We start from the raw sequence: 55,978 nt of genomic DNA, 5'->3' as shown, positions 1-55,978 counted from the left end.
GTAGGTCTTCCTCAGCCCCGGTGCGCAGTAGGGGCGCTGTACGCATTCGTCACCGGCGGCCAGCCGCACGGGCAGCCCTGACCGGCCCAGATCGCTGAGGGTCTTCAGCCGGTGCTTCGCCGCGTAGGGAGCGGCGACCGCGAAGGCGTTCTGGTCGACTGCGCGCCCGGGGTCGAGGACGGTGAGGCCACGCGGTTCGGCGAGGGCGCGCAGGGCCCTCATGGTGGCGGCGAGGTCGGGCGAACCGACCGGGGTGGCGTCCGCGCCGTTCTTCCTGGCGTTCAGCCAGTCGGCGAGGGTGGCGGTGTACTCCGGCACGACGTCGATCTGGCCGCTCTCCAGCGCCGGTTCGTAGATCTCGCGATTGGTGACGGAGATGGTCTTCGTGGAGTAGCCGGCCCGACCGAGCAGAGCGGCGTACATCTGGGCGAGGAGATCGCTCTCGGTGAAGCCGGCGGAGCCGATGGTGAGGTGCTTGCTGTCGCCCGGCGGTGCGGTGACCGCGCCCCGGCTCTCCAGGGAGGGACCGGTCGTGCAGGCGCTCGCCGACAAGAGCGCCAGGAGCATGGAGGGTGCCGGTCGCGGCCTCATCCGGATCCCTCGCCGCGGCCCCGGTCGGGGGCGAGCCGCTGCACCACTTCGAAGAGCCCTTCGACGACGAGGGCGAAGGCGGCGACGAGAACGGCCCCGGCGACGACCTGCGCGGTCGAGGCGAGGTTGAAGCCCGCGGTGATGATGCGGCCGAGTCCGCCGCCGCCCGCCAGCGCCGCGAGGGTGGCGGTGGCGACGAGTTGGACGGCGGCGATCCGTACGCCGGTGAGAATCAGCGGCAGGGCGAGCGGCACCTCGACACCCAGCATCAGCTGTCTGCCCGTCATACCCATCCCCGTGGCCGCCCGTACGACGTCGCGGTCGACCTCTCGCATGCCCACGTAGGCGTTGGTGAGCAGCGGCGGTACGGCGAAGAGCACAAGGGCGATGACGGTCGGCCACTCGCCGTGCCCGCCGATCGGGGTGAGGAGCAGCAGCACCAGCACGGCGAAGGTGGGCACGGCCCGGCCGATGTTCGAGAGGTTGACGGCGAGCGCGCCGCCCCTGCCGAGATGGCCGAGGACCAGGGCCACGGGCAGCGCGATCAGACAGCTGATCAGCAGGCAGACGACCGTGAGGAACAGATGCTGGCCGAGCCGGTTCCAGATGCCGCCGTCGCCGGACCAGTGCGCCGCGGTCGTGAGCCAGGTCCAGGCGTCGGCGAGGGTGTTCACGCCCGCCTCCGGGTCCACGGCGTCAGGATGCGCTGCAGGAGGAGGAGCAGCAGGTCGGCGGCGACGGCGATGAGGACGCAGAGGACGGAGGCGGTGAGCACCTGGGCCTTGAAGTACGTGTTCATCCCGGCGTAGATGAGGTTGCCGAGTCCGCCGTACCCGACGATCGCGCCGACCGTGACCAGGGAGACCGTGGAGACGGTCGCGATACGCAGTCCGGCCATGGCGGCCGGCAGGGCGAGGGGGAGTTCCACGGCGACGAGCAGCCGCACGGATCCGTATCCCATGCCGCGCGCGGCCAGCCTGGTCTCCTCGGGCACGGCCCGCAGTCCGGCGAGGATGTTCCGGACGAGCAGGGTGAGCGAGTACAGGACGAGTCCGGCGACGACGAGCGAGGCGGAGAGTCCGTACACCGGCAGCAGCAGCGAGAACATGGCGAGCGAAGGCACGGTGTACAGGATCGTCGTCACACCGAGAACCGGGCCCGCCGCCCAGCGCCGGTGGCGGGCCGCGAGGGCGAGCGGAACGGCGAGGGCGAGCCCGATGAGCACGGAGACCGCGGTGAGCTGGAGGTGCTCGATGACGGCGTCGCGGAGGATCTCGCGACGGCTGCTCAGATAGGCACCGCAGAGCCACTCATTGCGCGCGAGGCAGTCGTCGGGAGGCGCGGTCACCCGTCCATTGGAGCGCGGGCGGTCGGGCGGACGCGCGTCCTGTTCGGCTGTCCGGGGGCCGTGCGGACCCGTAGGCGTGTGGGGCGGGCGGCCGGGAGAGGGCGGCGGCAGCTCCGGGACGCGTGGCCCCTCGGCCTATTCGGAGGCCGCTGCCGGCGCCGCGGGCCGTTGGAGCTTCTGTACCGTGACGTCGTCCGGTCCGAGCCGCCGCCCGTCGGCGGAGTGGATCTCCAGGCCCCGGGGCGGGCGGCCGTGCCGCAGATCGACCATCTCCGAGTGCGGTTCGCCGGGTTCGAAGAAGTGCCCCTCGCCCCACTGCCGCAGCGCCACGATCACCGCGAAGAGGTCCCGGCCCTTGGCCGTCAGCACGTACTCGTGGTAGGCGCCGCCGTCGGCCGCCGGGACCATGTCGAGGATGCCGCCCGCGACCAGGTCGCGCAGGCGCGCCGCGAGGATGTTCTTCGCCACGCCGAGACTGCGCTGGAACTCCCCGAAGCGGCGGCTCCCGTCGAACGCGTCGCGGACGATCAGGAGCGACCACCAGTCGCCGATCGCGTCCACCGAACGAGCCACCGGGCAGTCGCTGTCGTTGAAGCGTGTCCGCTTGACCATGTCGTTCCCCTTCGCACCGTCGGTTGCAACATGCTACCAGTCGGCACTACGGTCCGATTGGTAGCAACTTGCAACCGACTCGATCAAGGGGTGCCTCATGGCCGACAGCGGGACAACGACGAGGACCGGGAAGACGAGCGGGGGGACACCGGCGAACGCGCCGTCCGGACGCACGACGCTGCTGTTCGCGGTCGCGTCCGGCGTGGCGGTGGCCAATGTCTACTTCGCGCAACCCCTTCTGGTCACCCTGAGCCGGGACTTCGGGATCAGTGCGGCGACCGTCGGCATCGTCGTCACCCTCACCCAGATCGGCTACGGGCTCGGACTGTTCCTGCTCGTGCCGCTCGGCGATCTCGTCGACCGGCGGACCCTCGTCGTGACCCAGTTGGCACTGCTGGCAGCGGCGCTCATCGCCACCGGCACCGCCGCCACCGCACCGATCCTGCTGACCGCTTTGGCCGCGGTGGGCTTTCTCGCCGTGGTGACCCAGACCCTCGTGGTCTTCGCCGCATCGCTGTCCGCCCCGGAACGGCGCGGCCGCGCGGTCGGCCTGGTCACCAGCGGAATCGTCATCGGAATCCTGCTCGCCCGCACGGTCTCCGGTGCGCTGGCCGACCTCGCGGGCTGGCGATCGGTCTACCTCACCTCCGCGGCGCTGACGCTCGTGCTCACCCTGGCCCTGTACCGGGTGCTGCCGCGACGCTCGGCGGCGCCCTCGGCCATGCGGTACACGCGGCTCCTGCGCTCGACGCTCACGCTGTTCGCCGAGGAACGCGTCCTGCGGGTCCGCGCTCTGCTCGCCCTGCTGATCTTCGCCGCCTTCAGCACCTTGTGGAGCTGTGTCGCGCTCCCGCTGAGCGCACCCCCGCTGTCGCTGTCGCACACCGCGATCGGAGCGTTCGGGCTCGTGGGGGCGGCGGGCGCGCTCGCGGCAGCTCCGGCGGGGCGCCTGCACGACCGCGGTCTCGCCGGACGGACGACCGGCATCGCCCTGACCCTGCTCACCATGTCATGGCTCCCCCTCGCCTTCACCCGGCAGTCGCTCTGGGCGCTGGCGATCGGCGCGGTCCTCCTCGATCTCGCCGTGCAGGCCGTCCACGTCACGAACCAGAGCCTGATCTACGCGGTCCGCCCCGACGCCGGCAGCCGTCTGATCGGCGGATACATGATCTTCTACTCGATCGGCAGCGCCACGGGCGCCCTCGCCTCGACGACCGTCTACGCGAGGGCCGGATGGGGTGCGGTGTGCATACTCGGCGCCGCGATCAGCGCACTCGCGCTGCTCGTCTGGGCGGCCACTCGCGCGAGCGTGCCCGCGGCAGGCACGAGGGGATCGTCCACCACGTCCGCCGGCTGACCGGGCTGAGTGCTCACCGCACCGGCGCGGCGGGCCCGGCCGATCGGACGTGCCGCGTACGGGGGCACCCGCACCCCTACCGCCCGATACAGCCGTGACTGACGGCAGACCGAGGTGCACTCCCCTTCCCCGTACGTACTGAGGAGCCCCCGCGTGTCGTCGCCCGGCCGCACCGATGACATCGACCGCTTCGACGAAGAGGGGGAGACGCCGCAGACAGCGGGGCGCCTCCCCTGTGCGGTCGTCAGTGCTGCTCGGCCGCCGGTTCCAGCACGAAGACCGGAATCTGCCGGTCGGTCTTGAGCTGGTAGTCGGCGTAGTCGGGGAACGCGTCGACCGCTCGCTGCCACCACAGCGCCTTCTCCTCGCCGGTGACCTCGCGGGCGTTCATGTCCTGCCGGGCCGGGCCGTCCTGCAACTCCACGCGCGGGTCGGCGACGAGGTTGTGGTACCAGACCGGGTGCTGGGGAGCGCCGCCCTGCGAAGCGACCACGGCGTACGTCCCGTCGTGCTCGACCCGCATGAGCGGGGTCTTGCGGATCTTGCCGCTCCTGGCCCCGCGGGTGGTCAGGATGATGACCGGCAGGCCCCGCATCATGGTCCCCTCCATACCGCCGGAGCTCTCGAACAACTCGACCTGATCACGGACCCACTGCGCGGGGCTCGGCTCGTACTCGCCCTTGAGAGGCATGGCATCTGTCCCATCGTCGGCATTCGGTGGTGCGCATACGCGGACACGCGGGTCTCGGTGTGTCCCGTCGCTCCGAGAACTCTTTCATCATCGTGCCCGCCCGGGGCGGGGACGGGGGCGCGTGTCATGACGACGGCCGTAGCGGGTTCAAGGGTGCGGCGGGCTCAGCCGCAGCTGCAGCATGGCTTCGAATCTGGCCTCCGGATCGTCGAGGTCGATGCCCGCCACCACGGCCAGCCGTTTGAGCCGGTAACGGAAGGTGTTGGGGTGGATGTGGACGGCGGCAGCGGCGGCGGCCACATCGCCGAAGGTGCTCAGCCAGGCCTCCAGGGTGTCCGTGAGGGCGGTGTGGTGCTGGGCGTCGTAGGCGCGCAGCCGGACGACCGGGCCGTCGGGAAGGTCGTCCTCGGCGGCGATCCGGTCCGTGAGCTCCTCCAGCAGCGAGGCGGCGTAGACGTCCGACAGTCGTGCGGATCTTCGCTGGGAGCGGCCGGAGCCCAGGACGCGCAACGCCCGGTCCGCGTCGGCGCGGGAGCGGCGCAGCTCGGCCGGGCGGGCGGCGAGTCGGCCGATGCCGATGACGGCGGGGACGCGATCGCCCACGCGGCCGAGGAACGCATCGGCCACCCGCAGCGCGTGCTCGTCCGAACTCGTGGGCAGGACCGCGTAGGTGACGCCTCCCAGCGAGGCCGCGGCCGTCCGGGGGTGGATGGCGGCCAGGTGCAGGGCGAGGGCCTCGGAGACGCGGTGGCTCGCGACCACCCGGTCGGGCGCCGATGGCTCACCGGTCACCGCGAGTGCCAGTACGCAGGCGGGCTGGACGGACAAACCCAGCCGTACGGCGGCCTGCGGGGCGTGGGGGCCGCCCTCCAGGACCGTGGCGAGCAGGTCCGCGCGCAACCGCCGTTCCACGTCCTCGCCCGTGCGGTGGCGCAGCAGATGCAGTGCGGCCACCTTCGCGGCCTCGTGCAGGGCCTGCGTACGGTCCCCGCTCAGCGGTCCGTCGACCACGACCCAGATCGATCCGAGGATCTCGCCGCCCGCGCGGACGGCGATCGCGACCCGGGGCTTGTCGGAGATGCCGGCCACATAGACGGGTTCCTCCTTGCGGTAAAGGGCCTGAAAGGCGCCGAGTTGCTCCAGGGCGCGCAGTTTCTCGGCGGGCACCTGGCGGTCGAGGATGGTGGCGATCCTGGCGTCGTCGCCCTCGTCCTGCCTGCTGGAGAAGGCGAGCACCCGTCCCCCGCGGTCCTCCACGGTGACCGGGCCGTCCAGCAGCCCGGCCGTCGCGTTGGCCAGCGCGAACAGGTCACCGGCGAGCGGCTCGGCGCCGTCGGCCTCGTCGGGGCCACCGACCGTGCCCAGTTCGTCGGCGGCGAGCAACGACCGCAGCAGCGCGGCCACCTGGGCCCAGGACGCGCCGGGCGTCAGTCCGAGCACGGTCAGGCCCGTGCGCGCGGCCGCCTCGGAAACGGGTCCTTCCACCGGGACCGGGGACCGGACCACCACGGCCACCGCGCCGAGCCCGGCCGCCCGGTCGACCAGGGCGGCGACCGGCTCGGCGCCATACACCCCGACGCCGAGCACCACCGCGCCGGGCAGCCTGGCGGGCTCGTCCAGCGGGTCCTGGATGAGCACTCCGCTGACCGTGCGGGCCGGGTCGGCTTCTCCGGCCACCACCTCGATCAACGTCGAACCCAGATCGTTGAGGATCCGGCCGAGCACGGCTCGTGGCTGCCCCGTCATCATCACAAGGTAGTGGATCGGAGTTCGTCCACGGCGAGCGCCGCCACCTGCCCGATCACCCGGTCCGCCCGGGGGTTGCGGAAGTCGGGGATGTCGGACCGGGTGAACACGGCCACCGCCCAGCGCCCGCCGCCGGGGTCCTCGACCACCCCGGCCTCGTTGCGCCAGCCCGGCAGCGTTCCGGTCTTGCCTGCGACGCGGTAGCCGTCGTGGAAGCCGGACGACAGCCGGTGCGGCCAGATCTGCTGCGACATCACGGCCCGCACTTCGGCACACGCCTCGGCCGGGCCGGCCTCGTCACGCCAGACGAGGGCCAGCAGTTCGGCGACGTCACGGGCCGTACCCCGGGTGGTACGCCCGGGAACGCACACCGACAGCTCCATGATCTCTTCCGGTCCCTGAGCGGTCAGTGCCGCCATCTTCGCGTGTGCCGCTACCTCGGTGGTCACACCGAGATCGGCGAAGAGCGAGCTGGTCAGCTCCAGACAGCCACCGACCAGGTGGGTCTGTTTCCGGCCCAGTTCGGCGAGCATCCGGTTCACCGTGTCCAGCCCGACCCGGTCCAGCACGACATCGGTGGCGGCGTTGTCGCTCATCGTCATCATCATGTGGACCAGGTCGCGCAGGCTCATCTCGACCGGGTCGGCGCAGCCCGAGGTGCCGATGCCGCCGTCGCGGTACTTCGGGTCCACGGCGTGCCGCTCGGTCCTCTTCAGTCGCCCCGCCGCGGCCTCACGGGCATAGGCGAGGGCGACCGGGATCTTGAACACGGAGGCGAGGCAGACCGGTTCGTCCGCCGCGACGGCGATCGTGCGTTCGCCGTCGATGTCCCGGGCGAAGAAGAAGCCCTGGACACCGGCTTCGCCGAAGGCGGTCCGGATGCGTGTCTCCACAGTGTCGGGCCCATGGGTGGTCATCGGCTGATCCATTCGGTCGATTCCGTCACTTCGGCCAGTTGCCCGGGGATCGGCGAGAGTCCGAGGCCGGGCGCGCGCGGCACGTCGAGGTGGCCGTCCTTCAGCACGAACGGTTCGGTGATGTCGGTCCGGTAGTACCGGCCGGAGGCCGAGGTGTCGCCGGGCAGGGTGAAGCCGGGCAGCGCGGCGAGGGCGACGTTGGCGGCCCGGCCGAGGCCGGTCTCCAGCATTCCGCCGCACCAGACCGGGACACCGTGCGCGGCGCACACGTCGTGGATCCGCCGGGCCTCCAGATAGCCGCCGACCCGCCCCGGCTTGATGTTGACGACCGAGCAGGCGCCCATCGCGATCGCGTCGGCCGCCGAGCGGGCGGAGACGATGGACTCGTCGAGGCAGATCGGAGTGTTCACCCGCTCCGCCAGCGCCGCGTGGCCCCGGATGTCCTCCTCGTCCAGGGGCTGTTCGATCAGCAGCAGCCGGTACGGGTCGAGCCGGGCCAGCTGTGCGGTGTCGGCGAGGGTGTACGCGGTGTTGGCGTCGACCTGGAGCAGTATGTCGTCACCGAAACGCTCCCGGACCGCGCGCACCGGTTCCACGTCCCAGCCGGGCTCGATCTTCAGCTTGATGCGCAGATAGCCCTCGGCCAGATAGCCGTCGACGGCGTCGAGCAGTGCGGGGACCGAATCCATGATGCCGACCGACACCCCGGCCGGCACACGTTCGGCCGTTGCCCCGAGCCATTGCCCCATCGACAGGTCATGGGCGCGCAGCCAGGCGTCCAGCACCGCGGTCTCCAGCGCGGCCTTGGCCATCCGGTGCCCCTTGAACGCGGCCAGTGCCGGGGCGACCGCCCAGGGGTCGAGCGCCGGGAGGGCGGCGAGCGCGGGAACGAGATGGCTGCGCAGCACATCCACGGCGGCCTCGGTGTACTCCGAGGAGTACAGCGGATCGGCCATGGTGACGCATTCGCCGTAGCCCTCATGGTGCTCGGTCTCGACCCTGACCAGCAGGATCTCCCGGGTGGTCAGGGTGGCGAACGAGGTCCGGAACGGTGCCACCAGCGGCATCGCGATCCGGCGCAGTTCCACACCGACGAGCTTCATGCGTGCTTCTCCTGACGTTTGTCGATCACGTACCAGCCGTCCCGGGTGAATCCGGCGACGGTGTGCCCCTCGGCCATCAGGCCGCCGAGCACCTCGCGCAGCGCGTGGCGCCATGCGCGGGCCAGGGGTGGGTCGGTGCGGCGCAGCGTCTCGATCTCGGCGGGGATCCGGACCAGGACGGTGTCGCCGTCCCGGCGCCCGACGGAGGGGCCGCCGTCGGGTTTGGTGTCCAGGCCGACCACCGCGTGTTCGCCCGCGATGTCGACCGTGACACGGCGGGGTGTGCCCGCGGCGGATCCGACGGCGTGTTCGCCGGTCAGTTCCCAGCGGACCATCAGACGGTCGGTCTCGGTTCCGGCATTGACCTCGTCCTGCATCGCGCCGTAGAAGTCGGCCAGGTATTCGCTCGGCTCCGCGCCCAGTTTGGCCAGGTTGAAATAGGCGTTGCGGCTGATCAGCGGGTCGAAGGTCCAGGTGATCGCGGTGATGCCGCGGCTCAGGGCCCAGGCCCGCTGATGGAGTTTGACGGCGTAGCCGACATTGCGGCCCCGGACGCTGTCGTCCACCCCGGCGATGTGCGAGTGCAGCCCGGCGGCGGCCAGGAAGCCCAGGCAGAATCCGACCATCCGGCCGTCCTGGTGGACACCGACGACGTAACTGCCGGAGTGGGCGAAGACCCGCAGCAGCTCCGGGGTGATCAGCGGATTGCCGGGGTCGGGCCGCCAGACCCGGTCCAGCACCTGGCAGGCCGTCCGCATCTCGTCCAGTCCGTGCAGCTCCGTGACGGTGACACCGGCCCGGTGCGCCGCCAGGTCCGCGGCAGCGGCCGCGGCGGCCGCCTCCGTGCCGTTCACGATCTCACCCGGCCCACCGGCGGCTCGCGTACGAGCGAGGCCACCAGCGAGGCGACCAGGGCCGCGCGGCGGGGCAGTTCGGCGACGAGTACATGCTCGTCGTCCGCGTGCGCCCCGCCGCCCACGGCTCCGAGCCCGTCGAGCGTGGGCGTGCCCGCTCCGGCGGTGATGTTGCCGTCGGAGCCGCCGCCGACCGCCACCCCGCGCAGAGGGCCGAAGCCCAGCTCCCGGTAGCTGGCTCGGGCCAGTTCGAACAGTTCGGCTGAGGCGCTCGCCTGCAGCGGCGGCCGGTCGGGGCCGCCGGAGAACGTGAGCGAGGCGCCCGCGAGCACCGGTGGGAGAGCCCGCACGGCACGGTCCACCCGCTCCTGTTCGGCGGCGGTCTCCACCCGTACGTCGATCAGCAGCCGGGCGCCGTCGGGCACCGTGTTGCGGGTGGTGCCGGAGGAGGTCACGGTCGGCGTGACCGTGGTGCCGGTGGCCGGGTCGGCGAGCGCGGACAACGCCAGTACCTGGTGGGCCAGTTCGACGGTCGTGTTGACGCCGCGGTGGGGTTCGAGACCGGCGTGCGCCGCGCGTCCGGCGATGTTCAGTTCGTAGCCGGACACGCCCTTGCGCGCGGTCTTCAGCGCGCCTCCCTCGCTCGCCTCCAGGACGAGTACGGCCCGTGTGCGGCGGGCCTCGGCCTCGATCAGGGCGCGTGAGGTCGGGGAGCCGATCTCCTCGTCGCCGGTGAGCAGGACCGACACCCCGTCCAGGTCGTCGAGCACCGACAGTGCGTGGAACAGCTGTGCCACACCGGCCTTCATGTCGAAGCAGCCGGGTCCGGTCAGCCGGCCCCCGGCCACTTCGAAGGGGTGACCGGCCAAGGAGCCCACCGGCCACACCGTGTCGAAGTGGCCGAGCAGCAGCACCCGGTCGCCGGAGCCGAAGCGCCAGCGCAGGGCGGGCCGCCCCGAACCGTCGAGCCACTCGGACGCCGTGCCGGTCAGCCGGGTTCCGAGCCCGGCGACGACCCGGGCGCAGTCGGCGACGGCGGCCAGGTCATCACTGGGCGACTCGGTCCGGACGAGCGCCTCGATGTCGGCCAGCAGGCCCCGCAGCCCCGCCTCCAGGGCGGTGGCGATTGCGCTCACGTCAGCCCACCTTGGGGGTCGCGCGGCCACCGTGGTGGAGGTAGGGCGTGCCGTCGGCGAGTGTGTAGAACACGACCGGGACCCAGACCTTGAGGCCCGGTCGCCGCACCACGAACAGCCCCGGCTCGACCGCGTGCAGCTCGTACTCCTGCTCCGTGTCGGAAACCAGTCCGGCGAGCGGTCCCGTGATCCGGTCGAGCATCACCAGGCCGCCGTCCCGCTCCACGATCTCCACCCTGCTGGAGAGCCGCTGGTAGACGCCGACGTAGTCGGCGGGGTCCACCGCCACCGGATCCGTCGCCGGCTCGATCGTGGCGCGCATCGTCACCCCGGCCAGCTCCTGGACGATCTCCCCGAACACGTCCCGGTAGAGGCTCATGGTGTCGCCGCCATTGGTGAGCAGGCAGATGGCCAGATCGGCCTCGGGCAGCACCCGCAGGAACGCGCTCTGCCCGATCGTGCCGCCGTCGTGTCCGTACACCCGCTGCCCGTCCCAGTTGTCGAGGAACCAGCCCAGCCCCCAGGCGTTTCCCAGGATGTACGGGTCGGGGAGTTCGACCTGAGGGGTCTGCATGGCGGTGGCGCCCTCGGCCGAGAGAATCTTGGTGCCGTCCTCGGTGACGCCGTTGTCGAGGTGCAGCCGGGCGAACTTCAGTACCTCGCGCGGCGTCGAGCAGATCAGTCCGGCCGGTCCGGCCGAACGCATCAGCCCCCACTGCGGGGCCTGCGCCGGCGGGTCCCCCAGGTGCCCGATGGCGGCCCGGAAGCGCAGCGCCTCTTCCGGCAGGGTCACGGTGTGTGTCAGGCCGAGCGGACGGAACAGGCGCTCTCGCATCAGCTCGTCCCACTGGACGCCGGTGGCGACTTCCAGGACCCGGCCGAGGAGAGTGAAGCCCGCGTTGCAGTACGACATGGTGGCGCCGAGCGGGTGGTTGGAGGCGGCGTCGCCGAGCAGCGCGACGAACTTCTCCAGGCAGTCGTCGCCCCGGCCGGTGTCGGTGAACAGATCGCCGTCGATCCCGCTGGTGTGGTCCAGGAGGTGGCGGAGCGTCACGCCCTGGGTCAGCTCCTCGTCCGCGAGCCGCAGTTCGGGGAGTACGGAGACGAGGGGCGCGTCCAGTTCGAGCAGGCCCTCGTCGACCAGGGCCATGGCCACCGTCGTGGTCCACACCTTGGAGATCGAACCGATCTGGAACAGGGTGTCGGTGGTCGTCTCGATCCCGGCGTCGGTGTTGGCCAGGCCGACGGCGGCCTCGGCGATCAGTTCGCCGCGGTGCAGGATGCCGAGATTGGCGCCGGGGACAAGGTGGCGGGCGGTCAGTTCGGTGAGACGGGCGGTCCAGCGGGCTGACAGAGCGGTGGTGTCGGTCATGTTCGGCTCCCATTCCGTTTCGTTCTGCGGCTTCGGGGGTTCGGGGTGTTCGACGGCTTCAGCGGTCGGTGTGCGTGGTGACCCATTCGATCAACCGGCGGGAGTAGTCCTCCCGGTGCGAGGGCCGGCCGTCCAGGAGGAAGAGGTGCGAGCTGCCGGGGTACACGACCAGCCGGGCCGGCACGTCCCGGGTCCGCAGCGCGTGGAACCACTGCTCGGCCTGGCCGACCGGACAGGTGTCGTCCGCGCCGCCGTGCAGGATCAGGGTGGGGGCGCGGACCGCGTCCGCGTGGCTGATCGGCGAGAGCTCACTCAGCCGTTCCGGGGCGCCGATCTCGTGGTCGGCGATCAGATGCCCTTCCTCGGAGGTACCGGCCATGCTCCTCAGGTCGACCAGGATCCCGCCCGGGACGACGGCGGCGAAGCGGTCGCTGCGGGCGGAGAGCCAGCAGCTCAGATAGCCGCCGTAGCTGTAGCCGGTGAGCGCGATCCGCTCCGGGTCGACGAGCCCCTCGGCAACAAGGGTGGCGACCGGTTGCAGGACGTCCTGTTCGTCCGTCTCGCCCCAGGCGCCGACGGCGGCCGTGTAGAACGCCTCGCCGTAGCCGTCGCTGGCGCGGACGTTCAGCGTCAGGACGGTCCAGCCCAGCGAGGCCAGCTCCTGGTGGTAGAGGTGCGCGGGATCGGAGTGCGGCGCCCAGGCGTTGTGCGGACCGCCGTGCACGTCGACCAGCAGCGGCCCGCCCGCGGGCGTCCGCGCGGCCCGGGTGATCATGCCGTGCACCACGGTGCCGTCCGCGAGGGTGAACTCGCGTTCGGTGACCTGGTGGAGGGCGATCTCGGGCAGCGACCGGGCCATGTGGTCGGTGAGTCGCGTGGGCTGTGATCCGGCGGACGGCGCGCCCGGTTCCCCGGACGTCCAGGCGTCCAGGTCGAGCAGTTCGATCTCGGCGAAGCTCGACGCGTCGGCGACCACCACCGCCGCCCGCCCGGCCTTCGTGGCGACCGAGCAGCCGCTGACCCCGGTGCCGACGGGCAGCGGAGAGGCGCTGATCCCCGCCGCGTCCACCCGGTACAGGCGCGTGGCTCCCCGGTCGCGGGCGCAGAACACGATGGCGTCGCCGTGGAACTGCGGCAGCGCACCCGGGTAGCCCGGCCCGCCGGGCAGGACATTGCGGTCCAGGGCGGCGCTGACCGACACCGGCGCCGATCCGTCCAGGGGCTGGCGCAGCAGTTCCTGATGGCCGACGCCGAACGTGGTCCGGCCGACGACGAGCAGGGCCGATCCGTCGGGGAACCAGCTCACCGGACCGGCCAGGCCCTCGGCCGGGCCGATCCGGCGGGGCCCGGGCGCGTCTTCCCCGACCCCTACGACATGGGCGGCCGAGGTCCCGAGCGCAGCCGCGTCCGGGCCGCTCTGCGCCGGGTAGGCGAGCTGTGTGCCGTCGGGCGACCAGGCGGGCGGGCCGGCGTGCCGGTCGCCGTGCGTGAGCTGCCCGACCTCGCCCGACTCCACCTCCACCACGAACAGTTGCGTCCGGACCGACCCGATCAGCCCGGACCCGTCCGCCTTCCAGCCGAGGGCGTCGATGACCACGGGGGCGGTGTCCTCGCGCCGGGTCGCGGGGGCCGAGAAGGCGATCCGTGATCCGTCCGGACTCCAGACCGGTGTGCCCGCTCCCGCCGGGCACCGGGCGGGCGTGGTGAGCGGTACGGCCTCTCCCCCGTCGACGGACAGCAGATGGAGCTGTCCCTCGCGCAGGAACGCCAGCCGCGCCCCGTCCGGTGACCAGCGCGGCGTGGTGTCCGCCGGGCCGTGGGTGAGCCGCCGGGCCGGGCCTCCCGCGGCGCGCACCTCCCACACGGAGCGGACCACGCGGTCGTTCTCGGCGTCCTGGGTGGCCAGCGTGTAGGCGACACGTTCCCCGTCGGGAGACAACGCGGGATCACCGGGGATCTCGAACCGGTACAAGTCGTCGATCTTCAGCGGTCGGGTCATGACGCCTCCTCGGCGAGGGCGAGAGTCGGTACACAGGAGAGCAGGTTCCGGGTCGTCGGGTGCTCCGGGCGCTCCAGCACCCGGTCGGTGGGGCCGCACTCGACGAGGCGTCCGCCGTCCATCACGGCGACCTGGTCGGACAAGTAGCGGACGACCGCGAGGTTGTGGGAGATGAAGACCATCGCGAAGCCCAGCTCGCGCTGGAGCCGGCGCAGCAGATTGAGCACCGCGCCCTGGACCGACACGTCCAGGGCCGAGGTGATCTCGTCCGCGATCAGCACGGCGGGCCGGGCGGCCAGAGCCCTGGCCAGGGCCACCCGTTGGCGCTGGCCGCCCGAGAGCGCGTCCGGGGTGAGCGCCGCCCGCGCGGGGTCGATGCCGACGAGCTCCAGACAGCGGGCCACCTCCGCGTCGCGTTCCGCGCGGCGTTCACGGACCGTTGCCCTGCGGACGGATCTTTCGCGCGAGCCGGTCCGCCGGGCCGGTGCCGTCCCGGCTGGTGCTTCGCCCCCTTCGGCTCCGCGGGGCGACGCCCACGCTTCGGCCACCGACGCGCCGATGGTCATGCGCGGGTCGAGCGAGGCATACGGATTCTGGAACACCAGCTGCACCGGGCTGCGCCCGTGCCGGTGCCTGACGTCGCGCCCGGCGACCAGTACCCGCCCGGAGTGCGTCGGCGCCAGCCCGACGACGGCCTTCCCGAGGGTCGATTTCCCCGACCCCGAGCCGCCCACGAGTCCGGTGACCGTTCCCTCCGGCACCAGCAGGTCGACGTTCTCCACCGCGGTGAAGCGACCGTAGCGCACGGTGATTCCGCGCAGTTCGAGTGAGCTCATGGCGTTGCCTCCGCTCCGTTGGAGGTGGTCCGGGCGGGCGCGCCGACCGCCATCGCGTCCACCGGGTACCAGCAGGCGACCTTGTGGCCGGGGCCGGATGAGGTGAGGTCGGGGACCTCGTCGTGGCAGCGGTCCCGGGCCCGTGCGCAACGCGGTGCGAAGGGACAGCCCGGACCCGCCTCCCCCGGTTCCGGCGGGCGGCCGGGGATGGTCGCCAGTTCCGTGCCGGGATCCGTGGCCATGGTCGGGACGGCCCCCACCAGCGCCCGGGTGTACGGGTGGGCCGCGCCGCGGATCAGTCCGGCGACGGGGAGGTCCTCGACGACCAGGCCTCCGTACATCACCAGGACGCGTTCGCAGACCTGGGCGACGACGGCGAGGTCGTGGGAGATCAGCAGCAGTGCGGCACCGGAGTCCGCGCGCACCTCGGCGAGCAGGTCGAGCACCTGTTGCTGGACGGCCACGTCGAGTGCCGTGGTCGGCTCGTCGGCGATGATGAGTTTCGGCTCGCCCATCAGGCCCATCGCGATGACGGCCCGCTGTCGCATCCCGCCGGAGTACTCGTGCGGCCGTTGCCGTGCGCGCCGTTCGGGCTCGGGGATCCGGACCGCGCCGAGCCGGTCGGTGGCGCGTGCCGTGGCCTGCGCCCGGGACGCTCCGAGGTGCACCTCGGCCACCTCGGCGAGCTGGCGGCCCACGCGCAGGGCCGGGTTGAGCGAGGCCATCGGGTCCTGGAAGACCATGGCCAGCTCGGTGCCCAGGCGCGGGTCCGCGCGCGGATCGTGGCCGTCGAAGCGGAGCGTGCCCGCGTCGACCCGTCCCGGGTGCGGGACCAGATCCGCCAGGGCCAGGGCGCTCAGGCTCTTGCCGGACCCCGATTCTCCGACCAGGCCGACGGCCTCGCCTGCGCCGATGTCCAGGGAGATCCCGCGTACGGCGTGCCGCCCGCCGGGAAAGGTCACGCGCAGGTCGCGCGCCCGGACCAGTGGCGCGTCGTCGTTGTCGGAGTGTGGAACGACCGGTGCCGTGCCCGGCCGTCCTCCCGGCGCCGGGTCCGGTGTCTGCGGCGTCCGTCGGCCACCGGCCTGGGCGAGCGCTTCGCCGACCAGCCCGAACACCAGACCCGTCAGGACGACGGCCGCGCCGGGTGCCAGGGCCGCCGCCGGGTTCACGTAGATCCGGTTCAGCTGCTCGTTGAGCAGCCGCCCCCAGTCGTACTCGGGCGGCTGCACGCCCAGGCCGAGGAACGAGAGGCCGGAGAACGCGACCAGGATGCCGCCGGTCGCCTGGGCGGCGAACAGCACCGACGGCTCGGCGATGTTGGGGAGCAGATGACGTACGACCAGCCGGAACCGGCCCACGCCGAGGATCCGTGCCGCGGCGACGTACTCCGAGCCCGCGACCGAGGCCGTCAGGTTCTGCACCAGCCGTGCCATGGGCGGGACCATGGCCAGCCCCACGGCGAACACCGCGCCGGTGCTTCCCACCCCGAAGATCGTGGCGAGGAAGAGCAGGAACAGCAGTCCGGGAAAGGCCACCAGCACGCCCACGGTCGCGGTGATCAGCCGGCCGAGGCGTCGGCCGACCACCGCCGGTGCGACACCGAGCAGCAGCCCGCCGCCGACGCCGACCACGGCGGCCAGCAGGGTGAGTCGCAGGGTCAACCGGGTCGCCACCACCACACGGGCGGCGATGTCGCGACCGAGCTGGTCGGTGCCCAGCAGATGCGCGGCGCTGCTGCCCTGGTTGATCGCGTCCGTGTCGACCCGCGCGGCCTGGTCGCCGAGCAGGACCGGCCCGAACACGGCGACCAGCGCCACCAACAGGCAGCCGGTCAGCGCGGTGATGCCGATCGGTGTCCGCAGCATGCGCCCCAGCCGGTGCCGCAATGAGGTGTCTTGGTCCTGGTGTGGCATCGTCAACTCCCGCGGACGGTGGACTGGGGGTCGGCGACGGCCACGGCCACGTCGACGGCGAAGGTGATGAGCAGCGCGGCCGCCCCGTAGACCAGCACGACGCCCTGGACCAGTGGATAGTCCTTCTCGGTGATCGCCTGGACGATCGTCGTGCCGAGTCCGGGCCAGGCGAAGACGTTCTCCACCAGTACGGTGCCGGCGAGCAGCGAACTGAACAGCAGACCGCCCAGGGTGAGCGAGGACGTCAGCAGATTCGGCAGCGCGTGCCGCAGATAGCGCAACCGGGCCGGAAGCCGCTTCGCCCGCGCGGTGCGCATGTAGTCCTCGCCGAGCACCCGCAGGGTCTCCACCCGGACGATGCGCGACAGCGCGGCCGCCGGGACGACGGTGAGCGCCAGCACCGGCAGTACGTAGGAGTCCACGCCGCCGCGCGAGGCCACCGGGAAGACCGGCCATGCCACGGCGAACGCCGCGACCAGGCCGACGGCCAGCAGGAATTCGGGCACCGCGCCCAGAAAGCCGGTGACGCCGGTGAAGGCCAGCTCGCCTCGGCGCCTGCGGCCGTCCTTGGTCAGCACCGCGGCGGTCATCCCGACCGGGATGGCGAGCAGCAGGATCAGCGCGAACGCGGGGACGGCGATCTGCAGAGTGGCCGGGAGCCTGCTGGAGATGATCTCGGAGACGGGCATCTGGGCGCCGATCGAGTCACCGAGTCGGCCCTGGAAGAGATGGCCGACGAAGTCCCCGTACTGCTTCGGCAGCGACTGGTCCAGGCCGAGCGAGTGTCTGCGGGCAGCGACCAGCGCCGGGTCGGCGGTGGTGCCGAGCGCCGACCGCACCGGGTCGCCGGGGATCAGGTGGATCATCGCGAACGCGGCCGTGACCAGCGCGGCCAGCGACACCACCAGTCGCCAGGTGCGGCGCAGGAAGAATCCGGCCCAGGGGCTGCGGGCGGTCGTACTCAGGGAGTCGAGGGTGATCGTCGCCATCAGCCGGCGCTCCGCCGCAGGGTGCTGGGGATGATGCCGGCGCCGTCCACCTCGAAGGTGATGCCCTTTGCGTAGTACCGGAGCGGCCTGTCGACGATCGGCACGATGTCGACGCTCTTGACCAGGGCGGCGTCGGCCTCGTTCCACAGGGCGCAGCCCGAGACGCCGGGCCTGGCCGAGGCCTGTGCGGCGAGCCGGTGGTAGTCGGCGTTGGCGATGGCGCCGAAGTTGTTGCCCTCGGGCGGTGGCGGCCCGTCGTAGAACTGGGTCAGCTGGTCCGGGAGGACGACTCCGATCGGAGCCCAGGCCACGTCCCAGTCGCCGCCGGTGAGGGTGCCGAGGATGCTGGAGGAACCCGTGGGCTTCGCCGATGCCTTCACGCCGAAGGACGTCCACTGCTGGACGGCCAGTTCGACCGCCGAGGCGACCTGTGGGCCCTGGTTGGTCGAGTAGCTGAGCCCGACGGCGAGCGGCTTGCCTTCCTTGGTCCAGGTGCCGCCGCTCTTCGCCCAGCCCGCGGTGGTGAGTGCGGCGGCGGCCCGTGCCGTGTCATGGGCGGGAAGGTTCCCGGTCACCGTGTCGCCGGTGCAGGGGGTGGGGGCGGTCTCGCCGATTCCGGTGGCGGGTCTGCCCTTCCCGCCGGTGGCCACGTTTGCGAGTTGCTTCAGGTCCAGCACGGAGACCAGGGCCTTGCGGACCGCCGGGTCGGCGCCCGGGTGGCCGGTGGCCTGGTTGAAGAGGAACTGCCCGAAGAGCGCCTGGGTGGTCCGGCGATACACCTTGGCCGCGTCAAGCCGGTCCTGGTCGGCGCCGTTGATCAGGGCCCCGTTGATCTGTCCGGCCATCAGGAGATTGGCCGCGGTGGACTCGTTGGCGACCACCTTGAACACGAGCTTTCCGGGGAGACCGGCTCCGGTGGAACCGCGGGGCCCCCAGGCGTATCCGTCCCGCTTGACGTAGGTGTAGTGGTCGCCCGGAACCGCTTCGGTCAGCCGGTACGGTCCGCTCGCGTCGGTCGCCTTGGTCAGGGCTTCCGGGGTCGCCAGGCTCTTCTTGCAGAGCAAGGGCAGCAGCCGGGACATCTGCACGACGAACGGCGCGGGCTTCGTCGTGGTGACGGTGACGGTCCGGCTCGCCCTGTCGGCCTTCGCCACAGCGGTGATGGGGACGGACAGCCCGAGCATCGGGGACTGGTTCTTCGGATCGGCGATGTGGTTGTACTCGGCTGCCACGTCGTCGGCGGTGAGCGGCGCTCCGTCCTCGCAGGTCACCCCCGAGCGAATGGTGAACTTCGCGGAGGTGGACGTGGCGGACCATTTCTCGGCCACCCCGGGAACCAGCGAGCCGTCGGCGGCGATGTGCACGAGCGTGTCGTAGGCGAAGGAGTTCATCGAAAGTGCGGTACTGGCCAGCGCCGTGGTGGGGCTGAGGGTGCCCGGATCGGCGGCGACGGCAAGGACCACCGTCGACCCGCCACCCCCTTCGGCGGACGAGCCGCCGCACGCGGCCGCGGTGGTGACCAGGCCGAGCGTCGTGACCATCGCGGCCGCGGACCGGGCGCCGCGCCTCGTGCCGAATCTCGTCTCCGTGCCTGCGGTGCTGGCCATGGTCACCTCCGAGGGAGCGGCACGCCGCCGCCGAGTGAGGGAACATTAGGCAGCCGCGCACCGGCCCCGAGTGGTCGCGCCGCACGAAAAACCGCCTTGCCGACGGTGCTCCGCGACGAAGACGAACACGAGGGTGCGGAGGCACGAACGGTCCGGTCGGACGGAGCGAAATCCGATCGCGGTCGGATCGGGTGTCTGGAAACCTGTGGCACATGTCCGCCCAGCACCAGGTACGCGCCCACTACGACGATCGGACGATCGTGGTGTACCAGGCGTACTCACCCGCGGTCGCCGGACCGTCCCTGCGGGCGAACCGGTTCGTGCCGCCGTTCTCGTTTCACCGGATGACCTGGATCAAGCCGTCGTTCCTGTGGCTCATGCACCGCAGCAACTGGGCACAGAAGTCCGGGCAGGAACGCGTGCTCGCGGTACGCCTCACGCGTTCCGGCTGGGAGGAGGCGCTGTCCCGGGCCGTACTGACGACGGCCGACCCGGCAGCCGTCGCCCGAGCCCCCGTCCACGTCCAGTGGGATCCCGAGCGCTCATTGCGGGGAGCCGCGCTCCATCACTACAGCATCCAGGTCGGGGTCGGACGCGGGCTGATCCGCACCTTCGCGGAGGACTGGGTCGTCGACCTCACCGACGTGACGCCACAGGTTCGCAGGATCGCGGCACTCAGGCAGGGCGGCCGTACCGCGCAGGCCCGGCGGCTGCTTCCGCCCGAGCGGATCTACCCGGTGCCGCCGGCCACCGCGCGAAGTCTCCTCATCGACGCGTGATCTCCGCCGCCCAGCCCTCCCGAACGACCGTGCCAACCCGCATCGTTCGGCGCGTCGGCCGAGGGAGCGACGTCTGACACGACGTCACTCCCCGCACCTCGCACCACGACGCGCAGAGCTACCGATGCCGCCTCCCCGCTACAGCGGTGGCTCGGTGAGGAGTTCCAGCAGCCAGTGGGCGCTCTCGGCATCCCCTGGCGCACCGGCGCTGCCGGACGCACCGGGGAAAAGACGCCCCCAGGAACAGGCTCGGCCGATCGCCCCTAGGCGCCACGCCAGGCTCAGCGCGCTCCGCAGTTCCGCCGTCGTACGGCCGTCACCTTCCCAGGGTTCCAGGTAGGCGTCGCGCAGCCGGGGCAGCACCTCGGGTCCGAAGCGCTCACGGGCGGACCGGGCGGGGACCAGGAAGCTGCAGAAGGGATGGGCCACGGCCGCGTCGCCCCAGTCGAAGAACGTGAAACGGCCCGGCGCGAGTGCGAAGAGCTGACCGTCGTGCAGGTCGGAGTGGTCGAGCGTATCGGCGATCCCGACGCCCGCGAGTTCCTCGCACCACTCCTTGAGGCGCGGCCGCAGCTCGCGCAACGCCTTGAGCTGGGTCGGTTCCAGTGCGGTGTTCGCGTCGACGATCCGGTCGAAGGTCTCGGGGAGCGAGGCGGTGCGCGCGCCGGGGACTCCGAGCAGCTCGATCCGTTTGGTGTACGGGAGAAGAGCACGTTGCATTCCCGCGTACTGACGCAACGGCTCCTCCCAGGCACGGCGGTCGACCGGGCCACGGGGCGAGTCGAGCACGTCCCTGAAGAGCGGGCCGCCGTCCGGGAGAAGGGACCAGCCGCGGTCCGCGTCGACGGCGAGCGGCTTCAGAACGTACTCGGGCACCCAGCGGGCCAGGGCGTCGTTGAGTGCCGCCTCGAAGGCGCTGGCCGGCGGATTAGCCTTGAACCAGGCGGCGTCGCGCCCCTCGACGGGCACCCGTACCAACACCGACCACGGACGGAGCCGCACCCGTCGCTGCCCGGTCCGGCGCAGCCCTCGGGCGGCCAGCTCGCGCTCCGCCCATCCGAGCGCCTCCTCCCGCCACGCCTCCTGCTCCCAGGGCGTCACCGCACTCGGATACTGTCCTCGGTCCACGATGTCCGGCGCCTCACGTCGCATCGCTCCATCACATCACCGTGACCGCCGGCCTTCACCTGCTTTATCCACGGCACGGGCGCCATGCCTCCATGTTCCGCACCCGGCCGACCCACTACGTTCCGCACCCGGCCGACCCACTACCCGCCCCGCACGGACACCGTCCTCCCGCACCGGAACGGACCGACGACGCATGACCATGCGTGAACCGGCGCCGTCGCACCGCTCAACGCCCCTCGCCCGGAAGGGAGACAGTCCTCCGAACCTTCAAGTCCGCCACCACGGGTAGTCGTTGACCGACGGTCCGTGACACGTCCTGGAGGGGACCTGCCTCCGGCCGGAGGCAGGTCCCCTCCAGGACGGAATCGCTGATCAGCACCTCGGGCAGACGCGTTTGGCATATGTCAGGATCTTCGTCATGAGTACTTCTTCGCAGACGCCGGCCGACAGACTTCAGACGGACCGGCCGCACTCGGCACGGGTGTGGAACTACATCCTGGGCGGCAAGGACAACTACACCGTCGACCACGAGATGGGCGACATGATCCTCACGGCGTTCCCGGACTTCGCCGCCGTCGCCCGCCTCCAGCGGGCCTTCCTCGCCCGCGCGGTGCGCTTCCTGACCGCGGAGGCGGGCATCCGTCAATTCCTCGACATAGGCACGGGCCTGCCCACCGCCGACAACACGCACGAGGTGGCCCAGCGGGTGGCCCCGGAGTCCAGGATCGTGTACGTCGACAACGACCCGCTCGTCCTGACCCATGCCCGTGCCCTGCTCACCAGCACTCCCGAGGGCGCCTGCGCGTACATCGACGCCGATGTCAGGGACGCCGACGCGATCCTCTCCGAGGCCGCCAAGACGCTGGACTTCAGCCGGCCGGTCGGGCTGACCATGCTCGGGATCATGGGACAGCTGCCCGATGAGGACGACCCCTGGGCGCTGGTCGACCGACTGGTGGACGCGCTCCCCCCGGGAAGCTATCTGGCCCTCAGCGACGGCACGAACACAAGTGACTCGCTGAACCAGGCCGTCGCCTCCTACAACGCGAACTCGGCCAGTTCGTACCATCTGCGCAGCCCTGAACGGATCGCCGACTTCTTCCACGGTCTGGAACTGATGGAGCCGGGCGTCGTCAAGACGTCGGCCTGGCGCCCCGATCCTGACCAGAACCCGGCGGACGCCCTGCAGGGCCACGCGGTGAGCGGCGTCGGGCTCAAGCGCTGAGCCGCCCGGGTCCTCCGGAAGCCGGAGCCATGCCTTCCACGGCTGCGGCTTCCGGAGGACCGGGAGCGCAACGGGAATCGGCGGGTACCGGCTGCTCCCCCGGCCCAACGGGCCTGCGCTCACGCCGGGTTCTACCGGCGTTCGAGCACACCCCGGACGAAGGCCGCCTGGCCCGCGTGTTGCAGATCGTCCGAGATGACACTGATCAGACGAACCCCGAGGGTGACCGGCGGCGACCATGCCTCGTCCACGACGCGGCTCAGAGCCCTGCCGTCGAGCCCACGAAGGAACCGGAGGGTCTGTTCGTGGACGTCGTCGTAGTAACCGATCAGCAGTTCGGCCGAGCCCACCTGCACAGCCGCGACGTCCGCGCTGCTGTGTCCGTAACCGGTGGCGTCCTTCGCGAAGGGAAGATCGAAGCGCGAGGCCCAGTCGTGGGTGAACCAGACCTGCTCGATCCCGGCCGCGTCCGATACATGGTCGTCCTGGATCCGGGTGAGGTGCCACACGAGCCAGGCGATCGTGTTCGCTCCGTCGTCGAGACGGGCATGGAGATCGGTGCGCGAAACGCCCTCGACCGCTGAGTGCACCGTCTCCTGGACACGGGTGAAAGCATCCGTCAAAAGGTCAACGCTGTTCATGCCCTCACCATGGCCGCTCTCGTACTACTCCCCCGCCATCGACACGCGCCGCACCCGGCACGCCTCCGGTCGTGGTGGCGACGGGGAGGCGACCCGCACGAATCGTCGGGGCCACGGGCGGTGCGGCAGCCGTCATGCCAGGGCGGCGGATTCGCTCCTGTCAGTCGTCAGCTCCGCGATCCGGGCCAGCCGACGCAGTGAATCCACCAGAGCCACGCGGTCATAGGTACTGGTGGTGACCAGTACCTCGTCCGCCCCGGTCTCCTCGATCGCCGCTTCGAGCGCCGGGACCAGGTGGTCCTCCGTTCCCTGGAGATGACCGTGCAATCCCTGCTCGTAAAAGCCACGCTCCTTCTCCGTCATGGTCAGCGCCTCGACCCGTTCGGCGGGGACGAGCGGCGGGAACACGCCGTGCGTCCGGGCGTGGGCCAGGGACCAGGCCTCCGGCACCAGAAGGCGCAGGGCCTCCTCCGCGCTCCCCGCGAGCGCGATCGTGCCCGACACGACGACATAGGGCTCATGGGCCCAGGACGAGGGGCGGAACTCCCGGCGGTAGCGCTCGACGGCCCGCAGCAGCTTCTCCCGGCCGCGGAGATCACCGATGACCAGGGGCAGTCCGGCCGCGGCGGCGATACCGGCCCCCTCGCCGGTGGCCAGCACGAACGGGGGTATGCGCAGCCCCTCCGCGGGGCGGGCATGAACCTGCGGGTGGGCGCGCTGCGCACCCTCCAGCCAGCCGAGCAGTTCGTCGAGCCGGCCGGCGAAGTCCTCCGCGGCCGACTTGTCCCGGCCGAGCGCCCGGCGAATGCCGTCGGTGAAGCCCACCGAGCGTCCGAGACCCATGTCGATCCGGCCGGGGAAGAGCGACTCCAGCACCCCGAACTGCTCGGCCACCACCAGTGGTTGATGGTTGGGAAGCATCACGCCGCCCGTACCGACCCGAATGGTCGACGTCGCCGCCGCGACGGCCGCTGCCAGCACGGTCGGCGCCGAACCGGCGACACCCGGCACGCTGTGGTGCTCGGACACCCAGAACCGGTGAAAACCGAGCGCTTCGGCCTCCTGGGCGAGACGTACGGTGTCGCGCAGCGCTTCCGGGCCGTCGTGGCCCTCGCGGGTTCGGGAGCGGTCAAGGACGGAAAACCGGGTGGATGCGATCACGGAGCTCACATCCTTGTTCAACGTCCGGCCCGCCCCAGGATTCCCCGGCCGGCCGCCGAGTGCGCGCGGGCCCTGGACGATAACCGTCGAGGACCCGCGGCCGACAGGCGTGCTCGGCGTCGGCGGAGGGGCCGGGGTACGGCCGGGCGGCTACTTCATGGGGTAGATGTCCCCGCTCGCCATGCCGCTGACCTGATCACTCTCCGCTTCGATCCTGCGGGCCTTGTCCTTCAGGCGCTGGCGTTCCTTGGGGTCGGTGGTGCGCTCGGCCGCCTCCTCAAGGTCCTTGGCCTTCGCACGCATCTGCTTCACGCGACCTCGGTATTCTTCTGACTCGCTCATGATCACTCCTTGGATCCGCGGCCGGAGCGGGCTCCGCCCACGGAACCGGGTCTCCTGGGGGCAACGCGTCCCGGACGGTCACCCACCGTTGAGTGCGACGCACAAGAGTCCGGCCCAGGTCAGCCGTCATTCCAACCATCAGCCATCAGCCCAGCGTCCCGGGCGGCCAGCGCCGCTCGAACACGGTTTCCGACCTCCAGGGTAGTCAAGATGCGGCTGACGTGGGCCTTCACCGTGCTCTCGCTCATCCGCAGCCGCCCGGCGATCTCCGCGTTGGTGGCCCCTTCGGCAACAAGTACCAGGACATCACGCTCGCGCGGTGTCAGGCGGCCCACCCGGCCCCGGGCGGCAGCGGTCGCCGGCCGGACGGTGCGGTGGTAGCGGTCGATCAGCCGCCGGGCCGCGGACGGGTGCAGCATCGCCGATCCGGCTGCCACGAGATGCACCGCCCGCAGAATCTCGGCAGGGTCGGAGTCCTTGAGCAGAAAACCATCGGCACCGGCCGCCAGGGCCTCGTACACGTATGCGTCCAAGTCGAAGGTCGTCAGGGTGATGATGCGTGGCGCATGGGACAGCAGACGTAGTCGCGCGATGGCCGCGATGCCGTCCAGTCGCGGCATCCGTACGTCCATGAGCGCTACGTCCACCCGGTGGGCGGCGGCCTCCGTCACGGCCTGGAGGCCGTCGGACGCCTGAGCGACGACTTCGATGCCGGAATCCGTCGCCAGCAGATCGGTCAGGGCCAGACGGACCAGGGCGTCATCGTCCACCACCATCGCCCTGATGGACACCGCGCTCACCGCCCAGCCCCCGTCCGAAGCCGCCCACCGCGTCCCACCGACAGCTTCCCGGCCCGGTTCACCATGCCTTTACCGACCCTTTCTCCGATGTCCTTGCCCAAGCCCTTGCCCATGCCCTGCCGGTCTCCTTGCCGATGCCTCCGCCGACGGTCCTTCCCGGGTGCCTTCCGGCCGGGTCGGTGACCCGCTGCCCGCCCTGCCTCCGTTCGGGTTCGCCGGTCGGCGCGGACAACGGAAGCCGGGCCGCGAGCCGCCATCCGCCGTCCGGTTCCGGGCCGTGATCGAGCCGGCCGTGCAGCCCGGCCACGCGCTCACCGAGACCGATCAGGCCGTAACCCGGGCCTGCCCCCTCGTCGCTGCGTGGTCCGGGGCCTGCGGTGGCGGCATTGACCAGCTCCACCTCGGTGGCGGGAGCTCCGTAGTGCACCCTCAGCCGAACCGCCGTGCCCGGTGCGTGCTTTCGGGCGTTGGTGAGGCCCTCCTGGACGAGTCGGTGCACGGCCAGCAGATGGGTGGCGGGAGTGGTGCCCGGGTCGCCCGTCACTTCGGCCGCCACCTCCTGGCCGATGGCCCGCACCTCGTCGAGCAGTTCGGACAGGTTCCGGATCGCGGGAGCGGAGACCGCCCGGCACCCCGAGTCCGCCCCGCCCTGGCCGCTCTCGTGTTCTTCCGCTCGCAGTGCGCCCAGAACGTCCCTGAGATCGGCCAACGCCTGTGTGGACGTGGTGCGCAACAGGGCGATCCGCCCGCCGACCTGCGGCGGCATGGAATCCGCCCGCAGTGCCAGCACGCCGGTGTGCAGCGCCAACAGACTCAGCCGGTGTGCCAGCACGTCGTGCATTTCGGCCGCGATCCGGGCCCGCTCGGCCGACCTGGCCTGTTCCGCGCGGAGTTCCACTTGTTCGCTCAACGAGTCGATCAGCCGTCGACGGCTGTGCCACCACAGCCCGGCCATCAGCGCCAGCAAGAACAGCAGTCCGGCGCCGTACGACGGTGTCACGCCGCCACTCAGGGGCGCGGTACACACCCACGGCAGCGCACCCCCGACCGCCCCGGCCGCCACGGCGAGCCGGATCCGGCCCTGGGCGGACAGATGGAAGACCATCACCGTCATGGGCTCATACGCGCCCTGGGCGATCAACGCCGCCGCCGCGACAGCGAGCACCAGGAGCGGGCGGCGCCAGCGCGCCGGCAGAAGCAACGTGGCCACGATGGCCGACACCGGCCCGGCAGCCGGAAGTGGCGTGCCGAGACGGGCCTTCACCACCCCCTGGGCGACCAGCAGCAACACCCCGCCGCACAGCAGCCACTCCGTCCATACCGGACCTCGATGAGGGTATTCGCGTTCCACCGGCCGATCGTAGGCACCTCATCGCCCCGGGCCCATCGGCCTCCGGTCGCGTCCACCCCCTACTTTCGTGGGGGTTGTGTACGCCTCTTTGATGACATCGGTACCAGTTCGCCCGGACACAACGGCCGATTTCCTGAGAGCCTCTGCTCCATAGCGTCGCCGGTATGACTTCTTGGCCCCGCTTCACCGACACCCGGCTCTTCGTCACCGAGGCCGTACGCGGCTTCCGTACCACCGGCGCGGTGGCACCCAGCAGCCGTCGTCTCGCCGCCGCCCTCTCCGAACCGGCCACCGAGCGGGCCGGACAACGGCTGGATGTCCTGGAGGTGGGGGCGGGCACGGGCCCCGTCACCCGCTTCCTGCTGCCGTCGCTCGCCCCGGGAAGCTCGCTGGACGTGGTCGAGGCCAACCCGCGCTTCGCGGCGGTCCTGCGGAACGTCGTCCACGAACAGCGCTCGGACCGGGAGACCCGCTCGACACGCCTCCGCGGCCCGAGCCCCGACCGGAGCCCCCTTCGGGTTCGGGTCCACGAGACGCGTATCGAGTGCCTGGACACACACAAGTCCTACGACGTCATCATCTCGGGCCTGCCCTTCACCAACTTCGGCCCGGACACGGTCGCCTCTCTGATGGACCGCTACCTGGATCTGTTGCGCCCAGGCGGGTCGTTGACCTACTTCGCGTACGTCGGCACCGCCCCGGCCCGCCGGTTGGTCGCCCCCGCCGCCGAGGTGGCCCGGCACCGGGCGGTCGAGGCGGTCCTCGCCGCATACCGGCGGCGCGGGCCGGCCCAGGGGCGCACGGTGTGGGCGAACGTCCCACCGGCCCGCGTCTGGCGTCTGGATCCGACGCCCTCTCGCACCCGCAACCCCGCCGCGCGCGGCGAACGAACCGCCGGTGCCCGCCCGGCCACGGGGTGAGCGGTCAGCCCCGGGTCCGGCGCCGGGGGCACCTCGACGCGCCCCGGCGTCCCCGGTGGCAGCCCGCGGTCAGGAAGCCCAGCCCCACGCCCAGCATCCAGGAGTCCTTGGCCATCGGGATGCCGTTCTGGGTGGGGCGCAGGCTGCCGGGCTCCCGCATACCGGGAACACGGAGGTAGAGGCCGAGGAGCCCCCCGGAGAACCCGGTCAGCGCCAGTCCGGCCAGCCGGGTCGGCACGATGGGGGCGAGCAGCGCACCGCCGATCGTGACCTCCGACCAGCCGAGCATCCGGGTGAATCGCCCGGCCTCCAGCTTCTTGAGGAACGGGTAGGCGACACAGGCCATGCCGTGCACGGCCTGCGCCGTCTCCTCGTCCGCCTTCAACTTGCCCAGGCCGGAGTTCAGGATGAACGCGCCGATGGCGAGGCGGGGGGCCACATCGCGCGGTTCAAACGTCGTTGTCATGGGAGCCTCCGTCGATCTGGTATTCGGCCCCTCGACGAGCTTAGCCAGGAGATGCCGGTGGCGCTTCGCAAGGCGCTCCCGCCGGTGCGACGCGCATCGCACCGGCGGGGCGCTCAGCAGGATCTCCCGGTGGTGCGCGGCGCACCGTCCGCAGGATCGGCCAGGACGCCGGTCATCAAGCCGTCCGCCGGCCGGCCCGGGTGCGGTGCCGCGCGTGGCCCCGGGCGAGTTACGCGGTCCGGCCGACCGCCGCCGCCGACGCGTTGCCCGTCACCGTGACCTGCTGTCCCCGGCCGGTGGCCGTGGAGGTGGTGGTCAGGCAGCTGCCGGACGATGGATCGGTGACGGTGGGAAGGCCGCCCGTGTGGTCGACGTCGACCTCGGTGCCGACCGGTTTGCCGTACGTCACGGTGACATGCTGCCCGAAGCCGGCCGGAAGGCAGGGCTCGATGAATCCCTGACCGGCGTTCTTGAACCGGCCCGAGGCCGACGGCAGGCTGAAGCTGCCGATGTGGGCCACCGGCGTTCCTGTCGCCGTCTCGACGACGTCGCCGGACATCAGCTGTGTCGCCCCGCTCACCGCGGCCCGCTTCAGCACCAGGGAGTACATCGTTCCCGGCGTGTGGACGAAACGGACCGCACAACTCACTCCGGCGCCGCCGTCGGCTCCGTGGCAGCCATGACCGAGCGAGAAGGCAAGCACGGGCGTCGGCGTCGGCGTCGGCCGACAGCTGGCCCCGACAACCATCCGGCGGGTCCGGACACGCACGTGGTCGTCTCGTTCGAGGACCGATCGGAGATCGGGCTCCCGTTCGATGCCCCACCGGCCGCCGTCCGGCATGACGAGCGACACCCGGCGCTTTGGGCCGAGCGCACCGCGGCCATCCCTTCGACTCGTGGGGCAGACGACTCGACACGTGACGCCGCGCCCACCGACGAGCCGTTCGGACGCCGGGCCGAGCACCGCGCCGCGACCGTCGGCGCGTTCCGGGGGCGTGGCGAGGCAGTCTGCACACGACGGTTCGAGCGGGCGCACGCACTGCGCGTCGACGGATCGGGGCGGCCGTTCCCCCTCCGACACCGACCGCCCGCGGTCCGCGCCGACACACCGATTCGCCGCAGTCGGGTCGAGAGGCGCCCGCTACCGGACCAAGCGGCGATGTCTTCTGTCGGTCACGGAGCAACCTGAGGCGCGCGACTGCCGTCTTGATCCACAACAAGGCGGTTCGCCGCACGTCACCAGCCACGACCGACCCCCCACGAACGCCCGGGTCCGATCACCGGGCAACTATGCGCAAAATGTATAGATGAAGTGCATAGTTGCTCTGCCGCTGACCCGGCCGTGCGCGAAAGGCACCCATGCACAGCAAGGCAATGGCGCCCGAGTACCAAGGCGCTCTCACCCAGATGTCGGTGAACTCCTCTCTCACGGATGTACTGGCGGAAGGCGTACGCCACTTGAGAGAGGCCGAACTCAGCGGCTCGCAGCGGGAAGTGGCGAAGTGCGGGCTCGCGGTGGCCGAGGCCCATCGCCGGCTCGGCAACATAACGGAAGCCGATCAGGCCTGGAAGGCCAGCTACCGGGCCGCCCGCTCGGCCGGTGACCTGGGAGCGATGGCGTGGGCGCTGTGGAGCGGCGGGACACTCGCCCGGCAGCGCGGTGAACTCAGGCTCGCCTTCCGCCTGTTGGGGCTCGCCGCAGACATGGGGAAGCGCGGCGGGGACGTCGTCGCCCGTGGATACTCCCTCGCCGGCCTCGCCGAGACCGGGCGAATACAGGGCGACTACGAGACCGTCGCGGTGCTGCACGAACAACTGCTCGCCGAAGCGCGAGCCCGTGGCGAGGCACGGCACACCGTGTGGGCCCTGGAGGGCATCGCGCAGATCCATCGCAACACCGGATCACTCGACAGCGCCCTGGCCATGTTCGAGGAAGCCGCCGAACTGGCCGGGAACGCGGACGACCGGCGTGGCCGCGCATGGGCCCTGCGCGGCATGGCCGACATCATCTCGCTGCGGAACGACCCGGAGCGCGCCCTGGCCCTGCTCACGGAGGCGGAACTCACCTGCCGCGAGATGAAGTTGTCCAGCGCGCTGGCGTACAACCACAAGATGCGCGCCAACGTCCACTTCCGTGCCCACCGGTATGAGGAAGCACGTCAGGTGTACGAGGAAGCGCTCGCCGAGTTCCGTGCGATGGCCGAGCCCCGGGGTGAAGCCCTCGCCCGGCTCGGTCTCGTCAAGTCGCTCGCCCGGCTGGGCCGGGACCGGAACGAGACCGCCGCCGATCTCGGCGAGCTGCGCCGCACCCTCAGCCGGATCGGCCTGCTCAATGCCCGGGACATGGTGGACAAGGCGTACGCGGAGCTCGGCGTGACGCCGGTCGGTGGCGATTCGGACGAGGAGAGCGGGCGCCGATGACATCCTCGCCCGTAACCCACCGGGCCGCGGCGCCGCAGATCCTCGCCCGCTGCCGCGATCTCGTCCGCCCCGCGCTGGCCCAGGCCGTGCAGCGCCTGCACCCCTGGCACGCGGAGATGGCCGCCTTCTCCTTCGGCTGGGGCGGAGTGGACGGCAGCCCCGTCCCCGGCTCTCAGGGCAAGGGGGTGCGCCAGGCCCTCACGCTGCTCAGCGCCGAAGCCGCCGGCGGGCCCGCGGAGGACGCCGTCGTCGGCGCGGTCGCCGTCGAGCTGATCCACGTCTTCTCCCTGCTCCACGACGACATCATGGACGGCGACGAGACCCGTAGACAGCGCGCCACCGTCTGGAAGGTGTACGGGACCGGCCCCGCGATCCTCGCAGGGGACGCGCTCTTCGCACTGGCCGTCCAGACACTGGCCGATTCGCCCGGCGCGGACGGCGCGGCCGCGGTCCGGCATCTCGCCGGGACGCTGACCGACCTGGTGCGCGGTCAGGCCGAGGACCTGCTCTTCGAGACCCGGCCCTGGAACGGACCCGAAGCGGTGCGACCCCACGAGTACCAGTGGATGGCCGAGCACAAGACCGGCGCGCTGCTCGGGTGCGCGACAGGCCTCGGTGGACTGCTCGCCGGAGCCCCGGCCACGACCGTCGACGCTCTCACCGGGGCCGGCCGGCACCTCGGAGTGGCGTTCCAGGCCGTGGACGATCTCCTCGGGATCTGGGGAGACCCGGAGCTCACGGGCAAGCCCGTGCACAGCGATCTGCGCAGGATGAAGAAGACGTACCCGGTCCTCGCGGCCCTGGCCACGGACGGCCCCGCCGCCCGGCACCTCGCCGCGCTTCTGGGTTCCGGCAACCCGCTCGACGCCGCCACGGCGCGACGGGCGGCCGACCTCGTCGAAGAAGCCGGCGGGCGTTCGGCGACGCTGGCCGAGGCCCACCGGCACCTCGACAGCGCCCGCCGCGGCCTCGACGGCGTTCCACTGGCCCCGGCCGCGCTCGGTGAACTCCTCGCGCTGTTCCCGTTCTTCGTCGACCGCGCCATGTGACCCGTCGGGCACCCCGACCGGGCACCATCGCTCCCGTCCCGGGCTCACGCGCCGGTGGCCGGAAACCCGTCACCGGGCCCGGCCACCGGCATCTCCTGAACTGCCGCTGTGAGCAGGGCGGTACCCCGCCGCCGCCTCGCGGCTACTCCTCGATGGCCCCGCCGGTCCGCCGCAGGTGCTGCCGGAAGGTGTACGACGGATCGGCTGAACGCCGTGCCAGGTAGTCGTCGAAGGACGTCTGCTTGCGCAGTGTCTCGCCGGCCCTGATCATGAGCGCCTGTTCTCGCTCGGTCCTGCGGATCCCGTGCGCGGTGGCCAGCACCTCCTCGACGCGTGAGGCCGGGACGAACAGCACTCCGTCCTCGTCGCCGAAGACGACGTCCTCCCCGCTCACCAGGTGCGGGCCGAACCGCGCCGTGGTCAGAGCCCCGGGCTCCCGCTCATCCAACCGGACAGGGCCGCAAGGGTAGTTGCCGTAGCTGAACACGGGAACGCCGATCTCCCTCAGTTCCGAGGTGTCGCGGTGCAGCCCCCACACCACCAGGGCCGCCACGCCCGCGGCCTCGGCCTCAAGCACCGCGAGGTCTCCGACACATGCCTCGTCCGACCGGCCGCCGTTGTCGATGACCAGCACGTCACCCTGCTCCGCCGCGCCGAACGCCTCCAGGAACACGTCCACGCTGCCGTAGTGCCGCACGGGCAGCGCTCGGCCCGCGATCCGGTGCCCGGAGACCACCGCACCGATTCCGGACGGAGCGATGCGCAGGGGCACCTCGACGCGGAGACAGGCATCGGCCACCAGCGGTGTGGACAGGTCCTCGAAAGCCTTCAGCATGGTTCTCCCTGGCGCGATGCTGCCGTCCGAGGCCGACGGCGGGCGATGACAGCGGCTTGGAGCCGCGATGATACTTGCGCGGTCTCAACGCGTCGACGGCGCGCCGCGTCAGGTCCCTTCCGCGGGTGCGGTAGGGGCTCCCGGCCGGGGAACGCGCTTCAGCTCGGGACCGGACCGCGCCGCCGCACCAGCGGCAGGTACACCTCGTCGACGATTTCGACGAGGACGTCGTCCGGTGCGGTGGGAACCCCGCGCATGACGAACTCATTGCGCAGCAGGACGACGGCCACGGTGGCGACCCGTGGACGGAGCGCTTCGGGCGCGGCTTCCCCACGGGCGACCGCGCGCCGCAGGACGGTCAGCCAGGGCACGGCGGCGGCGTCACCGGACTGGTCCTGCAGCTGCGCCAGAAGTTCCGACGTACCACCGGCCGCGGCGAAGAGTTCACGCAGGATCGTGCCGAGCGGGGAGCTCCAGTGGCGGTTCGCCCGGCGCAACAGCTCCAGGACGTCATCGCGCAGATCGCCGGTGTCGGGCGGCTGGACCGTCGTGGTCAGCTGCCGGTAGGCGGCGATGCCGAGCGCGAGGCGGTTCGGCCAGCGACGATAGATGGCGTTCTTGTTGGTGCCCGCGCGGGTGGCGACCTTGTCCATGGTCAGCCCGGCGTATCCGGATTCGGTGAGTTCGTCGACCGCGGCGCGCAGAATCGCCTCCTCCAGGGCAGCTCCGCGCCGGCGCGTCCGTCCGGCGTTCCGCTGCCCCATCGCGTCCCCTGCCATGGCCCCTGCCTCATTCGGTCCCGATCACGCCCCCATTCTGCTTGTCGTCCCCGACCCAGAAAAATAGGGTACGTTGCGTACCGTATTCGGTTTCCCACAGGAGGGGATGAGACCCATGCGGGCCAGAGGCATCAGCTACGACACCGGCTTCGTCAAGAACGGAGTGAACTCCCGCAGCTTCTTCGACCCGGCGGTGGTCGAGCGCGAGCTGCGCATCATCCGTGACGACCTGCACTGCAACGCGGTCCGCGTCATGGGCGGCGATCCGGAACGGGTGGAGCTCGCGGCCACGTACGCCGCCGACCTCGGTCTTGAGATCTGGTTCTCCCCCTACCCCCTTGAGCTGACCACCGACGAGATGCTCTCGCTGTTCGCCGACTGCGCCGAGCGCGCGGAGCGGCTCAGGCAGCGGGGGGCCGAGGTCGTGTTCGTCACCGGCGCGGAGCTGAGCATGATGAACAAGGGGTTCCTGCCGGGCGACAGCACCGACGAGCGGGTCGCACTGCTGAGCCGGCCGGAGGGCGTGCGTGAGCACGTGGGCCGGGTCGGTACGCGGGTCAACGACTTCCTCGGCAAGGCCGCGGCACTCGTCCGCGAGCGCTTCGGCGGCAAGGTGACCTACGCCTCCGTGCCGTTGGAGCGCGTCGACTGGACGCCCTTCGACATCGTGTCCGTGGATCTCTACCGGTCGGCCGAGACCGCCGACCGCTTCGCCGCAGGTGTCCATGACCTCACGGCGACGGACAAGCCGGTCGCGATCACCGAGTTCGGCGCGGCCGGCTACCGGGGTGCGGGTGACAGGGGCGCTCTCGGTCTGGAGATCGTGGAGTACGACAAGGACGCCGGTCCGGTCCGGTTGAAGGGTGAGTACATCCGCGACGAGGCCGGTCAGGCCGCGTATCTGCGCGAGTTGCTGAGGGCGTTCGAGGACGGCGGCATCGACAGCGCCTTCGTCTTCACCTTCGCGCTGTACGACCATGTGCACCGCCCCGACAGCGACCCTCGCGAGGACCTGGACCTGGCCAGCTACGGCATCGTGAAGGTCCTCGACGGTCGCCTCGGAGACACCTACCCCGACATGCCGTGGGAGCCCAAGGCCGCGTTCGCCGCCGTCGCCGATCGCTACCGGGAACGCTGAGACGGCGAAAGCAGTCCTGTGCGGGGCGAGTTCCCCGCTCACCCGGGTCGGCGAGGCATCGCCGCGCCCGTGGCGGACCGGGTCGGAGGCCGACGGAGATCCCGGACGGGCCGGCCGTGCCCCGCGTCATTCGGACGGGAGGTCCGGGGGCCCGTAGTGGGTGGTCCAGCCGCGGCGGATCTCCCAGGTGCCGCCGTCGGCGGAGGCACCGCGCAGACCGTGCACGGTCTCGGCGCCGGCGAGTTCGACCAGCCGGGGGGTGCCGAGCGAGGCGAAACCGAAGGTGCGGGTCGGTTCCCAGTCGGTGGAACGGCGCAGGCGCCGGGCGAGCCGGGCCGTTCCGAGCGGCGCACCGGCCAGCACCCACGCGTCCGGGGCCTGTGCCGTCAGTCGCCGGGCGGGGCGCAGCCACGAGGCGGCGTCCTCGGGCCAGTCGACGACGGCAAGTACATCCTTGTGCAGGGACTGCCATGCGCGGACGAACGCCTGCGCGGCGGTACGGGAGTTGGCGTCGCGCCCGTGCCCGACGGCCACGGACCGGATGTCCGGGCGCACCGCGGTCAGCAGGCCGATCAGCGCGGCCAGCTCCGCTTCGGTGTGGGCATCCGGTGCCGGGCTGTCGACGGCAGGGGCACGGGGTCCGGGTGACCGGCTCTGCGCGTCGTCCTCGGTCGGGCTCATGAGGTGTCCTCGGGGTCGTTGTTCCTGTCCCACCGTCCGCTTCGCCTTCCAACGGGCGTACGCCTGTGGCAGGCACACCGCGCATGGCCGGTATCCGGCCCGGACGGCAGTGCTCTCGTCGGCGAAGAACACGCGCTGGGACACGTACCGGCCGCGGGCTATGGCCCGAAGCGCGGAGGGGCAGTCCAGTCGGCCGTACAGGCGGCTTCGCCGGTGTCCGCCGAGCGTGCCCGGCGTGACGCTTCGGTAGGGCTCGCCGTCCGGGCCGAGCAGTGTGTGCAGGCGTCCCTCACCTCTCCGGCGGGCATCGATGCGGTCGTTCATCCGGCGTCGTGGAAGACGAGACCGAGAGTACGGCGCCGGCCTGAGCGGACGGTGCTGACGCCGTGCCGCATCGGCGCGGCCGACCAGCCCCGCTTGGACGCGACCGGGCGATCCCGGGTGGTGAAGACCAGCCCGTGCCCCTGCGGAAGGAGGGTGGCCGATCCCCGGGACTGGGCGCGGGGGCGTTGCTCGGTCATCAGGAACTCGCCACCGGCGTAGTCGGTGCCCGGCGCGTCGAGTCCGATGACGACCTGGAGCGGGAAGAGCATGTCGCCGAAGACGTCACGGTGCAGGGCGTTCCAGTCTCCGGAACCGTAACGCAGCAGGATCTGGGCGGACTTGGACTGTCCGGCCTCGTGACACATGCCGAGCCACTCCTCCAGTTCGTCGGGCCACGGAGCGGGCCGTCCCAGCCTGCCGGCCCAGTCGCGAGCGATCGGCAGCAGATGTGGATAGAAGGCCTGGCGCAACTCCCTTACCAGCGCGGGCAGATCGTGGGTGAAGTAGCGGTACTGGCCGGAGCCGAAACGATGGCGGGCCATGTCGACGGTGGAGCGGAAGCGTTCGTTCTCGTCGTACAGACCGGCGAGTTCGCGGCACTGCGTGGGGGTGAGAAGCCGTCCGGTGAGCGCGCTTCCGTACTCGTCGACCTCCTCGGTGAGCGCCGCCCAGTCCGTGGCGTCGACCAGGTCGCTCGCCGTCCCGGCCGAATGTGTTGTGTCGATCACGAATCTCGTTCCTCAGTGCGCGGTTGGCGAGGGAGTGGGGCTTCGGCGTCGCCGCAGCCGTGGCGGAAGTGGAGGCGCGGCAACGCCGGTCGGGCGGCAGTCCCGTCGCCACGCTCGGCAACGCCTTCGCGGAGCAGCGGTGGTCTCTCGCGCTCCAGCCCTCCGGCGCAGCCGGTCAGGGAGCTGTCCCGCGCCGATCACCCGGTGCCAGGACCTGACGAGCAGCAGGGGGTTCGCGCCGATGGCCGTGCCGCCCGAGCGAACCGCGGATCGCGGTGCGCCGATGCGGTCGGCGATCCGACCGTACGCGGTCGGAGGCTCCTCGCCGGCCAACAGCGGTTCACCCAGTGGGCTGCCCATGGCCGTGTATCGCGTCATAGGGCATTCCTTCCATGGGCTTTGACTGATCCATAGAAAATGCTGTGCCGTTTGACACTCTTTGTCCGGCGGTTTCCGGACGGCGCGTTCCCATCGGAGCCGTGCCTCGCCGGGCGATGTGCCGGAGCCCGGCGGGGTTCAGCGGGCGTCATGGAAGATGAGCCCCAAGGTCTGGCGCCGCCCGGACTCGACCGCGCCGGTGCCGTGCCGCACGGCGTGCCGACGGTAGCCGTTCCGGCCCCGGACCGGGCGATGACGGACCGGGAAGATCATCCCTTGGCCCAGCTCCGGCCGGACGACCACGGCCGTGGACTGGAAGCGGGGGCGCTGCTCGACGAAGACGTTCTCCCCGCCCGTGAAGTCGCCGCCCGGCTGGTTGAGCATGATCGCGATCTGCAACGGGAACACGATGTCGCCGTAGATGTCCTGGTGGAGGCAGGCGTGGTCGCCCTCCCCGTAGGAGAGGATCAGCGGGGTCGGGCGATGCTGGCCGTTGGCCGCGCACTCCTCATTGAGTTCCGCGAGTGTGTCCGGGAAGGTGCGTTCGCCGAGCATCGGCGCCCATTGGTTGGCCATCCAGGCCAACGGCGGGTAGAGGCTCTCCCGCAGCACGCGGACGAGTGACGGCAGCGGATTCGCGTAGTACTTGTAGGTGCCGCGACCGAAGTTGTATCGCTGCATCACCACCGTGCTGCGGAACACTCGGTCGTCGTCGAACATGCCGATGAGCTTCTCGCACTGCTCGCGGCTGAGCAGGGGCGGAGTGAGCGCCACCCCGCGCTCGTTCAACCGGTCGTACAGTGCGGGCCAGTCCAGGTCGCTCAGCACGGGCAGGTCCCTGTCGTACGCGACGCGCGGTGCGTCAGCGGTACGGGGTGTCGCGCCGAACAGCGTCGGCGTGACGGCGGAGTGGTTCATGATGTGTGTCCCTCGGTGCTGTGTTGTCCTCGGGGAGGCCGGTCCGGCGGCACCGTGCCCCTTCGGTGGGTGTGACCACCGGCCCGCGCCCTGCTCCGGCCCGGCGGCCGCAAGCCCTCGACGATCAATCCTGACTGTCGCCGGGTGGCAGATCTGGCGCTATTCGGACATCGCGCTACGGGCACCCGGCTCGACCGGACGCGGTGGTCGGACCAGTGGCCTCGGCGAGATCCGCCGGCAGACGTATCCCGGCTTGCCCGACCACCCCCGAACCGTCGGCGGAGAAATGGAGTTCGATGCGAGGATCAATACCCTGCCCGCTGAAAGCGCCTTCCGCTTGGAACGACAGAATCCCAAGACACGCTTTCCCGTTCCGCCCCCAGAAGGAACTTTCCCATTCACTCCCCGCTCTTGGCTCCCGGAATCATCCTGACTGAAACGGCGAGGACAGAAATTCGACACCTCACCTTCGATAACTCTGGGTCACATGCCGGATTGCCTGAGTAGCAGCCCGGACCCATGATGAAGGCGTTGGCAGAACGAACGGGCGGCAAGCCCTCATCGGGCGCCCCGTTCACCCGCGGAGAAACGCGGGTGAACCGGCATCGAAACCCGTCTCCCCGTTCGCACAGCAAGGAGGCCCCCACATGCCTGTCGCTTCCGAAGAGCTGACGCTCCACGTGTTCAAGGTCGAGATTTCCGAGGCGTAACCGAATCCGACCGACGGCACAGGACCTCGTCCAGCGTCGCGGCGAACACATGAGCGCGCGAGGCGGAAACAAACGGTTTCTGCTGAGCGGAGCACCCGCCTCCGAGATGCCATTCGGCAATCACGCCGTAATCCGGTCCGACAGGCGCTGATCTCCTTCCCGCGCAACCGGCCCCGGCCATGGCACTCAGATCCCACTCTCACCGTCGGCTTCTCGCATTTACGTGATGGAAGCCGAATACCCCGGAAGGTTCACCATGTCAGAAATGGTTTCGCCGCACTCTCGGCGGGAATTCCTTTCCGCCTCCGCCGCCGTGACGACCGGAGCGGTCGCCGGATCCTTCGGCATGTTCACCCCCTGGGCTCAGGCAGCCGAAAAGGGGGGTGACCCCGCGGGAGGTAACACCGCTCCGTCAGCGGACGGGACCATCCGTCCCTTCCCTGTTCATTTCCCGGAGAAGGATCTGGCCGATCTCCACCGACGCATCCTGGCCACGCGCTGGCCCGAGAAGGAGACCGTCGCGGACCAGTCGCAGGGCACGCAGCTCGCGACGGTTCAGGCGCTCGCGCGCTACTGGGCGTCGGAGTATGACTGGCGCAAGGTCGAGGCGAAGCTGAACGCCCTGCCGAACTTCATCACCAAGATCGACGGGCTGGACATGCACTTCATCCATGTCCGCTCGGAGCACAAGAACGCTCTGCCGTTGATCGTCACGCACGGATGGCCCGGCTCGATCATCGAGCTGATGAAGATCATCGAGCCGCTCACCAATCCCACGGCACATGGCGGGAAGGCATCGGATGCTTTCCATCTGGTGATTCCATCGATGCCGGGATACGGATTCTCCGGCAAGCCGACCACGACCGGCTGGACCCCCCAGCGCATCGCACGCGCCTGGGCAGAACTGATGAAGCGCCTCGGATACAAGCGGTATGTGGCGCAGGGCGGCGACTGGGGCGCACTCATCACGGACTTCATGGCCGTGCAGCGGCCTGCGGGACTGATCGGCATTCACACCAACATGCCTGGCGTGGTTCCGCCCGCCATCGACAAGGCGATCCAGTCCGACAACCCGGTGCCGTCCAATCTCTCGGCGGAAGAAAAGCGCGTGGTCGAGCAACTGGAATACTTCTTCAGGCATCATGTCGCCTACGCCCAGATGATGGGGACACGCCCGCAGACACTGGCCGGGCTGACGGATTCGCCCATCGGTTTGGCCGCCTTCCTGCTCGACCACGACTCAGCCAGCTTGAAGCTGATCTCCCGGGTCTTCGCCGGACACACCGAAGGCCTGTCGCGGGACGACATCCTCGACAACACCACGCTCTACTGGCTGACGAACACGCCGATTTCCGCTGCCCGTCTCTACTGGGAGAACAAGGCATCCTTCTTCGGCATCAAGGGCGTCTCCCTCCCGGTCGCCGTGAGCGTCTTCCCCGACGAGATCTACCAGGCTCCGAAGACCTGGGCAGAGAAGGCGTACCCCAACCTCATCCACTACAACAGGCTGCCCAGGGGAGGCCACTTCGCGGCCTGGGAGCAGCCCCGCCTCTTCACAGAAGAGCTCCGCGCCGGCTTCCGCTCCCTTCGCTAGCGTCTTGCACCGGAGATGCGTCGTCAGCCTCCGCGTTTCACTTCTGACGGCGTCCCGGTCCTGCGCGGAAACGCAGAAGTGCGTCCCGGTCGCTTTCCGGTCTGCTGCTGTCGAACAGGTACGAGCGCCGACAGTCGACAGCTGTCCAGTCCGGCGCGTAGCACGAGGTGCCGCGCCGGCCGCACGAGCACGCGCCGCGCAGGCGGGCGGCGGTCGGGGAGCCGAGCGCACCTGTCCGCCACGGCAGCCTGGCGCTGAGCGCGCCGTACGACGGCGTGTGATCGGCGCCGAAGCGGCGGAGCAGGCGGTGTCCGGTATGCGGTCGGGACGCTCGACGGCCCGAACTGCGGTGTCGGGCGCGGAGAAGCAGACGTCCCGGCGGTCCGGCACCTCGGCAACCGCCGTGTGTCTGCCACAAGTTCACCCAGCCGGTGCGTCACCAGGAGACTGGACCGGTTCGCGGGCCGACCCGCCAGTTCGCGGGCCGGCCCACCAGTTCGTGTGCAGCGACTGAATCATCCGTCCGTGCAGTACGCCCGCCGCACGGTGCGAGACCGACCCGCACTGCGTCCGCTCGGCCGACCTCACCACCTGGTGACAACCTGAACGAGAAGCGCGCCGACGGCCCCGGTCCATGACCACTCCTGGTCAGTGCGCCGCCGAAGTCAACGAGCATGATGCCGTCGGTGCGGAGCAGGCCCTACCAGTAATGCCGACGGCCGCCCACAGCATGCCCGACGGCACCCAGGATCCAGAGGATGATGCCGATGACGACGAGCACGACACCTATGGTCCACAGGATCGCGATGCCCGCAACCAGGCCGATGACCAGCAGAATGACACCTAGGACGATCATTGCGTCCTCCTATCAAGCGTCTTCTCCCAGTATGCGCCCGGCGACCGCTCCCGCAGGCTGACACAGAACGGGCCGGGAGGATCACTCGCCGATCCCACGGAGCCGGCACCAGGCGGCCCGAGGTGCGGACGGGGGCGGCATGGGGGCGAAGGGGGGCGAAGGGGGGCGTCGAGCAGAGACGCGGGCGGATGCGCTCGGGCATTCGGGCATCCGGGCATCCGGGCATCCGGGCATCCGGGCATCCGGGCAGGAAGACGTACGGAATCTCGCCGCTGTTCCACGGCATTCGGCTCCGCAACGGTCGAGGCCGTCTCGTATCCCCCGGATGTCACGTCACGCGGCCCTGATGAGAGCGTCTTCACCGTTCCGCCGTCGATGACGTAGTCCGCGCCCGTGACGTTGCCGGCTACGTCCGACCTCTTTTCTTGAACTGTGGGTACAAAATTTGAGCAGGAGTCCACAGCCGGCACGGGCAGACCGACCCGCGGTCTGGTCAGAGAGCGTCGATCGTCGCGTCGATCACCCTGGTGAGGCGCTCCGGCCCGTCGGCGACACGGGCCATGAGACGCAGACCGACGACGGTGTTCAACAGCAGGCTCCCGATGGCGGCGGCATCCCGGTCGGCGGCCACCTCTCCCCCACGCCGGCCTTCCTCGACGAGCGCACGGAATGCCTCTTCGGTCCGGTCGAACATGCGCCGGACCAACTCGGTCGCCGTCTCGTCCGTCCCCGCCAGTTCCGCCGCGGCATTCACCGCCATACAGCCACGGCGGTCGGGGTCGGCGAGATCCATCTCGACGAGGAACCGCAGCACCCCGCGCAGCCGGTCCTTCACGGAACCCCGCGCCTCAAGCATCTCCACCAGGGTCTGCGCCTGACTGTCCCGGTAGCGGCAAAAGGCCTTCGCGAACAGAGCGTGCTTGCTGCCGAAGGCATTGTAGAGACTGCCCTTTCCGATACCGAGGGCGTCGACGAGATCCTGCGGCGTGGTGGCGGCGTACCCCTTGCGCCAGAACACTTCCATGGCCTGCTCGACAGCGACGTCCGGATCGAACTCCTTGGGCCTTCCCATGATCGGAACAGTCGTACTGTTCTTGACCCGCAAGTCAAGAATTCCTCGACCTCTTCCGACGTACCCCGCCCCGCTTCCGTCTCCTGGGTGCGCCTCGCGATCCCTGGGGCCGTCGGCTCCGCCCATGGGGTGACTTCCCGTGCATGTCGCCGCGCGGGCCCACGACGGCGCGGCCTGTGCTGGTACCAGCAGGGAATGCCCAGGCCATCGCATCCGCAGCCCGACAACACGGAAGCCGGAGCCTCGCCCGAAGGACGGCGCCACCGGATCCGCGCCGCGTCGCGCCAGGCGCTGCGCGGCATGCCCCGCCCCGCTGTGCGGGACCCGGGCCTGCAGCACGCGCGGCCCGGTCAGCCGTACGAGCCGCGTGTGAACCCCGCACTGCAGACGTCCGCCGCGTACTCCTGGCGGATCCTCGCCGTGGGAGCGGTCGTGTACGCCGTCTTCTCGGTGCTCGGACGGCTCCACGAGGTGGCGGCGGCCGTCTTCCTCGGTCTGGTGGGCACCGCGTTGCTGCGCCCGGTTGCAGATCTTCTGGCGCGCCGGATGCCCCGGCCTCTCGCTGTCGCCCTCTCGCTGCTCGGCAGTGCCGTCCTCGTCCTCGGTGTTCTTTCCCTCGTCGGCGAGGTGGTCGCCGGCGAGCGCGCCGGGCTGGAGCGGGAGTTCGGGGACGGTCTCGGCCGCATCGAGCACTGGTTGGAGGGGCGGCCGTTCCGGCTGAACCCGGCGACGCTCGACGACATCAAGTCCCGGATCGGGGATTTCCTGTCCAGCCATCGTTCCACCCTCATCAGCACGGCCGTGACTGGCGTCGGGCGACTGGTGGAGGTGGTGACGGTGTTCGCGCTCGCGTTGTTCTGCTCGGTCTTCTTCATCCACTCGGGCGACCGGCAGTGGGACTGGTTCTGCGGCCAGCTTCCGCGGACCGCCCGCACCCGGGTCGCGATCGCGGGCCGTGCGGCGTGGCGCACGTTCACCGGGTACACGCACGGCATCCTCCTGGTGGCGGCGACCAACTCGGTACTCGTCGGTCTGGCCCTGTTCGCGCTCGGAGTACCACTGGCGCTTCCGCTGGCGCTGCTGGAGTTCTTCGCCGCCTTCGTTCCGCTGATCGGCTCGCCGATCGCCCTCGCGATCGCCGCGGTAGTGGCTCTGGCGTCGAAAGGTCCGATCGTGGCGGCCGTGGTCATCGCACTGATCGTGGTCATCGGCCAGATCGAGGGCCATCTGCTGCACCCGATCGTGATGAGCTGGGCGGTGCGCCTGCACCCGGTGGTCGTCGCACTCTCGGTAATCGGTGGTGCCATCGCGGCGGGGGTGCTGGGGGCGGTGGTGGCGGTGCCGCTCGTGTCCGTCATCTGGTCGGTCCATCAGGCGCTGCGCCGGGCACGCGAGTCCGCACAGGCGAAGGGCTGAGCGAGACACGGCGGCAGGCCGGGGGCGACCGGGCCCGGCCTCAACCGCTCTCCTTCCGGAACCACTTAAAAGACGCGGCGGTCCCGGCACCGGGCCCCGGCCGGGGAACCGCGCCGGACACGCCGGAAGGCGCGTCACTGACGCGTCTCCGGCCGTACCGCCGTCGCCGCCGACGCCTCCTGGGGTCGGCGGCACCGGCCGCCCGGTCCGAGGCAGGTCCCCCGCCCCGGCTCGCAGGGTCCTGCCTCGGACCGGGCACAGCCGCCGCCCGTGTCAACGGGGTGTCGCGTGCTGCCTCTTCACCACCAGGCCCTCGGGTGCCTCGATGTGCGCCGTACCGTCCGCGTCGACGGAGATGTCGAGCCGCCCACCCGCGACGTCGAGTCCCTCGACCTTCAGCGGCCGGTACGCCTCCGCGAACGCCGGCGCGACCGTAAGCGTTCCGCCGGGGACATCGGCGGAGAGACCGAGCACCGACTGGAGGATCATCACGGACGAGGCCGCCGCCCAGGCCTGCGGCCGGCAGGACGCCGGATAGGGCGAGGGCCGGGCGTCGGTCGCCGCGCCATGACCGGCGAACAGTTCCGGCAGCCGCGCCTCGAAGGCCGCCGACGCGGTCAGCAGTCCCTCGGACAGGGATGCGGCCGCCTCCGGGAACCCGGCCCTGACCAGGCCGTGCACCGCGATCGCGGTGTCGTGCGGCCAGATGGAACCGATGTGATAGCCGTACGGGTTGTAGGCCACGTGATCGCTGCTGAGGGTCCGCAGGCCATGGCCCGAGTCGAGGTCGGGCTCGCCGAGCCTGGCGGCCAGCAGGGCGCTCTCCTCGTGGTTGAGCAGGCCCGTACCCAAGAGATGACCGAAGCCCGAAGTGACCGAGTCGACCGGCTTCCTGTCCCGGTCGAGCGCCACGGCCGGGTACGGTCCCCGCTCGTCCTCCACCCAGAAGTGCTTGCGGAAGCGATCGCTCAGCCGCTCGGCCCACTCCTCCCACTGGTCGGCGCCGGGACGGCCGAAGGCGCGCAGCAGGTCCGCGCCACCGCGGGCCGCCTCGTATGCGTACGCCTGGACCTCGCAGAGCGCGATCGGGGATGCGGCGAAGCGTCCGTCGCGATACCGGATGGAGTCGCCGGAGTCCTTCCAGCCCTGGTTGGCCAGGCCCCGCCCGGTGTGGTCGATGTATTTCAGGAAGCCGTCCCCGTCCGCGCCGCCGTGGTCACGCATCCAGGCGAGGGCGGACTCCGCGTGCGGCAGCAGCTGTTCGACCTGCTCGGGTGCGAGGCCCCAGCGCCAGGAGTCGTGCAGCAGGGTGATCCAGAGCGGGGTGGCGTCGACCGTGCCGTAGTAGCAGGGCGGCAGGGAGAAGTTCTCGTTGAAGTCCTGGGTGGCGCGGCGCACTTCGTGCAGGATCTTGCCGGGCTGTTCCTCGGTGTCCTGGTCGGTCTTCGTACCTTGCCGCCGGGCCAGTGTACGCAGCGTGCCGGCGGCGAGTTCGGTGCCCAGCGGCAGCATCATACGGGCCGCCCACAGGGAGTCGCGGCCGAAGAGGGTGAGGAACCACGGGGCGCCGGCCGCCAGGAACTGGTCGGCGGGCTCCTCCGGGTCGGTCAGCCGCAACCGGTCGAGGTCGGCGGCCGACTGGCTCAGCCAGTGGTCGAAGCGCCGGTCGGCGCTGCGCAGTGCCAGAGTACGCCAGGGCAGGCTCTGCGCGGGAGGCGCGGGGAACTGGTCGCCGTCATCGCGCGCCGCCTCGCAGTCCAGTACGGCGGTCCATGACGAGCCCGGGGCGAGTGCGATGTCGTACTCCAGCCGTCCGGCGGCCGGGTCGACGGCCGCGGGCTCCGGGGAGCTGGTGAGGCGTACGGCGAAGCCGTCCCGGGACCAGTCGAGTCCGCTTCCGGTGGCGGTGGCGATGACCGGGTTCTGCACGTGTCCGGACTTGACGCGCTCGATCGGGGCGAGGTCCGTCCCGGCGGTGACGATCAGCCGGACACGGACGTGCTGCCGCCCCGCGTTGACGACTTCGAGGGTCTCCTCCAGGTGCCCGGGGGTGACGCGGCGACGCCGGTGCAGGGTGACTGCCGGGTCCGGCGTCTCCTCGCCCAGCCCGCGCAGCACACTGCGGAAGGCCGCACGGTCCGCTCCCTCGAAGGCTCCGCGCACCGGGGCGAGCGCGATTCCGTCCGCCGTGACGGTCAGCCGGGCAAGTGCCCTGCTGTCGCCGTGGTAGAAGCCGTCGGCCGAACCCTCGATCTGCCCGTCTTCGTGCGAGATCGCGAAGCTCGGAGCGTACAGCGTCACACAGGCGTCGTGCAGGAACGGCTGGAGGCCCTCGACCGACGGGGCGGCCTCCGCCTCGGAGTTTGTTATGTCGTGGGTCTTGACAGTGGTGTCCAACAGAGCAGAACCTCTCAGGCATTGGAGCGTTCCAAGAACCCTAACGACGACCTCAGGGCGTTGACAACGTTTTTGGAACGCTCCAATAATCTCGTAAGTTCGCACAACCGGTTCCGGAGACCCTCATGCCCCGCTCCCCCAACACCCCCGCGACCAAGGCCGCTTCGGTAACCCTGGCCACGGTCGCACGGCGGGCCGGGGTCTCTCCGCAGACGGTGTCGAACGCACTCAATTCGCCCGAACTGCTGCGTCCGGAGACCCTGGACCGAGTTCTGCGCACCATCGACGAGCTGGGCTATCGCCCGCACCGAGCGGCGCAGACCCTGCGCACCCGCTCCAGCAAGCTCATCGGGTACGGCATCCGTCCCACCGCTCCGGGCACCTCGGCCCCGGTCATGGACCGGTTCCTGCACGCCCTGTCCCAAACGGCCGACGAGGCCGGGTACCGGATCCTGCTCTTCGCCTCGCCCCCCGGCAGGGCGGGCCTCGACGGGTACCAGGAACTCCTGGACCTGCACAACGTGGACGGTTTCGTGCTGAGCGGCACCGACCGGGGCGACCAGCGCCAGGCCTGGCTGGAGAAGCGCGGGGTGCCGTTCGTGGGCTTCGGCCGGATGTGGTCAGGCCGGGAGATCGGCGACTGGGTCGATGTCGACGGCGCCTCGGGCACCGACGCCGCGGTCGATCATCTGGTCGGCCTGGGGCATCGCAGGATCGCGTTTCTCGGCTGGCCGCGTGGCTCCGGGGTCGGCGACGACCGCGCCATGGGCTGGCAGCGTGCCATGCGCCGGCACGGCCTGCCGGTGCGCGGCAGGCGCGCTCAGAGCGTCGATGACATCGCTTCGGCGCGGGCCGCTGTCGGACCGCTGCTCGACGCCGGTGCGACGGCCGTCATAGCCGCCAGCGACATGCTCGCGCTGGGCTGCTATCACGCCCTGCAGGAGCGACAAGCCGCGCCGGGCGCCGACGTCGCCGTCATCGGCTTCGACGACTCCCCCACGGCCGCGCTCCTGTCCCCCGGACTGTCCACCGTCGCCCAGCCACTGGAGGCCGTCGGCCGGGAATGCGTCCGGCTGCTGCTGGCCCGGATGTCGGACGTCGGCGCTCCGCCCGAACGCGTCCTGCTCGAGCCGTCTCTCGTCGTGCGTGACAGCACGTCCGCGTCGGACGACTGAACCACCCCCCAACGCCCGTTCCACGGGCCGTCTATTCACAGCGCGCCCTTCCCGGGCAGCTGAGCCGCAAGTCTTATCCCTCCTGGAGGAACTCATGGGAACCCGTACGGCCGTTGCCGCCTTCGCCACCTGCGCGGCACTACTGGCCGCCACCGGCTGCTCATCCAGCTTCGGCAGCGACAAGGAACCGGAGCAGGACAAGGCCGGCAAGCAGAAGCTGACGGTACTGATCGCCACCTCGGGGGACGCCGAGACCCAGGCGGTCAAGGCCGCCGCCGCCGCGTATGCGAAGAAGTCGGGCAACTCGGTCACGGTCGAGACCGCCAAGGACATGAACCAGCAGCTTGCCCAGTCCTTCGCCGGGCACAAGCCGCCGGACGTCTTCTACGTCAACTCCGACCAGTTCGCGAACTACGCCAAGGGCGGCTCGCTGTACCCGTACGGTGACCGGATATCCGACGCCGACGACTTCTCCCAGCAGCTGCGGACCTCGTTCTCGTACAACGGGAAGCTGGTCTGTCTGCCGAAGGACACCTCCACCCTCGGCCTCGCCATCAACACCGACCTGTGGAAGAAGGCCGGGCTGACGGAGAAGGACTATCCGAAGAGCTGGGAGGAGCTGAAGACCGTCGCGGACAAGCTCACCGGCAAGGGCGTCACCGGTCTGGTCACCAGTGACGAGTACCAGCGGCTCGGGGTCTTCATGAAGCAGGCGGGCGGCTGGCTCACCGACCCGAGCCAGAAGAAGATGACCGCCGACAGCCCGGAGAACGCCAAGGGGCTCGGGTTCGTCCAGTCCCTGCTCAAGTCCGGCTCGATGAAGTTCGCCAAGCAGGTGGACACGAGCTGGGGCGGGGAGGCGCTCGGCAAGGGCAAGGCCGCCATGACCATCGAGGGCAACTGGCTCGAAGGTGGCATGAAGCTCGACTACCCCGATGTGAAGTACGCCGTCGCGCCGCTGCCCGCTGGGCCGGCCGGCAAGGGCACCCTCGCCTTCAGCAACTGCTGGGGCGTCGCCGCCGACAGCGCGCACCGCGACGCGAGCGTCGATCTCGTGAAGTACTTGACGTCGGCCAAGCAGCAGCTCGCCTTCGCCGACGCGTTCGGTGTGATGCCGTCCCGGACCAGCGCCCTCAAGGCGTACGCCGAGAAGAAGCCGGCCGCCAAGGCCTGGGTGGACGGCAGCACCTACGCGCAGGGCCCCGTGACGATCGCCGGCTTCGACAAGGTCCTGAGTCAGTTCAACACTGATCTGCAGTCGCTGCGCACCGCCGACCCGAAGAAGATCCTCGCCGACCTCCAGCGCAACGGCGAACAGGCCATCGCGAAGGGCAACTGAGCCCCATGCCCAACCGCACGATGCGCGCGAGCGGTATCCCCCGCACGACCGGAACGCCCGGCGCACCTGACAGCGCACCCGGCGCAACCGGTACGACCGCGAAGGCTCGCGCCCGGCGCGCGGGCCTTCGCGGGGAGGGCACCTGGGGCTGGCTGTTCGTCAGCCCCATGGTGCTCGTCCTCGGCCTGTTCATGGTGCTGCCCATCCTGATGGCGCTGTGGGTGAGCCTGCTGCACTGGGACGGACAGTCCAACCCGTTCTCCGGCCAGGCCGATTTCGTCGGCCTGGACAACTACCGGTCGCTGCTCACGCAGGACGGACTGGACCGCACGCTCTTCGCGACCGCCCTGCGCAACAACGCCTATTACGTTCTGCTGACCGTCCCTCTGCAGACGCTGCTGGCACTGGGGCTGGCACTGATCGTCAACCAGAAGCTGCTTCGGGGGCGTGGCGCCCTCCGTACGACGTTCTTCTTCCCGTCGGTCACCAGCTCCATCGCCGTCTCCACGGTCTTCCTCTTTCTCTTCCAGGGCAGTGGAGCCGTCAACTCCATGCTGTCCTGGATCGGAGTCAAGGGACCGAACTGGTTCGCCGATCCCCGCGGGGTGCTGTCGCTGATCCTGGGCGGCCTGGGAATCGTCGACCCGGAGCGGCCCACCGGGATGCTGGCCGCTCACTCCACCATGGGCCTGTCGTGGTTCGAGTGGCTCTCGGGTCCCTCGGTCGCGATGTGCACACTCATCCTGCTCGCCGTGTGGACCACGTCCGGCACCTTCATGCTGATCTTCCTCGCGGCACTGCAGAACATTCCGCGGGAGCTGGAGGAGTCGGCCGCCATGGAGGGGGTCAACCGTCGCCAGATGCTCCGGTACGTGACGCTGCCCGCGCTGCGACCCGTGCTGTTCCTCGTCCTGACCCTGGGACTGATCTCCACCTGGCAGGTCTTCGACCAGGTGTATGTGATGGGTCAGGGGGCTCCGGGCAACACGACGCTCACGCCCGCCTTCCTGTCGTACTCCGCGGGCTTCGACGACGCGGACTTCGGGCAGGGCGCGGCGATCGCGTTCATCCTGCTCGCCCTGATCCTCGTCCTCACCGCGTTCCAGCGCTGGGCGCTGCGGGATCGTGGCGCACGCACCGGGAGGAACCGATGACCGCCGCCGGCACGACCGTACGCGACCGGGCTCGGCGTTCCTCTCGCCGTCCCGCGTCGCGCGACCGGGCACGCCCCGTCCTGAGCCGTTTCCCGCTGCCGTGGCGGTTCGCGGGGTATGCCGCGGTGCTGGGGCTGGGTCTGCTCTATCTGCTGCCGTTCGTTCTCCAGTTGGTGACCGGCTTCAAGACGGACCCGGACGCGGCCACGCATCCGCTGGCCCTGATGCCCACCACTCCGACCACGGCCGCGTACCAGCGGCTGTTCGGATTGAGCCAGTCCGGCGGGGATGTGCCGTTCCTGCGCTGGCTGGGCAATTCGGCGCTGGTGGCGGTGCTGGTCACCGCGGGCCGGGTGCTGTTCGACTCCATGGCGGGGTACGCGCTGGCGCGGCTGCGCTTCCGGGGCCGCTCGGTACTGTTCGGCTTCGTGCTCGCGGTGATGGCGGTGCCCGGTGTGGCCCTGCTCATCCCGAAGTTCCTGGTGCTCAACACCTTCGGGCTCTTCGACACGTACGCCGGCATGGTCCTGCCGCTGCTGGTGGACGCGGCGGGCATCTTCATCATGAAGCAGTTCTTCGAGTCGGTGCCGCGCGAGGTCGAGGAGGCCGCGCGGGTCGACGGGGCAGGGGTGTTCCGGATCTTCTGGTCCGTCGTCCTGCCGATGGCGAGACCGGCGTTGATCACGTTGACGATCCTGTCCTTCCAGGGGTCGTGGAACGAGTTCACACACTTCCTCGTCAGTACGCAGTCCGGCCAGTACGAGACGCTCACCACGGGCCTGGCACGCTTCGTGTCGGGCGGACTCGGCGGCGGAACGCAGTATCCGCTGAAGCTGGCGGCCGCCCTGCTCTCCACCATCCCGGTGGCCGCGCTGTTCTTCTGCTTCCAGCGCTACTTCGTGAACGGCGCCAACGCGGGCGCGGTCAAGGAGTGATGTCCGGCGCCGTCGGTCTCCGACGGCGCCGGGCCCCGCTCGCCGATCCGACCTGGTCCGAACGAAAGACCCCAAGGGCTGTCCCGTGATCCGTGGTGGATCAGCGCGCGGCGTCAGACGCGTTGCATCGCAAGGCGGAGGGACGTCCGCATTCTGGATGCATGCGGACGTTCCGACAACGCGGCGAGGATGGGGCCTCCTCTGTTCGAGCGCAGCCGAGAGCTTGGGGAAGCAGCTGACGCCGCGCGCCCGCGAGGGATGACGGGACAGCCCTTAGACTCGGCGGATGGCGAAGTATTTCGACGTGCATCCCGAAAATCCTCAAGCGCGCACCATCCGCACCGTGGCCGACAGCATCCGATCGGGCGCGCTCGTCGCGTACCCGACGGACTCCTGTTACGCGCTGGGGTGCCGGCTGGGCAGTCGGGACGGCATCGGCCGGATCCGGTCCATCCGGAACCTCGACGATCGTCACCATTTCACCCTCGTGTGCCAGAACTTCGCCCAGCTGGGCCAGTTCGTGCATGTCGACAACGATGTGTTCCGTGCGATCAAGGCGGCGACGCCCGGTCGTTACACCTTCATCCTTCCGGCGACGAAGGAGGTGCCGCGCCAGTTGCTGCACCCGAAGAAGAAGACCGTCGGAGTCCGGATTCCCGACCATGTCGTCACCCAGGCCCTCCTTGCCGACCTCGGTGAGCCGCTGCTGTCCAGCACCTTGCTCCTGCCCGACGAGGACGAGCCGCTGACGCAGGGCTGGGAGATCAAGGAACGGCTCGACCATGTGGTGGACGCCGTGCTCGACTCGGGCGACTGCGGCACCGAACCGACGACGGTCATCGACTTCTCCGGCGGCGAACCCGAGATCGTACGCCGGGGGGCGGGCGACACCACAAGGTTCGAATAGCGGTACGGAGGCGATGAGGCGGCCGGAGCGGGCCGGGACCGGACCGCCCGGCACGCACCGTGCATCCGGTTCCCCGGCATCCGGGGGCGGCACGGCGAGCACCGCGGCGTTCAGCACCGGATCCGCCCGTACGACGGCCGCCGCACACGGCCGCCCGTCCAGGAGCCGGACCGGCACACGCTCGTACGGTCGGCCCCGCCCGTCGGGCACGACATGCCGGGCTGCCGTCCGGAATCGAGGTTGTCGGACGCGCTTTCCGGGAGGACCTGTGCCTGGCCGCGGCCCAGGCGATCGAGGACCGGCTCGGCGTGTTCACACCGGTCGATCCGCGCGTGGGCCCCGGAGGTCGCCCTCAGCCGTGAGCGGTCGGCGTCGGCGACGTCGGTGATCAAGCCTGCTCTCTGCCTATACGCGCGGCATGGTGGTCAGGAGCAGGTCGACGCCCGCCTCGCCGCATGGTTGTTCAGGGGACCTCTCCCGGCCCTGCTGTCACTCGTGCCCACGTCGTGCCCCTCCCCGCCCAACGCACCCGGCGGGCCTGCTCCGTGAACGTCTCCCCTGCCGAACGGCGGAGATCGACTGGTACGAGTTTCCGGAAAGGGAGTCCGTGTCAAAGGTCTCCTCATCCACACTCGAACCCATGACGGGTGACAGGCGCAGGAGGCAGGGGAGCTTACGGCGGCGGCTCGCGGCCGTGATGTTGGCGGTGGCGGTGGGATGCGCGCCTGTTCTGGTCGGGCCGCCAGGGCACGCGATCGCCCAGCCGGAGGCCGTTCGCCAGTCGAAACCGAAGATGCCCGACGACTGGGTGGAGATACCGACGTACGACAACCCGATCACGCAGATCGGTTACGACGCCCGGAAGGCCCGGTACAAGGGCAGTCCGGGCGACTGGGGCCGCAACATGGCCGTCGGTTTCGCCGACGTGACCTCCCTTTTGGCCGAGGAGGGAAGAGCGAAGCTCCAAGAGAAGTACGGACCGTACGAGATCCGGGAAGCCGCGGCCGACCCCGACCTCTTCGCCGCGCTGGGTCTGGATCCGGGCATCAAGGCCCTGCTGGTGATACCCAAACTCAACGCTCCGAAAGGGGATCACTCCGAGGAGGAGATCTTCCAGGCTCTTGAGGAGAGAGACGTCTCTCCGGACCTGCTGGTGGCACTGTGGTCGGAACGCTCACCGTGCGCCACCGTGTGCGCGCCCCAGATCAAGAGTCGCGCGAAGAACGCCAAGATCTTCTTCTCCGTGAAGGACAAGTCCTGGCGCGGCGGCAGTGTGAAGGCGGTGGAGCGCTTCATCGTGCGTGCTCTCACGGACAAGGCCGACCGAATGGCGCAGAGCACGAAGTCACCGTCACAGGAACGGGATGCGGCACTCCAACGGCAGAAGGAGGCCGCCACCGCCTTCACCCACGGGGAGGCCGCCACCGATTGCTCGCTCGGCTCGCAGAGTCTGGGCCGCAGCGCGATCACCTTGACCGCGTTCAGCCGCCCGTGCCCGCCCGAGGGACCAACGTCGGCCCTGGCCAGGATGCTCGGCCGGCCCGATTCCAGTCCCGGTGGAATCGACTTCTCCACCCTGGAACTGCGCTACATGGCCGACACCGGCTCGGCGAAGACCGGTCTGAGCTACTCCTTGAGTGCCGTTCCTGTCGCTCCCGTCGCCACCGGAAACGATGACAACAGCCGGTCGGACGGCGTGAATGCCGTGCGCGAGGCCTCGGATGCGTTCTTCGTGTGGCTGACGCTGCCGACGTCCACGTTCTGGGTGAATCTCAACCCCAGCGAGCCCCGGCGGATCGTGGACGACGCTCTCGGACGCACGGATGCCGGGCGCGTGCTGCTCCAGGCCGACCTGCGCATGAAGAAGACGATCGCCCAGCTGATCCACCCGGACAGCAAGCTCGGGGCCCGCTACTGGAAGCAGCTTCGCGGCACGTGCATGTCGATGCGCACCTGGATCGTGCCGGCACCGGCCGAGGTGCATGAGTCATCCGATCAGCTGTACATCCTGGATGCCCCGCTTTCGGTGAAGATGGAGACCCAGTACCTCAACGCGCGAAACCCGCTCGGTGCCCACCAGGCCGGCGCGTGCTCGCAGCAGGAGAAGTCCGTCGAGGCGCACAACGAGTCCGTCTTCCGCAGCATGATCCTGCCCCGTGTGGAACGGGCCGTGAACACCGCTCCGGAGTACGCCTCGCTCCGGCGCGTCTACCGCAGTCGGGTCGCGGCCGAGTGGTACCGCCGGATCAGTGAGCAGAAGACCACCGCCTATGGCGGGCTCATCAACCTGGGTGACGTCGGCGATTGGGCCACCCACACCTCGTGGAAGCCCGTCGACACCTTCAATGACTACGTCGACTCCTACACCAAGGGCGAGTTCAAGGTGACGCACCGGACCAGGAAGGGCAACACGATCTACACCAACACCTATGTGTTCGGCGGCGTCGACCTGACCAAGGTGCCCTTCCGTAAGGTGGCGGACAACGAGTTCAAGGCGAAGTGGCCCAGGATGCCCGAGCGTGTCGACCAGTCATGGGACATGCCCGTCTCCGACACCGGATCGGTCTGGCTGGGCGGTGGTGGCACCTCTCCGTCGGAGGCGCGGCAGGCCACCGAAGGGGGATCGGGCCTCAGCTGGTCCTCCATCGGCCCCGAACTGCGCTGGGCCACGCCGGTCGTTGTGCTGGCCGTGTTCCTGCTGCTCAGGCGTCGGCTGCGCCGTTCCGAGCGGTTCCGTGCGTGAACGGGAGGCCGATGGTGGCGGGGCGGCGGCCGGCTCGGCCCGTGATCCGGTCGCCCGGCTGGTGGAGGCCGCCGGTGGTGGCTCCCTCGTCGTGGAGGAGCGCGTCGGCGGCGGAGGCGAGCAGCACTCCCGGGTACATGAAGGTGCGCAGCAGTCCGGCCGAGGAGTCCATACGTGCGGGATCGGGGACGCCGCTGCCGAGACCGTCGTGCGCCGACACGAGGAGGTGCGCCCCGCTCGGGGGCGCACCTCGCTCCACGTCGTCGCGACCCCGGACGGGTGAGCGCGTCGTCCGGGGCCATACGGACGAACCGACCCGGCTTGACGGCTCGCCGATCTCGCATCGGCGGCCGAAGAGTTCCTCGGCCGGGACCGCTACTCCACGGTGATCGCCTGCACCGGGCAGACGCGGGCGGCCTCCTTGACCATCGGGTCCGTCACGTCCTCCTCATGGCCCGGCAGCAGTTCACTGAGGCCGTCGTCGTCCTGGGTGAAGACCTTCGGCGCGGTCAGCGCGCACTGGCCGGCACCGATGCACACATCCTTGTCGATACTGATCCGCATCACCGCGGCATCCTTTCCGGGAAGGGGCCCGTCACCAGGCCACGGGCAGTTCCAGCATGCCCTGGATCGTGTCGCCCGGCTTGAACGGGATCTCGTCGACGGGTGCCGCCAGGCGTAGCTCCGGCAGCCTGTCGAAGAGGGTACGCAGCGCGATCTCCAATTCGGCGCGCGCGAGGTTCTGGCCGAGGCACTGATGGATCCCGAAGCCGAAGGCGACATGGTGGCGCGACTCCCGGCCGAGGTCCAGTTCGTCCGGCGTCGCGTACACGGTCTCGTCCCGGTTGATCACCGAAGTAGCCAGCACAACGCCGTCACCTGCGCGGATGGTCACCCCGCCCACCTCTATGTCCTCCATGGCCACCCGTGAGATGGCGTCGGCGATGGACAGGAACCGCAGCAGTTCCTCGACCGCGGTGGGCATCAGATCCTCGGACGCACGCAACCGGTCGAGCTGGTCCGGGTACTGGAGAAGGGTGAACGTTCCCAGGGAGATCATGTTCGCGGTCGTCTCGTGGCCCGCCACCAGCAGGATCTCGGCCAGCTGGACCAGTTCGTCACGGTTGATGGCTCCGCTGTCGAGCTGCTGCGCGATGAGCTCGTCGAGCAGACCCTCGCCCGGCTCGGCCCGCTTGCGCCCGATCAGTGTCCGGAAGTACGCGTCGAGTGCGGCCCGCGCGTCCTCGACATCCGCGGCTCCCGGGCCGCGCAGCAGCCTGCGCGACTGGGACTCGAAGAATTCGTGGTCGGCGTACGGAACGCCGAGGAGCGAACAGATCACCATGGAGGGAACGGGCAGCGCGAAGGCACTCACCAGATCGACGGGCGGCCCCTGCTCGATCATGGCGTCCAGCAGCCGGTCCACGGTCTCCTGGATCCTCGGCCGCAATGCGGCGGTCCGCTTCACGGAGAAGCTCGGGATCAGCATCCGGCGCCGCTCGTTGTGCTCGGGGTCGTCGACGCCGAGCAGTTCGACGCGACGCTTGGTACTCCGGGCCAACCGCTCCGTGACCATCGGGAACGCGGGATTCTCCCGGTCGGACGAAAGCCGCTTGTCCACCAGCAGCGCACGTGCCTCGGCATGCCCGGTCACCAGCCACACCCGGCGGCCGTCGAAGAGTCTGGCCGGGGTCAACGGCCGGTGCCCGTCGTCCTTGGGCCGGTACTCGCTCGGCGGGTGGTACGGACAGGTGCGGTCCTGGGGGAAGGAGACGGTCTCGGTCTCTGCCATGGCGGGCCTCGCAAACGGGATGGAGGGGGTCCTACCGATCTCCCTCCACTAGATGCCTCAGTCACCTAAATGGTCTACGCGATGTTCGGCCAACTCGTCTCGGAGGCATCCCCTCCGCTCCGGACCCACGGTTCGTGGGCGGGCTCGGGCGACACCCCTCGCCCGGGTATGCCGTTCACCGGAAGCCTAACTCCGCGACATGCGTCCCGCCCGGGAGCCGCAGAGGGACCCGGTCATGGCCGGGAATCGCCCTGGCGCACGCACGCGCACCGGAGCGCGGGGCGCGGACGCGTGTGGCGGATGTGACCGCCCCACGGTGCCAGGCGCCCGGAACACCACCTCGAACGCCGCGGTCGAGGACAAGAGGCAGCGCGGACCGGCGGCCACCACGGCGGCTGCGACTCGGACCGCATCCGGACCGCCCACTCCCCTCAGCCGGGTCCGTGGCGCAGACACGCGAATCGGGGTTGCGCGCAAGCGTCACGCCCTGATCCGCCCGCCCTCCCGCGCGTGCCTCAGAGCGTCTCGCCCACGTCCTGACGGCGAGGTCGGCCGACAGGCGCGCCGCACTTCCCGAAACATGCCGACTTCCCGTCAAGTGGCATGCCGAAGGACCGGCGTGGGCAGCGTCGGTGCTGCCGTGCCGGTCCTGGCTGGCGGGTGGGGTGTGGAGTCCGCGGATCAGTAGGCGGAGTTCACGTTGTCGATCGAACCGTAGCGGTGGGCGGCGTAGTTGGCGGCCGCGGTGAT

General features: G+C 70.5%; 51 protein-coding genes and 1 pseudogene (1 of these 52 cut by a window edge). 15 read left to right on the top strand and 37 right to left on the bottom strand.

What is annotated here, in order from left to right:
- The 4 genes from ACZ68L_RS37840 to ACZ68L_RS37825 form a co-directional block, all read right to left on the bottom strand.
- On the bottom strand, positions 1-591 hold the 5' portion of the coding sequence (locus ACZ68L_RS37840; RefSeq protein ID WP_469586885.1) for an ABC transporter substrate-binding protein. It extends 360 nt beyond the left edge of the window; the window shows 591 of its 951 coding nt (coding positions 1-591); its start codon is at positions 589-591; the stop codon falls past the left edge of the window.
- Positions 588-1,265, bottom strand: coding sequence for an ABC transporter permease (locus tag ACZ68L_RS37835; protein ID WP_469586914.1), 678 nt, complete (start codon positions 1,263-1,265; stop codon positions 588-590). Before ACZ68L_RS37835 ends, ACZ68L_RS37840 begins: the two co-directional genes overlap by 4 nt.
- Positions 1,262-1,939, bottom strand: coding sequence for an ABC transporter permease (locus ACZ68L_RS37830; protein ID WP_469586882.1), 678 nt, complete (start codon positions 1,937-1,939; stop codon positions 1,262-1,264). The genes ACZ68L_RS37835 and ACZ68L_RS37830 overlap by 4 nt, the downstream gene beginning before the upstream one ends.
- A gap of 135 nt (positions 1,940-2,074) precedes the next feature.
- Positions 2,075-2,551: a winged helix-turn-helix transcriptional regulator gene (locus ACZ68L_RS37825; RefSeq protein WP_469586880.1), complete on the bottom strand. Its 477-nt coding sequence runs from the start codon at positions 2,549-2,551 to the stop codon at positions 2,075-2,077.
- A gap of 97 nt (positions 2,552-2,648) precedes the next feature.
- On the opposite strand from ACZ68L_RS37825, the gene ACZ68L_RS37820 reads away from it, so the two are divergent.
- Positions 2,649-3,908 carry an MFS transporter gene (locus tag ACZ68L_RS37820; RefSeq protein ID WP_469586877.1) on the top strand — a complete coding sequence of 420 codons (1,260 nt, stop codon included), beginning with the start codon at positions 2,649-2,651 and terminating at the stop codon, positions 3,906-3,908.
- Positions 3,909-4,152: 244 nt separating this feature from the next.
- On the opposite strand, the gene ACZ68L_RS37815 is transcribed toward ACZ68L_RS37820, so the two are convergent.
- The 12 genes from ACZ68L_RS37815 to ACZ68L_RS37760 form a co-directional block, all read right to left on the bottom strand.
- Positions 4,153-4,599: a nitroreductase family deazaflavin-dependent oxidoreductase gene (locus tag ACZ68L_RS37815; RefSeq protein WP_469586875.1), complete on the bottom strand. Its 447-nt coding sequence runs from the start codon at positions 4,597-4,599 to the stop codon at positions 4,153-4,155.
- Between the two features lie 147 nt (positions 4,600-4,746).
- Positions 4,747-6,345, bottom strand: coding sequence for a PucR family transcriptional regulator (locus ACZ68L_RS37810; RefSeq protein WP_469586872.1), 1,599 nt, complete (start codon positions 6,343-6,345; stop codon positions 4,747-4,749).
- Between the two features lie 2 nt (positions 6,346-6,347).
- Positions 6,348-7,262: a serine hydrolase gene (locus ACZ68L_RS37805; protein ID WP_469586869.1), complete on the bottom strand. Its 915-nt coding sequence runs from the start codon at positions 7,260-7,262 to the stop codon at positions 6,348-6,350.
- Positions 7,259-8,365: an o-succinylbenzoate synthase gene (gene menC, locus ACZ68L_RS37800; RefSeq protein WP_469586865.1), complete on the bottom strand. Its 1,107-nt coding sequence runs from the start codon at positions 8,363-8,365 to the stop codon at positions 7,259-7,261. Before menC ends, ACZ68L_RS37805 begins: the two co-directional genes overlap by 4 nt.
- Positions 8,362-9,219 (bottom strand): GNAT family N-acetyltransferase, encoded by an 858-nt coding sequence (locus ACZ68L_RS37795; protein WP_469586862.1) that lies wholly within the window; start codon positions 9,217-9,219, stop codon positions 8,362-8,364. The genes menC and ACZ68L_RS37795 overlap by 4 nt, the downstream gene beginning before the upstream one ends.
- Positions 9,216-10,355 carry a M20 family metallopeptidase gene (locus ACZ68L_RS37790; RefSeq protein WP_469586859.1) on the bottom strand — a complete coding sequence of 380 codons (1,140 nt, stop codon included), beginning with the start codon at positions 10,353-10,355 and terminating at the stop codon, positions 9,216-9,218. The genes ACZ68L_RS37795 and ACZ68L_RS37790 overlap by 4 nt, the downstream gene beginning before the upstream one ends.
- 1 nt (position 10,356) lies before the next feature.
- Positions 10,357-11,727: a serine hydrolase domain-containing protein gene (locus tag ACZ68L_RS37785; protein ID WP_469586856.1), complete on the bottom strand. Its 1,371-nt coding sequence runs from the start codon at positions 11,725-11,727 to the stop codon at positions 10,357-10,359.
- A 58-nt stretch (positions 11,728-11,785) separates the two neighbouring features.
- Complete coding sequence (locus tag ACZ68L_RS37780) at positions 11,786-13,726, bottom strand: S9 family peptidase (RefSeq protein ID WP_469586854.1); 1,941 nt, start codon at positions 13,724-13,726, stop codon at positions 11,786-11,788.
- Positions 13,723-14,562 (bottom strand): ABC transporter ATP-binding protein, encoded by an 840-nt coding sequence (locus tag ACZ68L_RS37775; RefSeq protein ID WP_469586851.1) that lies wholly within the window; start codon positions 14,560-14,562, stop codon positions 13,723-13,725. The genes ACZ68L_RS37780 and ACZ68L_RS37775 overlap by 4 nt, the downstream gene beginning before the upstream one ends.
- Entirely contained in the window at positions 14,559-16,478 is a 1,920-nt protein-coding gene (locus tag ACZ68L_RS37770) for a dipeptide/oligopeptide/nickel ABC transporter permease/ATP-binding protein (RefSeq protein ID WP_469586848.1), read from the bottom strand. Before ACZ68L_RS37770 ends, ACZ68L_RS37775 begins: the two co-directional genes overlap by 4 nt.
- Before the next feature lie 2 nt (positions 16,479-16,480).
- Positions 16,481-17,467, bottom strand: coding sequence for an ABC transporter permease (locus tag ACZ68L_RS37765; RefSeq protein ID WP_469586845.1), 987 nt, complete (start codon positions 17,465-17,467; stop codon positions 16,481-16,483).
- Positions 17,467-19,074, bottom strand: a complete 1,608-nt coding sequence (locus ACZ68L_RS37760) for an ABC transporter substrate-binding protein (protein ID WP_469586842.1) — start codon at positions 19,072-19,074, stop codon at positions 17,467-17,469. The genes ACZ68L_RS37765 and ACZ68L_RS37760 overlap by 1 nt, the downstream gene beginning before the upstream one ends.
- Before the next feature lie 212 nt (positions 19,075-19,286).
- On the opposite strand from ACZ68L_RS37760, the gene ACZ68L_RS37755 reads away from it, so the two are divergent.
- Positions 19,287-19,853 (top strand): DUF4291 domain-containing protein, encoded by a 567-nt coding sequence (locus tag ACZ68L_RS37755; RefSeq protein ID WP_469586839.1) that lies wholly within the window; start codon positions 19,287-19,289, stop codon positions 19,851-19,853.
- A 138-nt stretch (positions 19,854-19,991) separates the two neighbouring features.
- Here the strand turns inward: ACZ68L_RS37755 and ACZ68L_RS37750 are convergent, their stop codons facing one another.
- Complete coding sequence (locus ACZ68L_RS37750; protein ID WP_469586836.1) at positions 19,992-21,005, bottom strand: aminoglycoside phosphotransferase family protein; 1,014 nt, start codon at positions 21,003-21,005, stop codon at positions 19,992-19,994.
- 394 nt (positions 21,006-21,399) lie between these two features.
- Between ACZ68L_RS37750 and ACZ68L_RS37745 the strand changes: the two genes are divergently transcribed.
- Entirely contained in the window at positions 21,400-22,206 is an 807-nt protein-coding gene (locus ACZ68L_RS37745) for an SAM-dependent methyltransferase (protein WP_469586833.1), read from the top strand.
- 131 nt (positions 22,207-22,337) lie between these two features.
- On the opposite strand, the gene ACZ68L_RS37740 is transcribed toward ACZ68L_RS37745, so the two are convergent.
- The 5 genes from ACZ68L_RS37740 to ACZ68L_RS37720 form a co-directional block, all read right to left on the bottom strand.
- Positions 22,338-22,847 (bottom strand): mycothiol transferase, encoded by a 510-nt coding sequence (locus ACZ68L_RS37740; RefSeq protein ID WP_469586830.1) that lies wholly within the window; start codon positions 22,845-22,847, stop codon positions 22,338-22,340.
- Between the two features lie 132 nt (positions 22,848-22,979).
- Positions 22,980-24,017, bottom strand: coding sequence for an MsnO8 family LLM class oxidoreductase (locus tag ACZ68L_RS37735; RefSeq protein WP_469586827.1), 1,038 nt, complete (start codon positions 24,015-24,017; stop codon positions 22,980-22,982).
- Between the two features lie 141 nt (positions 24,018-24,158).
- Positions 24,159-24,350 carry a DUF6381 family protein gene (locus tag ACZ68L_RS37730; protein ID WP_351083309.1) on the bottom strand — a complete coding sequence of 64 codons (192 nt, stop codon included), beginning with the start codon at positions 24,348-24,350 and terminating at the stop codon, positions 24,159-24,161.
- Positions 24,351-24,469: 119 nt separating this feature from the next.
- The gene (locus tag ACZ68L_RS37725; RefSeq protein ID WP_469586911.1) at positions 24,470-25,126 is read right to left on the bottom strand and encodes a response regulator; all 657 of its coding nucleotides are present in this window, start codon (positions 25,124-25,126) and stop codon (positions 24,470-24,472) included.
- 82 nt (positions 25,127-25,208) lie between these two features.
- Entirely contained in the window at positions 25,209-26,501 is a 1,293-nt protein-coding gene (locus ACZ68L_RS37720; protein WP_469586824.1) for a sensor histidine kinase, read from the bottom strand.
- 164 nt (positions 26,502-26,665) lie between these two features.
- On the opposite strand from ACZ68L_RS37720, the gene ACZ68L_RS37715 reads away from it, so the two are divergent.
- A complete protein-coding gene (locus ACZ68L_RS37715) occupies positions 26,666-27,421 on the top strand; it encodes a class I SAM-dependent methyltransferase (RefSeq protein ID WP_469586821.1) in 756 nt (251 codons plus the stop codon).
- Between the two features lie 4 nt (positions 27,422-27,425).
- On the opposite strand, the gene ACZ68L_RS37710 is transcribed toward ACZ68L_RS37715, so the two are convergent.
- Together ACZ68L_RS37710 and ACZ68L_RS37705 are read right to left on the bottom strand one after the other, a co-directional pair.
- Complete coding sequence (locus ACZ68L_RS37710; RefSeq protein WP_469586818.1) at positions 27,426-27,887, bottom strand: hypothetical protein; 462 nt, start codon at positions 27,885-27,887, stop codon at positions 27,426-27,428.
- 229 nt (positions 27,888-28,116) lie between these two features.
- Complete coding sequence (locus ACZ68L_RS37705) at positions 28,117-28,590, bottom strand: hypothetical protein (protein WP_469586816.1); 474 nt, start codon at positions 28,588-28,590, stop codon at positions 28,117-28,119.
- A 656-nt stretch (positions 28,591-29,246) separates the two neighbouring features.
- Here ACZ68L_RS37705 and ACZ68L_RS37700 point away from each other — a divergent pair.
- Complete coding sequence (locus ACZ68L_RS37700) at positions 29,247-30,308, top strand: tetratricopeptide repeat protein (protein WP_469586813.1); 1,062 nt, start codon at positions 29,247-29,249, stop codon at positions 30,306-30,308.
- A complete protein-coding gene (locus ACZ68L_RS37695) occupies positions 30,305-31,357 on the top strand; it encodes a polyprenyl synthetase family protein (RefSeq protein WP_469586810.1) in 1,053 nt (350 codons plus the stop codon). The genes ACZ68L_RS37700 and ACZ68L_RS37695 overlap by 4 nt, the downstream gene beginning before the upstream one ends.
- A gap of 142 nt (positions 31,358-31,499) precedes the next feature.
- Here ACZ68L_RS37695 and ACZ68L_RS37690 read toward each other — a convergent pair whose 3' ends face one another.
- Entirely contained in the window at positions 31,500-32,192 is a 693-nt protein-coding gene (locus ACZ68L_RS37690; RefSeq protein ID WP_469586807.1) for an RraA family protein, read from the bottom strand.
- A gap of 158 nt (positions 32,193-32,350) precedes the next feature.
- Complete coding sequence (locus ACZ68L_RS37685) at positions 32,351-32,971, bottom strand: TetR/AcrR family transcriptional regulator (protein ID WP_469586804.1); 621 nt, start codon at positions 32,969-32,971, stop codon at positions 32,351-32,353.
- A gap of 115 nt (positions 32,972-33,086) precedes the next feature.
- Here ACZ68L_RS37685 and ACZ68L_RS37680 point away from each other — a divergent pair, with 115 nt between their 5' ends.
- Entirely contained in the window at positions 33,087-34,109 is a 1,023-nt protein-coding gene (locus ACZ68L_RS37680) for a hypothetical protein (protein WP_469586801.1), read from the top strand.
- Positions 34,110-34,235: 126 nt separating this feature from the next.
- Here the strand turns inward: ACZ68L_RS37680 and ACZ68L_RS37675 are convergent, their stop codons facing one another.
- From ACZ68L_RS37675 to ACZ68L_RS37660, 4 genes are all read right to left on the bottom strand, one after another.
- Positions 34,236-34,790, bottom strand: coding sequence for a hypothetical protein (locus ACZ68L_RS37675; protein ID WP_469586798.1), 555 nt, complete (start codon positions 34,788-34,790; stop codon positions 34,236-34,238).
- A gap of 320 nt (positions 34,791-35,110) precedes the next feature.
- On the bottom strand, positions 35,111-35,842 hold the full coding sequence (locus tag ACZ68L_RS37670; protein WP_469586795.1) for a 2OG-Fe(II) oxygenase: 732 nt from the start codon (positions 35,840-35,842) through the stop codon (positions 35,111-35,113).
- Between the two features lie 12 nt (positions 35,843-35,854).
- Positions 35,855-36,202, bottom strand: coding sequence for an MGMT family protein (locus ACZ68L_RS37665; RefSeq protein ID WP_469586909.1), 348 nt, complete (start codon positions 36,200-36,202; stop codon positions 35,855-35,857).
- A gap of 156 nt (positions 36,203-36,358) precedes the next feature.
- Positions 36,359-37,138, bottom strand: coding sequence for a 2OG-Fe(II) oxygenase (locus ACZ68L_RS37660; RefSeq protein WP_469586792.1), 780 nt, complete (start codon positions 37,136-37,138; stop codon positions 36,359-36,361).
- 975 nt (positions 37,139-38,113) lie between these two features.
- Here ACZ68L_RS37660 and ACZ68L_RS37655 point away from each other — a divergent pair.
- On the top strand, positions 38,114-39,442 hold the full coding sequence (locus ACZ68L_RS37655) for an epoxide hydrolase family protein (protein ID WP_469586790.1): 1,329 nt from the start codon (positions 38,114-38,116) through the stop codon (positions 39,440-39,442).
- A 700-nt stretch (positions 39,443-40,142) separates the two neighbouring features.
- Here the strand turns inward: ACZ68L_RS37655 and ACZ68L_RS37650 are convergent.
- Both ACZ68L_RS37650 and ACZ68L_RS37645 read right to left on the bottom strand, forming a co-directional pair.
- A complete protein-coding gene (locus tag ACZ68L_RS37650) occupies positions 40,143-40,298 on the bottom strand; it encodes a DUF6131 family protein (protein WP_376283513.1) in 156 nt (51 codons plus the stop codon).
- A 493-nt stretch (positions 40,299-40,791) separates the two neighbouring features.
- Entirely contained in the window at positions 40,792-41,370 is a 579-nt protein-coding gene (locus tag ACZ68L_RS37645; protein ID WP_469586787.1) for a TetR/AcrR family transcriptional regulator, read from the bottom strand.
- A gap of 300 nt (positions 41,371-41,670) precedes the next feature.
- Here ACZ68L_RS37645 and ACZ68L_RS37640 point away from each other — a divergent pair, with 300 nt between their 5' ends.
- The gene (locus tag ACZ68L_RS37640; protein ID WP_469586906.1) at positions 41,671-42,786 is read left to right on the top strand and encodes an AI-2E family transporter; all 1,116 of its coding nucleotides are present in this window, start codon (positions 41,671-41,673) and stop codon (positions 42,784-42,786) included.
- Positions 42,787-43,059: 273 nt separating this feature from the next.
- On the opposite strand, the gene ACZ68L_RS37635 is transcribed toward ACZ68L_RS37640, so the two are convergent.
- A complete protein-coding gene (locus tag ACZ68L_RS37635) occupies positions 43,060-45,183 on the bottom strand; it encodes an amylo-alpha-1,6-glucosidase (RefSeq protein WP_469586784.1) in 2,124 nt (707 codons plus the stop codon).
- A gap of 125 nt (positions 45,184-45,308) precedes the next feature.
- On the opposite strand from ACZ68L_RS37635, the gene ACZ68L_RS37630 reads away from it, so the two are divergent.
- The 6 genes from ACZ68L_RS37630 to ACZ68L_RS37605 all read left to right on the top strand — a co-directional run bounded on the left by ACZ68L_RS37630 (position 45,309) and on the right by ACZ68L_RS37605 (position 53,436).
- Positions 45,309-46,358: a LacI family DNA-binding transcriptional regulator gene (locus ACZ68L_RS37630; RefSeq protein WP_469586782.1), complete on the top strand. Its 1,050-nt coding sequence runs from the start codon at positions 45,309-45,311 to the stop codon at positions 46,356-46,358.
- A gap of 94 nt (positions 46,359-46,452) precedes the next feature.
- Positions 46,453-47,697 carry a sugar ABC transporter substrate-binding protein gene (locus tag ACZ68L_RS37625; RefSeq protein ID WP_469586780.1) on the top strand — a complete coding sequence of 415 codons (1,245 nt, stop codon included), beginning with the start codon at positions 46,453-46,455 and terminating at the stop codon, positions 47,695-47,697.
- 5 nt (positions 47,698-47,702) lie between these two features.
- On the top strand, positions 47,703-48,851 hold the full coding sequence (locus ACZ68L_RS37620; RefSeq protein WP_469586776.1) for a carbohydrate ABC transporter permease: 1,149 nt from the start codon (positions 47,703-47,705) through the stop codon (positions 48,849-48,851).
- Complete coding sequence (locus tag ACZ68L_RS37615; RefSeq protein WP_469586774.1) at positions 48,848-49,786, top strand: carbohydrate ABC transporter permease; 939 nt, start codon at positions 48,848-48,850, stop codon at positions 49,784-49,786. The genes ACZ68L_RS37620 and ACZ68L_RS37615 overlap by 4 nt, the downstream gene beginning before the upstream one ends.
- Before the next feature lie 286 nt (positions 49,787-50,072).
- On the top strand, positions 50,073-50,693 hold the full coding sequence (locus ACZ68L_RS37610; protein WP_469586771.1) for an L-threonylcarbamoyladenylate synthase: 621 nt from the start codon (positions 50,073-50,075) through the stop codon (positions 50,691-50,693).
- Between the two features lie 640 nt (positions 50,694-51,333).
- Positions 51,334-53,436: a nucleic acid/nucleotide deaminase domain-containing protein gene (locus ACZ68L_RS37605; protein ID WP_469586768.1), complete on the top strand. Its 2,103-nt coding sequence runs from the start codon at positions 51,334-51,336 to the stop codon at positions 53,434-53,436.
- On the opposite strand, the gene ACZ68L_RS37600 is transcribed toward ACZ68L_RS37605, so the two are convergent.
- From ACZ68L_RS37600 to ACZ68L_RS37585, 4 genes and pseudogenes are all read right to left on the bottom strand, one after another.
- The gene (locus ACZ68L_RS37600; RefSeq protein WP_469586765.1) at positions 53,396-53,656 is read right to left on the bottom strand and encodes a hypothetical protein; all 261 of its coding nucleotides are present in this window, start codon (positions 53,654-53,656) and stop codon (positions 53,396-53,398) included. The genes ACZ68L_RS37605 and ACZ68L_RS37600 overlap by 41 nt on opposite strands.
- A 155-nt stretch (positions 53,657-53,811) precedes the next feature.
- Positions 53,812-54,000 (bottom strand): ferredoxin, encoded by a 189-nt coding sequence (locus ACZ68L_RS37595; RefSeq protein WP_361453669.1) that lies wholly within the window; start codon positions 53,998-54,000, stop codon positions 53,812-53,814.
- 31 nt (positions 54,001-54,031) lie between these two features.
- The gene (locus ACZ68L_RS37590) at positions 54,032-55,228 is read right to left on the bottom strand and encodes a cytochrome P450 (RefSeq protein WP_469586762.1); all 1,197 of its coding nucleotides are present in this window, start codon (positions 55,226-55,228) and stop codon (positions 54,032-54,034) included.
- Positions 55,229-55,909: 681 nt separating this feature from the next.
- Positions 55,910-55,978, bottom strand: a pseudogene (locus ACZ68L_RS37585) (transglycosylase SLT domain-containing protein); the annotation flags it as partial.

The organism is Streptomyces sp. NPDC104309 (assembly GCF_055584025.1).
The sequence above is the reverse complement of the archived record's forward strand: the minus strand, read 5'-3'. Positions and strand labels throughout refer to the sequence as shown.

Excerpts from the sequence above, each read along its gene's own strand:
- ACZ68L_RS37785 (WP_469586856.1), bottom strand. The coding sequence starts at position 11,727 with ATGACCGACACCACCGCTCTGTCAGCCCGCTGGACCGCCCGTCTCACC.
- ACZ68L_RS37615 (WP_469586774.1), top strand. The coding sequence starts at position 48,848 with ATGACCGCCGCCGGCACGACCGTACGCGACCGGGCTCGGCGTTCCTCT.
- ACZ68L_RS37650 (WP_376283513.1), bottom strand. The coding sequence starts at position 40,298 with ATGATCGTCCTAGGTGTCATTCTGCTGGTCATCGGCCTGGTTGCGGGC.
- ACZ68L_RS37630 (WP_469586782.1), top strand. The coding sequence starts at position 45,309 with ATGCCCCGCTCCCCCAACACCCCCGCGACCAAGGCCGCTTCGGTAACC.
- ACZ68L_RS37660 (WP_469586792.1), bottom strand. The coding sequence starts at position 37,138 with ATGAACCACTCCGCCGTCACGCCGACGCTGTTCGGCGCGACACCCCGT.
- ACZ68L_RS37765 (WP_469586845.1), bottom strand. The coding sequence starts at position 17,467 with ATGGCGACGATCACCCTCGACTCCCTGAGTACGACCGCCCGCAGCCCC.
- ACZ68L_RS37745 (WP_469586833.1), top strand. The coding sequence starts at position 21,400 with ATGAGTACTTCTTCGCAGACGCCGGCCGACAGACTTCAGACGGACCGG.
- ACZ68L_RS37595 (WP_361453669.1), bottom strand. The coding sequence starts at position 54,000 with ATGCGGATCAGTATCGACAAGGATGTGTGCATCGGTGCCGGCCAGTGC.
- ACZ68L_RS37770 (WP_469586848.1), bottom strand. The coding sequence starts at position 16,478 with ATGCCACACCAGGACCAAGACACCTCATTGCGGCACCGGCTGGGGCGC.
- ACZ68L_RS37655 (WP_469586790.1), top strand. The coding sequence starts at position 38,114 with ATGGTTTCGCCGCACTCTCGGCGGGAATTCCTTTCCGCCTCCGCCGCC.
- ACZ68L_RS37825 (WP_469586880.1), bottom strand. The coding sequence starts at position 2,551 with ATGGTCAAGCGGACACGCTTCAACGACAGCGACTGCCCGGTGGCTCGT.
- ACZ68L_RS37665 (WP_469586909.1), bottom strand. The coding sequence starts at position 36,202 with ATGGGCAGCCCACTGGGTGAACCGCTGTTGGCCGGCGAGGAGCCTCCG.
- ACZ68L_RS37755 (WP_469586839.1), top strand. The coding sequence starts at position 19,287 with ATGTCCGCCCAGCACCAGGTACGCGCCCACTACGACGATCGGACGATC.
- ACZ68L_RS37760 (WP_469586842.1), bottom strand. The coding sequence starts at position 19,074 with ATGGCCAGCACCGCAGGCACGGAGACGAGATTCGGCACGAGGCGCGGC.
- ACZ68L_RS37710 (WP_469586818.1), bottom strand. The coding sequence starts at position 27,887 with ATGACAACGACGTTTGAACCGCGCGATGTGGCCCCCCGCCTCGCCATC.
- ACZ68L_RS37810 (WP_469586872.1), bottom strand. The coding sequence starts at position 6,345 with ATGACGGGGCAGCCACGAGCCGTGCTCGGCCGGATCCTCAACGATCTG.
- ACZ68L_RS37610 (WP_469586771.1), top strand. The coding sequence starts at position 50,073 with ATGGCGAAGTATTTCGACGTGCATCCCGAAAATCCTCAAGCGCGCACC.
- ACZ68L_RS37640 (WP_469586906.1), top strand. The coding sequence starts at position 41,671 with ATGCCCCGCCCCGCTGTGCGGGACCCGGGCCTGCAGCACGCGCGGCCC.
- ACZ68L_RS37815 (WP_469586875.1), bottom strand. The coding sequence starts at position 4,599 with ATGCCTCTCAAGGGCGAGTACGAGCCGAGCCCCGCGCAGTGGGTCCGT.
- ACZ68L_RS37780 (WP_469586854.1), bottom strand. The coding sequence starts at position 13,726 with ATGACCCGACCGCTGAAGATCGACGACTTGTACCGGTTCGAGATCCCC.
- menC (WP_469586865.1), bottom strand. The coding sequence starts at position 8,365 with ATGAAGCTCGTCGGTGTGGAACTGCGCCGGATCGCGATGCCGCTGGTG.
- ACZ68L_RS37645 (WP_469586787.1), bottom strand. The coding sequence starts at position 41,370 with ATGGGAAGGCCCAAGGAGTTCGATCCGGACGTCGCTGTCGAGCAGGCC.
- ACZ68L_RS37775 (WP_469586851.1), bottom strand. The coding sequence starts at position 14,562 with ATGAGCTCACTCGAACTGCGCGGAATCACCGTGCGCTACGGTCGCTTC.
- ACZ68L_RS37715 (WP_469586821.1), top strand. The coding sequence starts at position 26,666 with ATGACTTCTTGGCCCCGCTTCACCGACACCCGGCTCTTCGTCACCGAG.
- ACZ68L_RS37700 (WP_469586813.1), top strand. The coding sequence starts at position 29,247 with ATGCACAGCAAGGCAATGGCGCCCGAGTACCAAGGCGCTCTCACCCAG.
- ACZ68L_RS37820 (WP_469586877.1), top strand. The coding sequence starts at position 2,649 with ATGGCCGACAGCGGGACAACGACGAGGACCGGGAAGACGAGCGGGGGG.
- ACZ68L_RS37620 (WP_469586776.1), top strand. The coding sequence starts at position 47,703 with ATGCCCAACCGCACGATGCGCGCGAGCGGTATCCCCCGCACGACCGGA.
- ACZ68L_RS37605 (WP_469586768.1), top strand. The coding sequence starts at position 51,334 with ATGACGGGTGACAGGCGCAGGAGGCAGGGGAGCTTACGGCGGCGGCTC.
- ACZ68L_RS37750 (WP_469586836.1), bottom strand. The coding sequence starts at position 21,005 with ATGCGACGTGAGGCGCCGGACATCGTGGACCGAGGACAGTATCCGAGT.
- ACZ68L_RS37725 (WP_469586911.1), bottom strand. The coding sequence starts at position 25,126 with ATGGTGGTGGACGATGACGCCCTGGTCCGTCTGGCCCTGACCGATCTG.
- ACZ68L_RS37740 (WP_469586830.1), bottom strand. The coding sequence starts at position 22,847 with ATGAACAGCGTTGACCTTTTGACGGATGCTTTCACCCGTGTCCAGGAG.
- ACZ68L_RS37590 (WP_469586762.1), bottom strand. The coding sequence starts at position 55,228 with ATGGCAGAGACCGAGACCGTCTCCTTCCCCCAGGACCGCACCTGTCCG.
- ACZ68L_RS37675 (WP_469586798.1), bottom strand. The coding sequence starts at position 34,790 with ATGAGCCCGACCGAGGACGACGCGCAGAGCCGGTCACCCGGACCCCGT.
- ACZ68L_RS37805 (WP_469586869.1), bottom strand. The coding sequence starts at position 7,262 with ATGACCACCCATGGGCCCGACACTGTGGAGACACGCATCCGGACCGCC.
- ACZ68L_RS37685 (WP_469586804.1), bottom strand. The coding sequence starts at position 32,971 with ATGGCAGGGGACGCGATGGGGCAGCGGAACGCCGGACGGACGCGCCGG.
- ACZ68L_RS37695 (WP_469586810.1), top strand. The coding sequence starts at position 30,305 with ATGACATCCTCGCCCGTAACCCACCGGGCCGCGGCGCCGCAGATCCTC.
- ACZ68L_RS37730 (WP_351083309.1), bottom strand. The coding sequence starts at position 24,350 with ATGAGCGAGTCAGAAGAATACCGAGGTCGCGTGAAGCAGATGCGTGCG.
- ACZ68L_RS37680 (WP_469586801.1), top strand. The coding sequence starts at position 33,087 with ATGCGGGCCAGAGGCATCAGCTACGACACCGGCTTCGTCAAGAACGGA.
- ACZ68L_RS37625 (WP_469586780.1), top strand. The coding sequence starts at position 46,453 with ATGGGAACCCGTACGGCCGTTGCCGCCTTCGCCACCTGCGCGGCACTA.
- ACZ68L_RS37690 (WP_469586807.1), bottom strand. The coding sequence starts at position 32,192 with ATGCTGAAGGCTTTCGAGGACCTGTCCACACCGCTGGTGGCCGATGCC.